Genomic DNA, 57,671 nt, shown 5'->3' with positions numbered 1-57,671 from the left:
CGCTTGTAGGAGTTGATGTTCGGGGCGTAGAGGAGGGAGAAGTCGCGCAGGGCGGCCAGTTGTCCGGCGAGGAAGTGGCGCATGGTGTCGGACATGGCGTGGGGGTCGTCGGAGGCGGCCATGACGTTGGTGCCGTCGGCGTCCGCGAGCGAGAGGTGGATGTGGCAGGAGTTGCCCTCGCGCTCGTTGTACTTGGCCATGAAGGTCAGGGAGACGCCCTCCTGGGCGGCGATCTCCTTGGCGCCGGTCTTGTACAGGGCGTGCTGGTCGCAGGTGACCAGGGCCTCGTCGTAGCGGAAGGCGATCTCGTGCTGGCCGGGGTTGCACTCGCCCTTGGCGGACTCGACGGTGAGGCCGGCGCCGGCCATGTCGTTGCGCAGCCGGCGCAGCAGGGGCTCGATACGGCCGGTGCCGAGGATGGAGTAGTCGATGTTGTACTGGTTGGCCGGCGTGAGGCCCCGGTAGCCGGCGTCCCAGGCCTGCTCGTAGGTGTCCTTGAAGACGATGAACTCCAGCTCGGTGCCGACCTGGGCGGTGAGGCCGAGCTCGGCGAGGCGCTCCAGCTGGCGGCGCAGGATCTGCCGGGGCGCGGCGACCACGGGCGAGCCGTCCTCCCAGGTGAGGTCGGCGAGGAGCAGGGCCGTGCCGGGGTGCCAGGGCACGCGCCGCAGGGTGGACAGGTCGGGACGCATGGCGAAGTCGCCGTATCCCCGCTCCCAGGAGGACATCTCGTACCCGTCGACGGTGTTCATGTCGGTGTCGACGGCGAGCAGGTAGTTGCAGCCCTCGGTGCCGTGGTGGAGGACCTCGTCGAGGAAGAAGCGGGCGGCGAACCGCTTGCCCTGGAGACGCCCTTGCATGTCGGGGAAGGCGAGGACGACAGTGTCGATCTCACCGCCCGCGACGAGGGTGTGCAGTTCCTCGACGCCGAGCGGGGGTGTGCGGTCTGCCACGGGAGGGCCTCCTCAGGCTTCCTCGGTGTGCCTCGGCTTTTTCGGGTTGTGCGGGGGGTTCGTCGGGCGGCCGGGAGCCATAAGGTATTGCCGAGAACCATTGCTTGGGAAGGGGGCACGGCCAGATGTCGGTGGACGCTGACGGCGGTCCGGACGACCGGCTGACGCCGGTACTGCGGCCGGTGCGGGCGGGGAACGGCTTCGAGGAGGCGTTGGAGCAGATCCTTCAGGTCGTACGGCTGGGCCTGGTGCCGGGCGGGGAACGGCTGCCGGCCGAGCGGGACCTGGCGGAGCGGCTCGGGATCAGCCGGGTGACACTGCGCGAGGTGCTGAAGGTGCTCCAGGAGCAGGGACTGGTGGAGCCACGCCGGGGCCGGTACGGGGGAACGTTCGTGCTGCCGCGTACGGACGCGGGCGGGGAGGACGAACTGCGGCGCCGGATCGCCGAGGTCGACATCGAGGACGTGCTGCGCTTCCGGGAGGTGCTGGAGGTCGGCGCGGCGGGTCTGTGCGCGGCACACGGTCTCACGGACGAGCAGACCGTACGGCTCCGGGAGGCGCTGGCGCGCACGGAGGACGCCCCGCTGGCCGACTACCGCCGCCTGGACACCATGCTCCACCTCACCCTGGCCGAGCTGTGCGGGTCACCGTCGCTGACGGCGCAGTACGCGGCGGTCCGGGCGACGGTGAACGACCTGCTGGACTGCATCCCGCTGCTCGTGCGCAATCTGGAGCACTCGCAGCGGCAGCACGCGGCCCTGGTGGAGGCGGTGCTGGACGGGGACGCGGACGGGGCGCGGGAGATGATGCGGGAACACTGCGCGGGGACGGCGGCGCTGCTCAGGGGGTTCCTGGCGTGACGCGTGGGTGAGCCGTACGGCGTGACCGGTGATCCGTGCCGCGCCACGGGTGTCCGCGTGACACACCGGCGTGCTCCAATGGTCCGGGGCGAGTCCATTTCGATGCGGGGGGCGGGAGAGCGTATGACGGACAGGACGGGGGCGGCCGGCGCGCAGGCCAGGCCGCTGATCGGCGTCACCACGTATCTCGAGGCCGGGGCGTGCTGGGGCACCTGGGAGCTGGACGCGGCCCTGCTGCCGGCCGGCTACCCACGGCTCGTGCAGCGGGCGGGCGGCCTGGCCGCGATGCTTCCGCCGGACGCGCCCGAGCACGCGGCGGCGACCGTGGCCCGGCTGGACGGCCTGGTGATCGCGGGCGGCCCGGACGTGGACCCGGCCCGCTACGGCGCCGAGCGCGACCCCCGCACCGGGCCGCCCGCGCGTGAGCGGGACGCGTGGGAACTCGCCCTGATCGACGCGGCGCTGGCCGCCGGCATCCCCCTGCTGGGCATCTGCCGGGGCATGCAGTTGCTGAACGTCGCCCTGGGCGGCACCCTCGTCCAGCATCTCGACGGGCACGCGGAGATCGTCGGCGTCTTCGGCCACCACCCGGTCAAGCCCGTCCCGGGCACGCTGTACGCCGATCTCGTCCCGGAGGAGACGTCCGTCCCCACCTTCCACCACCAGGCGGTGGACCGCCTCGGCACCGGCCTGGTCCCGGCGGCCCACGCGGCGGACGGGACGGTGGAGGCCCTCGAACTCCCCTCGGCGTCTTGGGTGTTGGGGGTGCAGTGGCACCCGGAGATGGACGAGGACCTGCGGGTGATGCGGGCGCTGGTGCGGGCCGCGGGGCGGTGACCGAGGGGATTCGGTCCCCGCCGCCCCTGCCCTTCCCGTCCCCGGGGGCTGCCGCCCCGGACCCCCGCTTCGGCCCTGCACGGGTCTCCACGTGGAACGCCCCCAGAGGGGACCCGCCGGTCGGGCTGGTCGATGCGGGCCTCGGCTGGAAGTGGGCGCCCTCCCAACCAGTCGGGCGGTGGGTGGGCACAGGCCCGGGGGTCCAGGGGCGAGGCCCCTTGGCGCGGTCGAAGGGGCGGAGCTTCTGAGGACGGGACGGGTGGCGCGGCGGGGGCGAGACAGCCCCGCCCCTACCCCCGCGTCAACGACAACAGCTCCCGCGCCGGCCCCGTGGGCCGGTGCCCCGTCGGCCACACCGCTCGCAGGTCCCGCGCCAGCAGCACCCCGTCCACCGGCACACTCACCAGGCGCCGCATCGCCAGTTCCTCCCCCACCGCCAGCTCACTCAGCACCGCCGGCCCGGCCCCGCTCACCGCCGCGGCCTTCACCGCGGTCGTCGAGGACAGCTCGATGAGGGGCCGGGCGAGGCCGCCGAGGGCCGCGTCCAGCACCTGCCGCGTCCCCGACCCCTTCTCCCGCAGAATCAACGGCGTCGACGCCAGTTCCTCGGCGGCCAGCGGCCGCCGCCGCCGAGCCCAGGCATGCGCCGGCGCGGCGACGACGATCAGGTGGTCATGGGCGATGACCGCCGAGTCCAGCCCCGACGGCACGGTGAGCCCCTCCACGAAGCCCAGGTCCGCCTCGTCGGACAGCAACCGCTCCGCCACCGCGGCCGAGTTGCCCGCGAGCAGCGACACCGCCGTGTCCGGCCGCTTCGCGCGCAGCGCGAGGAGCCAGCCGGGCAGCAGGTACTCGGCGATGGTCATGCTGGCCGCCACCCGGAGCCGGGAGTCCCGCCGGTCGCGCAGCGCCTGCGCGCCCGCGTCGAAGGCCTGGGCCGCCTCGACGATCCGCCGCGCCCAGTCCGTGACGAGCGCGCCGGCGTCGGTGAGCCGGGAGCCGCGCGGCGAACGGTCCACGAGGGCCACCCCGAGCTGACGTTCCATCGAGCGGATCCGGCTGCTCGCGGCCGGCTGGGTGATGCCGAGCTCACGCGCGGCCGCGCCGAGACTGCCCAGCCGGGCCACGGCCAGCAGCAGCTCCAGCGCCCCGAGATCCGGAACGCGGTGCGCGATCGAGCCGGCGTCCACGGCCTGTCCCTCCACACTCCCCATAAGCCCAGTTTATGCCCCCTTGGACACATCCTCCCAGGTCGCAGGGGCGCCCCTGCCGGAACCGGTGGGACACGGTGACCGCGGCGGTGACCGCAGCCCGGCCCCGTCCGCCTCCTCCGGCCGGGGCCGGCAGCCCTCCACCGTCCTCGACGCCGTCACCGGCCGGCGGCGCGCAACGCCTCCGCCAGCACCCGTGGCGCCTCCGCGAGCGACGGGCCGTACCACGTCAGGTGCCGCCCGCCGACCAGCGCGCAGGGCAGAGCGGGGAAGGCCTCCGGGCCGTCGTCGGGGGCGAAGCGGTAGGGCTCGTCGGGGAGGACGACGAGATCGGGGGCCGACTCGCGCAACTCCTCCAGGGGGATCCTCGGGTAGCGGTCCTCGTGCGCCGCGTAGAGGTGATCGACGCCCAGCCGGGACAGGACGTCCCCCGCGAAGGTGTCCCGGCCCAGGACCATCCACGGGCGGCGCCAGATCGGTACGACCGCGGTCCTGCGCGGCTCGAGGGGCTCCACGGCCGCCCATGCGGCCTCCGCCTCGTCCAGCCAGCGCGGACGTGACCGCGCCCCGCACGCCGCCAGCACCCGGGCCAGCTCCCGGAAGGCCTGCGGTACGTCCCGTACCTCGGTCACCAGCACCTCGATGCCGGCGGACCGCAGGGCGGCGAGATCCGGTTCCCGGTTCTCCTCCTCGTTGGCGATCACCAGGTCGGGGGCGAGGGCGACGATCCGGTCGGTCCGGGGGTTCTTGGTGCCGCCCACGCGGGTGACGTCGAGGTCCGCCGGGTGGGTGCACCAGTCGGTGGCGCCGACCACGGCGCCCGGCAGGGACACGGCGACGGCCTCGGTGAGCGAGGGCACCAGGGAGACGACCCGCACTACTTCTTGCGGTCCCGGACCGCCTCGATGTGCTCGGCCACGGCGACGACCACGACCCGGGTGTCCGGCACGGTCGCGCGCCAGCGGTGGCGGACCCCGCCGGTGAGGTAGAGCGTGTCGCCGCGGCCGAGGCGGTACGCGCGGCCCTCCGCCTCGATCTCCACGGCGCCGTCGGCGACGTACATCAACTGGTCGTTGCGGTACTGGAACTCGCGGCCGGCCTCGTGGTCGCCGGTGAACTCCGAGGCGTGCATCTGGTGGTGGCCGCGCACCAGGGAACGGGAGCGCGGCTCGGGGCCGGGGTCGGCGAGTTCGGCGCGCACGACGTCGACGCTGCACGCCGGGTCGGCGGCGGCGAGGAGTTCGACGGCCGTGGTGCGCAGGGCGTCGGCCACCTTCTCCAGGGAGCTGGTGCTGGGCCGGGCCCGGTCGTTCTCGATCTGGCTGAGGAACGGGACGGACAGCCCGCTGCGCTCGGCCACGACGGCGAGGGTGAGCTCCAGGGACCGGCGCCGCCGCCGGACGGCCGCGCCCACCCGTAGGGGCTGTTCTTTGTGGTCGCCCATCGCTCCGGCTCCCTCCTTCGCTCGTCGGTCCCACTACCCGAGTGCCCCGCCGTGGGCGCACGTCCTCCGATGACTTCTCTGCACCCTACGCATGTTCGGCAAACCGCTGCATGCGCCCGTCACATCAAGGGCCCACGGCGTCACACGCGACCTCACAGTTCGCGCCAGTCGATCATCCGCGGGGGATCACCGGGCGGGGACGCGCGCGCGTGTTCCTTTCTTCAATGCGCTCACGGGCCGCCGTGTTCCCGTTCGTCCCAGGCCGACGATTCCGCCTGGTGGCGTGGCCGGCATGTCCGGGCGGCACATGGCCGAGTCGGGGCGTGGGCGTAGCTCAGCGTGGTTGGCCGGATCCTTCCCGTGGGCCATGACGTGAGGGGCGGGCCCCGTCGTACGCGTAGGAGACGTACGTCGGTGCCCGCCCCTCGTCGGGCGGTCGCGGGGCTGTCAGGTCACCCGGCCGCCCGGCTCTTCTCCCCCGAACCGGCGACCGGCGCCCACTTGTCGACCAGGCCGGGGTTCTTCTTGAGCCAGGCGCGGACGGCGTCCTGCTCCTTGCCCTTGCCGGCCTTCTGGATCTGCGCCTCCAGGCCGGTGAGCTGCTTCTCGGTCATCGAGAAGTCCCTGAGCCACCTGCCGACCTCGGGGTTGTCGGCGGCGAAGCCCTTGCGGGAGAGGGTGTGCACGCCGTCGCCCTTGCCCCAGGCGCCCTGCGGGTCCTTGAGCTTCTTCAGGCCGTACTCGCTGTACGCCCAGTGCGGCGACCACAGGGTGACGACGATCGGCTGCTTCTTGGCGTAGGCGCGCTTGAGTTCGGCGAGCATCGCCGGGGTGGATCCGTCGACGACCTTGTAGGTGCCGTCGAGGCCGTACTGCTTGAGGACCTTGTCCTTGAGCAGGCCCATCATTCCGGCGCTGGGCTCGATGCCGGTGATCTTCCCGCCGAACTCGGCGGACTTGTTCCCGAGGTCCGCCAGGGAGTTCACGTCCTTCACGTACGAGGGGACGGTGAGCTCCAGGGAGGTGGGGCCGTACCACTGGCCGAGGTCGTCGAGCTGCTTGCCGTACTTGGTCCAGTACTCGGCGTGGGTGGTGGGCAGCCACGCGTCGGTCTGGAAGTCGACCTGGCCGGTGGCGAGGCCCGTGTAGAGGGGACCGGCGGCGTACTGGGTGGTGTTCACCTCGAAGCCGCGCTCCTCCAGCAGCTCCTTCCAGAGGTAGGTGGAGGCGATGCCCTCGTCCCAGGGGATGTAGCCGATGCTGATCTCCTTGCCCTTGCCGACGTCCGTGGCGGAGGCCTCGGCGGTGCCGGAGGGGGAGCCGAAGACGCCCATGCCGCCGGCCACGAGGGCGAGCACGACCACGCCGACCACGGCGACGGCCGCGTGGGGGCGGTGCGTCCACACGGTCGTCCGGGCCTTGGCGGCGGCGCGGCGGCCGAGCGGGGAGATCCGGGTGCCGAGGGCGCCGGTCATCCGGTCCAGGTAGATGGCGAGGACGACGATGCCGAGGCCCGCCTCGAAACCGAGGCCGATGTCGAGCTGGCCGATGGCCTCGTTGACGGCGCCGCCGAGGCCGCCGGTGCCGACCATGCCGGCGATGACGACCATCGACAGGCCCAGCATGATGACCTGGTTGACACCGGCCATGATCGTCGGCAGGGCGAGCGGCAGCTGGACCCGCAGGAGGGTGTCGCGCGGTGTCGTACCGAAGGCCTCGGCGGCCTCGACGAGTTCCTCGTCGACCTGGCGGATGCCGAGTTCGGTCATGCGCACGCCGGGGGCTAGGGCGAAGATCAGGGTCGCCACGACGCCGGCCGGGACGCCCATGCCGAAGAAGAGGATCGCCGGGATCAGCAGGACCATCGACGGCATCGTCTGGAGCAGGTCCAGGACGGGCCGCAGAGCCGCGCCGACCGTCTTGGAGCGGGCCGCCCAGATGCCGAGCGGGACGGAGATCACCAGGGCGATCACCGTGGCGACGAGCACCAGGGACAGGGTGGACATCGCCTCCTCCCACAGGTCGAGGGAGTCGATCAGCGCGAACCCGACGAAGCCGAGGACGCCCGCGAACAGGCCGCGCAGCCACCAGGCGAGCACCGCGAGGATGCCGGCGAGCACCAGGGGCTCGGGGGCGGTGAGGACGGCGTCGATGCCGTCGTACATGCCTTCGACGACCGTCTTGACGGCGTCGAAGAGCCAGGACATGTGGGCGACGAGCCAGTCGACGCCGGAGTCGACCCAGTCGCCGAGGTGGAGCCTAGGCACGGGCGGTCACCTTCCCCTCGTCGCGGGGACGGTCGCAGCGGGCGGGCGCTCCCTGCCGGTCGCCCAGGAAGCCGACGAGGCGCTGCCGCGGGACCACGCCGACGAGCCGTGCGCCGTCCAGGACGGCGACCGGGTGCGGCAGACGGGCGCTGAGCGCGCACAGCGCGGTGAACGGCGTGTCGGGGGTCGCGGTCTCGCAGCCGCAGTCGGCCTCGTCACCGCGGACGTGGGTGTCCATCACGGCGGACGCGGTCAGCACGCGGGAGCGGTCGACGTCCTGGATGAAGGAGGCCACATAGTCGTCGGAGGGGCGCAGGAGGATGTCCTCGGAGGTGCCGGTCTGCACGATGCGGCCGTCGCGCATGACGGCGATGCGGTCGCCCAGGCGCATGGCCTCGTTGAGATCGTGGGTGATGAAGACGATCGTCTTGTTCAGGGTCTGCTGGAGGGTGAGCAACTGGTCCTGCATGTCGCGGCGGATCAGCGGGTCCAACGCGCTGAAGGACTCGTCCATCAGCAGCAGGTCGGCGTCGGTGGCGAGGGCGCGGGCGAGGCCCACGCGCTGCTGCATGCCGCCGGACAGCTCGTCCGGCCAGGACTTCTCCCAGCCGGCCAGGCCGCACAGCCTGAGCGCCTCGGCGGCGCGCCGCTCGCGCTCGGCGCGGGGGACGCCCTGGACGGCGAGACCGTAGGCGGCGTTGTCGAGGACGCTGCGGTGCGGGAAGAGCGCGAAGTGCTGGAAGACCATGCTGATCTTCTTCGCGCGGACCTCGCGCAGCTCGCGGTCGCCGAGCGCCGTCAGGTCCTGGCCGTCGAAGAGGACGCGTCCCGCGGTGGGTTCCAGCAGTCCGTTGAGCATGCGCAGCAGCGTGGACTTGCCGGAGCCGGACAGGCCCATGACGACGAAGATCTGGCCCGGGTCCACGCGGAAGGAGGCGTCGATCACGGCGGCGGTGGTGCCGTCGGCGCGCAGCTCCTCACGGTCGGCTCCGCCGCGGAGCCGCTCGACTGCCTCGTCCGGTCGCCTGCCGAACACCTTGTGGAGATGTTCGGCCTCAAGCCTGGAGGACACACATACCTTCTCGAGTCGGGGGCAGGGACGGAGAGGCGCCCGGGCCGGGAGGCTCCTGCGACGAGGCCTCGAGGGCCTTGTCGATCGCTAACAGTTGAAATTGCAACCGGCACCGCTCCGAGGCCGCGCCTGCCCGGGACCCAGCGGGGCAAACGCGCACGTGGGCCAGTTCACAGGCCCTTTACAGCTGCCACGGGAGTGAATACGGGCAGTGCCGCGCAGTGCCGGTGCGGCATGATGCGTGGCGTGACCGGACGACTGATGCTCCTCGACACCGCCTCGCTCTACTTCCGCGCCTACTTCGGCGTCCCGGACTCCGTGAGGGCGCCGGACGGCACTCCGGTGAACGCCGTGCGCGGGCTGCTCGACTTCATCGACCGCCTGGTGAAGGACCACCGGCCCGACGAGCTGGTCGCGTGCATGGACGCCGACTGGCGGCCGAAGTGGCGGGTCGAGCTGATCCCCTCCTACAAGGCGCACCGCGTCGCCGAGGAGCACGAGGCGGGCCCTGACGAGGAGGAGGTGCCGGACACGCTCTCGCCGCAGGTTCCGGTCATCGAGGCGGTCCTGGACGCGCTGGGCATCGCGCGCGTGGGGGTCGCCGGCTACGAGGCGGACGACGTGATCGGCACGTTCACCGCGCGGGCGAGGGGCCCGGTGGACATCGTCACCGGCGACCGCGACCTGTACCAGCTGGTGGACGACGCGCGCGGGGTGCGGGTGCTGTACCCGCTGAAGGGCGTCAGCACCCTCCAGGTCACGGACGAGGCCTGGCTGCGCGAGAAGTATGGGGTAGACGGCCGCGGGTACGCGGATCTCGCGCTGCTGCGCGGCGATCCGAGCGACGGCCTGCCGGGCGTGCCCGGCATCGGGGAGAAGACCGCGGCCAAGCTGCTGGCCGAGTTCGGCGACCTGGCCGGGATCATGGCGGCGGTCGACGACCCGAGGGCGAAGCTCACGCCGACGCAGCGCAAGCGGCTCGACGAGGCGCGGCCGTACGTCGCCGTCGCGCCGACGGTGGTCCGGGTTGCCGACGACGTGCCGCTGCCGGACGTGGACACCACCCTCCCGCGCACGCCGCGGGAACCGGTGACACTGGAGGGGCTGGCGGAGCGCTGGGGGCTCGGCGGATCGGTGCAGCGGCTGCTGAGCACCCTCGCCCCTTAAGAGGGGTTAAAGAACCTCTCCTCGTGCGGCACCGCGGCGAACGACGGTGCTAATTTAGGTAAACCTAACCAAAGCAGCTTGGGAGGCCCGTCATGGCAGAACGTCCGGCACGGAAGCCGCGGAAGCCCCACTCCGCACAGGTCGTCCGCACCGAACGGCTCACCCCGCACATGCAGCGCGTGGTGCTCGGCGGTGAGGGGCTGGCCGAGTTCACCGTCGGCACGTGCACGGACCACTATGTGAAGCTGCTGTTCGGCGCCGAGGGCGTGAGCTACCCGGAGCCCTTCGACGTGGAGCGCATCCGGGCCGAGTTCCCGCGCGACCAGTGGCCCGTGACCCGGACGTACACCGTGCGCCACTGGGACGCCGAACACCGCGAGCTCACCCTGGACTTCGTGCTCCACGGCGACGAGGGTCTCGCCGGTCCGTGGGCGGCGCGCGTCCAGCCGGGCGAGACCGTCCACTTCATGGGGCCCGGTGGCGCCTACGCCCCCGACCCCACTGCCGACTGGCACCTGCTGGCCGGCGACGAGAGCGCCCTGCCCGCCATCGCGGCCGCCCTGGAGTCCCTCCCCGCGGGCGCCGTCGCCCACGCCTTCGTGGAGGTGGCCGGCCCCGAGGAGGAGCAGAAGATCGACTCCGACGTGGAGGTCGTCTGGCTGCACCGCGGCGACCGGCCCGTCGGCGAGAAGCTCGTCGAGGCCGTGCGCGCACTGGAGTTCCCCGAGGGCCGCCCGCACGCCTTCGTGCACGGCGAGGCCGCCTGTGTGAAGGAGCTGCGCAAGGTGCTCCGCGTCGAGCACCGGATCCCGCGCGAGGACTTGTCGATCTCCGGCTACTGGCGGCTCGGCCACAACGAGGACGGCTGGCAGGCCTCGAAGCGGGAGTGGAACGCGCGCGTGGAGGCGGAGCAGGAGGGCGCGGCACCCGCCGCCTGACCCCCCCCCGGAAGCGGCCCGCACTCGTGGCGCGGGCCGCACCGAGGCCGGCCGCACCGACCGCTGCTCCGACCGGAACACACGGATCGCCGGCCACCCGGCCACCGCCGCGAGCGCCGACAGACCGCCCACCCCGCACCAGGCCCCCCGGTCGGGACCGACGGAGAGCGGCCCGCAGCCGTCGCCCCGCCCAGCCGCCGGCCCCCGCGGCCTGTCCCGACAAAACCGGCGCCCTTGTTCTCGCAAGACCGGCGCCCTTGTTCTCGCCGGTTGTCCTCGCCGGCCCTCACTTGGCAGTCGGAGGCGTTCCCGCCCCGCTCTCCCGACCGTGACGGCCACCGCCGACCTGGCCCACCGGCCGTACCGCAGCCGTACGGCGGGCCCGGGACGCCGTGCCCGAGACGGTGGCCGCCCGCCTCAGTCGCCCCGCACACGCGCGTGCAGATGCATGTCGTGCCAGCCGTCGGGGTGGAGGAGGGCGCTGCGCTTGGTGCCCTCCAGCGCGAAGCCGGTCTTGGTGGCGACGCGGCAGGAGGCGTCGTTGGCGACGGCGTGCAGCAGCTCCAGGCGGTGGAAGCCGATCTCGTCGAGGGCCCAGTGGGCGAGGGCGGTGGTGGCGCGGGCGGCGACACCCCGGCCGCGGGCGGCCGCCGTCGTCCAGTAGGCGACCTCCGCCACGCCGTCGCCGAGCACGATCTCACGCAGTGCCACCCGCCCCAGCACCGCGTCGCTCTCCGCGTCGGCGACGGCCCACTGGGCGTTGCGCTCCTCGCCCCAGGCCGCCCGCCACTCCTCGATCCAGCCGGCGACCTCCTCCTCGGAATCGGCGGCCCGGGTGTGCCACTGGTGCATCAGCGGGTCCTGGAAGGCCGCGTGCACGGCGGGCGCGTCCTCGGCCCGCCACGGGCGCAGGACCAGATCGTCGCCGGCGGCGAGCACGGGCTGAGGGGCGCGGGAGAGGGAGCCGGCGGGCAGGACGGGGCGGGTGAGGTAGGGCATGATCCACATCCTGCCCACCGCAACCGGCGTGTCCAACGGGTTTTCGCGTCACCGTACGCTGGACCCGATGAGACGCCGTACCCCTCCCCCGCCCTCGCCCCTCCCCCAGCGTGACGGGGTCGATCCGGTGCGGGTGCGGCTGCCGGGCGAGGGGCACTGGGCGACCGTCCGGGAACACCTCGTGGAGCGGTTCGGCGCGGCGCGGACCAAGATCGTCGACGGGATGTTCGCGGCCGGCGGGATCGTCGGGGCGGACGGGCGGGCGGTGGCGCCGGACACGGCGTACGCGCCGGGGATGTTCGTGTGGTTCCACCGGGAGCTGCCCGCCGAGGAGCCGGTGCCGTTCCCGCTGGAGATCGTGTACCGCGACGATCATCTCGTCGTCGCCGACAAACCGCACTTCCTCGCCACCACCCCGCGCGGCAGCCATGTCAGCGAGACCGCGCTGGCGCGGCTGCGGCGGGAGCTGGGCCTTCCCACGCTCGGCGCCGCCCACCGCCTCGACCGGCTCACCGCCGGACTGGTGCTGTTCACGGTGCGCCCCGAGGAACGCGGCGCCTACCAGACCCTGTTCCGCGACCGCCGGGTGCGCAAGGTGTACGAGGCCGTCGCCCCGTACGATCCCGCGCTCGCCCTGCCGGTGACCGTGCGCAGCCGGATCCTGAAGGAGCGCGGGACGCTCGCCGCCCGGGAGGTGCCGGGCGAGCCGAACGCCGTCAGCCGCGTCGAGCTGATCGAGCACCGGCCGGACGGACTCGCCCGCTACCGGCTCACCCCGCGGACCGGGCAGACCCATCAGCTGCGCGTGCACATGAACGCGCTCGGGATCCCGATCCTCGGCGATCCCCTCTACCCCGAGGTGGCCGCCCCCGTGCCGGCCGGTGACTTCCGGCGTCCGCTGCAACTGCTGGCGCGGGAGCTGGAGTTCACCGATCCGGTCACCGGGGCGGCCCACCGGCTGCGGAGCGGGCGGACGCTGGGCGCCTGGTCCTCGTACGACGACTGGGACGGCGGTCAGTAGCCGCGCCACCAGGCCAGGAAGCGGCGCCAGGCGTTGGGCCGGCGGGCCGGTGCCGTAGCCGGTGCCTGGGCGGGAGCCGGTGCCGGGGCGGGCGCGGGGCCGGGCAGCGGCGCCGACCGGGCCTCGGAGGCGGGCGGCGCGGGCGCGGTCGATGCCGGCGCGGCCGGCGCGGGAGCCGTCGTCGGCCTGGAGCCGAGGTCGATCGGCAGGGCCGGCCCCGGCGGGACCGGGCCGTGGCTCGGCTTGGCGACGACCGCCTGCTGGGCCTTCGGCTCGAACCGGACCGGCAGCTCCACCAGGTGCCGCGAGGCGATCGAGGTCGTCCAGCGCAGGTCCTCCTCGTCGCAGTCGAGCTGGATGTCCGGCAGCCGCATCAGCAGCGCGTCGACGCCGACGTCGGCGATGGCGCGGCCGATGTCCTGGCCGGGGCACTCGTGCGGTCCGCCGCCGAAGGCGAGGTGGGAGCGGTTGCCCTGCATGTTGGCGGACAGGTCGGGCCGCACCCGTGGGTCGACGTTGGCCGGCGCGGGGGCGAAGAGGAGGCCGTCGCCCTTGCGGATGCGCTGACCGCCCAGCTCCGTGTCCTGCTTGGCGAAGTAGCCGAGGATCGCGCTGAACGGCGGCTCGTCCCACAGGGACTGCTCGACCGCCTCCGGCACCGTCATCTGCCCGCCGTTGAGCCGGGCGACGAAACGCGGGTCGGTGAGCACCATGCGCAGCGCGTTGGAGAGCAGGTTGACGGAGGCCTCGTAGGCGGCGAAGAGCACGAGGCGCAGGTGTTCGCGCACCTCGTCGTCGGTCAGTCCCGCCGGGTCGTTGATGAGGTGGCTGGCGAAGTCCCCGGCGGGCTGGGCACGGCGGCGGGCGGCGAGCCGGCTCACCGCCTCCATGACGTGGGAGTGGCTGGCGATCGCGGTCTCGGTGCCCTTGAGCGCGTCGCGGGCGGCCAGGACCAGCTGGTCGTCGTACTCCTCGGGCATGCCGAGGATGTGGCACATCACGGCCATCGGGAGGTGTTCGGCGAACTGGCCGACCAGCTCGGCCTCGCCCGACTCGCAGAAGCGGTTGACCAGGCGCTGGCTGGATCGGTAGATGTACCGGCGCAGACTGCGGTCGTCGATGGTCGCCATGGCCGCGGTGACCGCGCCGCGCAGCCGCTTGTGCTCGTCGCCCTCGGCGTGGGAGCAGATCGGCTGCCAGGCGATGTGCGGCATGAGCGGGTGGTCGGGCTTGATCGCGCCCTCCCGCAGCGGGGTCCAGGTGCGGCTGTCCCGGGTGAAGTGCGAGGGCGTGCGCACCATGTGCAGGTTCTCGGCGTGGCCGAGGACCACCCACATCGGTACGTCGTCGTGGAGGAGCACGGGCGCCACCGGGCCGTGCTGCTCGCGGAGTTCCTCGTAGAGGGCACCCAGGTCCTCCGCGCCGGGGCCGTAGAGCCGGTGCAGTCCACCGGGGCCGCGGCCGTGCGCGGGGCAGCCGGGTGGCGGATCGAGGGCGAGGTCGCGCGGGCCGGTCGTCGTCGGGTGTTCAGGCGTCACAGGGAGTCGCTCCGAAACTGTGGGGAATCGGGTGTCGGGGGGAGTTGGGCGGGGTCAGGTGAGTCTGCGGCTGAGCGCCAGGGCGTGCAGGAAGCGCATCAGGGTCATCAGCACGTCGCGGCTGGAGGCGCGGCGGCGCACGTCGCACTCGACGATCGGGACCTCGGGCGGAAGGTCGAGGGCTGCGCGCAGGTCCTCGATGGGGTAACGGGGCCCGTCGGGGAAGGTGTTGACGGCGACGACGAAGGGCACTCCGCGCTCCTCCAGCCGTCCCATGACCTCGAAGCTGACCTCGAGACGGCGGGTGTCGACCAGGACGACGGCGCCCAGCGCGCCCTCGAACAGGCCGTTCCACAGGAACCAGAAGCGCTCCTGGCCGGGTGTGCCGAAGAGGTAGAGCACGACCTGGTCGGAGATGCGGATGCGGCCGAAGTCCATCGCCACGGTGGTGGCGGTCTTGGAGTCGGAGCCGTAGTTGTCGTCGACGCCGACCCCGGCCTGCGTCATGGTCTCCTCGGTGGTCAGCGGTCTGATCTCACTGACGGAACCGACCATGGTCGTCTTGCCGACGCCGAAGCCGCCCACGATGACGATCTTGGCTGCCGCCGTGGTGGTGTGCGGCAGGTGATCCTCGGTCCGTGGCCCGGGGATCGTGTCAGAGCCTTTGAAGTCCATGCATCACCGCTTCGAGGAGGGACCGGTCGGGAATCTTCTGCCGAACGATCGGGGCGCGCGCCTGCACGAGATCGGCCGCCAGCATCTCGGTGAGCAGCACCGTCATCACGCTGAACGGCAGGCCGAGATAGGCGGAGATCTCGGCCACCGACAGCGGGGCCCGGCACATCCGCAGCACCGCGATCTGTTCCGGGGTGGCGGAGGAGGGCGGTTCGGCGCGGGCCACGATCAGGGTCACCAGGTCGAGGGGCGCGCGTTCGCCGTCCGCACCCGAGATGACGTAGAGCCGCTCGACGTCCTTGCCGTCCTCTTTCGGGAGCGCCTCGGCCGGTTCCGGCAGAGGTTGACGCCGCTGGCGTTGCGGAGGCGTCATACGCTCTGCCCGGTGCGCCGGGGCGGGGTGGTCAGATGGGCGCCGATGCGCACGACGAGGTCGCGCATCATGCCGCTCATCCGGCCGGCCTCGCAGCGCACGTCGGCGAGGACCGCGAGGTAGGCGTTGGGGCCGGCGGACATCAGGTAGAAGTAGCCGTCGTTCAGCTCGATGACGACCAGTTTCATCTCGCCGTCGCTGGAGTGGAACTCCTGGGCGACGGCGGTGGCCAGGCTCTGCAGGCCCGCGCAGGCGGCGGCGACACGGTCCGCGGCGTCGGGGTCACCGGCGTAGCGGGCGATGCGCAGTCCGTCGGCCGACAGCACCACGATCATCTCGATGCCCGGAACTCCGTCGTAGAGCTCCTTGAGCAGCCAGTCGAAGTTGGCGCGCTGCTGGATCACTTGAGGTCCCCCTCGTCATCGGCCTCGTTCTTGGCCTTGTCTTCAATCAGGTGCAGGTATGCGGTGGGATTGCGGAGGAAGTCGGTGGGGTGGACGTCCGGGGGCATGTCCTTCTTGAGGCCCTCCCAGAAGGCCTCGAAGTGCACTCCGGGCTCGGCCCCCTTCCGTTTGGGTTCGGGTTCCGGCCGGGCCTGTGCGAACGGGTCGGGCCTGCCCTCGCGTTCGGCGGCCTCGGCTGCGGCCTGGGCGGCGTACGCCTCGCGGTAGATCTGGCTGATCGGGACGGTCGCCTTGCTGCGGCGCTGCGGCAGGCCCTTGTCGGTCCACTCGGTGATGACCGGCACGTCGTCGTCCAGCGAGACGTCGGCCGGGATGCGCGGGTTGGTGGGGCGGCGCTTCTTGGGCGGGCGCTTGGGGCCCTCCCCGATGGTCGCGAGGTCGATCTGGGGTACGGCGGTGGCGCCGATGCCGTGGGCGAAGCCGGGGGCGGGCTCGGAGGTGAGCATCTCGCTCGGCACGACCAGCACGGCACGGACCCCGCCGTACGCGGAGGTGCGCAGCGACACCTGCAGGTTGAACGACGTGCACAGGCGGCCGACGACCGCCAGGCCCAGGCGCGGGGTGCCGCCGACGTCCTGGATGTCGACGCCGCGTTTGGCGAGTTCCAGCATGCGCTCGGCCTTGGCGCGGGCCTCCTCGCTGAGGCTGACGCCGGCGTCCTCGATCTCGATCGCGATGCCGGTCTGCACCTCGACGGCGTTGACGTGCACCTTGCTCTGCGGCGGCGAGTAGCGGGTGGCGTTGTCGAGGAGTTCCGCGGCCGCGTGGATGAGCGGCTCGACGGAGAGGCCGTTGATGTTGACCTTGGCGATGGAGTCCAGCTGGATGCGCCGGTACTCGAGGATGCGGGACATGGCACCGCGCAGCACGCTGTACAGCGGTACCGGCCGGGGCCAGTTGCGGCCGGGCCGGCCGCCGCCGAGCACACCGATGGAGTCGGCGAGACGGCCGATCAGGGCGTTGCCGTGGTCGATGCGCAGGAGGTCGTCGAAGACCTCGGGGTTACGGCCGTGGTCCTCCTCCATCTCCCGCAGTTCGGCGGCCTGTTGGTGGACGATGGCCTGGACTCGCCGGGCGATGCTGACGAACGAGCGCTGGGCGGAGTCGCGCAGGGCCTCCTCGTGGTCGACGATGTCGAGGGTCTTCTTGATCACCTCGCGCTGTCCGTCGCCGAGCTCGTTGAAGGCGGGATCGGCCTCCGCGAAGTGCTTCATCACCTCGTCGGGGGATGCCCCGCCGCGCAGCCAGTCCACCGCCTGGGGCACGAAGTACCGGGCGACGCTGAGGTTCTGTTCCTCCTGGACGGAGACCTGCCGTTCCAGGTGGGCGACGCGCCGGTCCGTCTCCTCGCGCAGTTCCCGCAGTCGTCTGTCGCGGCGCACCGAGTCGGTCCCGGCGGCGATCACCAGGAAGGTGGCGGCGACTCCGCAGACGCCGACGGCGAGTCGGGCCGACGGCGCCACCAGGGCGACGGCGGCTCCGGTCGCCGCGGCCATCAGTATCGCCGGCAGCAACAGCAAGCGTGCGGGAGCCAGTTCACGGCGGCCGGGTGGGGACTGAACACTCACCATATGGGCACCCTCTATAGGGACGTGTCGGCAGCTTCGGAATATGTGGGAACAAGCGCACGAATACACCTCAACTCGGTGCGCCGCGGGCGAGCTTAGTCCGACCGGATCATCGCCGTGTCATATTCGGCAACCGCCTGAAACCGGACCGGCACCTGGAGTAGCCTCGGGCGTTTTGCACGCTCGGAATTCACTCACACACCGTGTGTAACGACGTATGAGCATACGAAGGCCCTCACCCGAACGGGTGAACCAAGCGGTGTGAAGCTGCCGTCACACGCCCGCGATGCGCAGGGCGGCGTCGGCTGCGGCGCGGGCGCATACGAAGGCGGGGCCCTCGGGCCCCGCCACGTTGGCCGGCGTCCGTGTCCGAACCGGCGTCAGAGAGATATCAACGGCGCGGGACCGCGCCAGTGTGCGGCTTCGCCGCGTGGGCGCGGGCGACCGCACACCGCCCGCGCCCACCGGACGGACCGTCAGCCCACGGACGAGTAGGCGACGACTCCCCGCAGCAACTGATCGACCGCCTTGCGCGCGGCCTTCGCCACAGTCGAGCCCTCCGCGGGAGAAGCCGCCGAGATCTGGCCGAGAACGTCGATGACCTGCTTGCACCACCGCACGAAGTCACCGGCCGGCATCTCGGCCTCCCGCAGCACCTCGTCGAGGCCCTTCCCGGAGGCCCACATGTAGGCGGCCCAGGCGAACCCGAGATCGGGCTCCCGCTGCCCGACCCCCTCCGTCTGGTTGATCCGGAACTCCTCCTCCAGACCGTCCAGCCGCCCCCAGATCCGCACCATCTCGCTGAGCGCGGCCTTCGCCTTGCCGGAGGGCAGCTTCGGCGCCATCGCGTCGTCGCCCACTCGGGCCTCGTACACCAACGCCGAGGCACACGCCGCGAGTTCGGCGGGAGCCAGCCCCTCCCAGACCCCGGCCCGCAGGCATTCGCTCGCCAGGAGGTCCAGCTCGCCGTACAACCGGGCCAGCCGTCTGCCGTGCTCGGTGACCTCGTCGCCGCGCAGGTAGTCCAGTTCGGTCAGCAGCGCCACGATCCGGTCGAAGGTCCGGGCGATGGTGTTGGTGCGGCCCTCGATGCGCCGCTCCAACTGCGAGGTGTCGCGCAGCAGGCGGTGGTAGCGCTCGGCCCAGCGGGCGTGGTCCTCGCGCTCGGCACAGCCGTGGCAGGGATGCGCGCGCAACGCGGTGCGCAGCCGGGCGATCTCCCGGTCGTCGGCGGCCTGGGACCGCTTCTTGCGCGCCCGCTCCGGCGGGATGTGCCCGGCCTTGCTGCGCAGCGCGGAGGCGAGGTCGCGACGGGACTGCGGAGAGCGCGGGTTGAACGTCTTCGGGATCCGCATCCGCTCCAGCGGCTCGACCGGCACCGGGAAGTCCATCGAGGCCAGCCGCTTGACCTGCCGCTCGGCGGTGAGGACCAGCGGACGGGGCCCGTCGTGGTGGTCGAAGCCGCGGTGGCCGTTGGCCCGCCCGGCGGGCAGACCGGGGTCGAGGACCAGCGCCAGACCCGCGTACTTGCCGGTGGGCACATGGATGACGTCCCCCGGCTTCAGCCTCTCCAGCGCCACCGCCGCCTCGGCCCGCCGCTGGGCCGCGCCCTGCCTGGCCAGCTCGGTCTCGCGGTCCTTGAGCTCGCGGCGCAGCCGCGCGTACTCCTCGAAGTCGCCGAGGTGGCAGGTCATGGAGGCCTTGTAGCCCTCCAGCCCCTCCTCGTTGCGCTGCACCTGCCGGGAGATCCCCACCACCGACCGGTCGGCCTGGAACTGCGCGAACGACGTCTCCAGCAGCTCCCGCGACCGGTGCCGCCCGAACTGCTCGACCAGGTTGACCGCCATGTTGTACGACGGCTTGAAGCTGGAGCGCAGCGGGTACGTGCGCGTGCCCGCGAGGCCGGCGAGGTGGTCGGGGTTCATGCCCCGCTGCCACAGCACGACGGCGTGGCCCTCGACGTCGATGCCCCGTCGGCCCGCGCGACCCGTCAGCTGGGTGTACTCGCCGGGGGTGATGTCGGCGTGCTGCTCGCCGTTCCACTTGACGAGCTTCTCCAGGACCACCGAGCGGGCGGGCATGTTGATGCCCAGGGCGAGGGTCTCGGTCGCGAAGACGGCCTTGACCAGGCCGCGCACGAACAGCTCCTCGACGACCTCCTTGAACGTCGGCAGCATGCCCGCGTGGTGGGCCGCTATGCCGCGCTCCAGGCCTTCCAGCCACTCGTAGTACCCGAGGACGTGCAGGTCCTCGGTGGGGATGGAGGCGGTGCGCTCCTCGACCAGGGAGCGGACCTGTTCGCGTGCCTCCTCGTCGTTGAGCCGCAGTCCGGCGTACAGGCACTGCTGGACGGCGGCCTCACAGGCGGCGCGGCTGAAGATGAACGTGATGGCGGGCAGCAGGCCCTCCGCGTCGAGGCGCTCGATCACCTCGGGCCGGCCCGGCGTCCACACCCGCGAGCGCTGCCGGCGCTCCCGCTCCCGGTCGGCCTCCCGCATCCGCCCGCGCCGGCGGTCCTGGTACGACGGCCGGCTGGCCTCCATCCGGGCCAGGCGCGCGAGGTCGGGGTTGACGGCCCTGCGGTGGCCCTCGCCCTCCTCGAACAGGTCGTACATCCGCCGCCCGGCGAGCACGTGCTGGAACAGCGGCACGGGCCGGTGCTCGGAGACGATCACCTCGGTGTCGCCCCGGACGGTGTCGAGCCAGTCGCCGAACTCCTCGGCGTTGGACACGGTCGCGGAGAGCGAGACGAGGGTGACCGACTCGGGGAGGTGGATGATCACTTCCTCCCAGACGGCGCCGCGGAAGCGGTCGGAGAGGTAGTGCACCTCGTCCATCACCACGTACCCGAGGCCGAGGAGGGTCTGCGAGCCGGCGTACAGCATGTTCCGCAGCACCTCGGTGGTCATCACGACCACCGGGGCGTCGGAGTTGACGCTGTTGTCGCCGGTGAGCAGGCCGACCTTCCCGGTGCCGTAGCGACGGCACAGGTCGTTGTACTTCTGGTTCGACAGCGCCTTGATGGGTGTCGTGTAGAAGCACTTCTTGCCCTGCTGGAGGGCGAGGTGGACGGCGAACTCGCCCACGATCGTCTTGCCCGACCCGGTGGGCGCGGCCACCAGGACGCCCTTGCCCGCCTCGAGCGCCTGGCAGGCCTCGATCTGGAAGGGGTCGAGACCGAAGTCGTACATCTCGCGGAAGGACGCGAGCGCGGTGGCCTGCTCGACAGCGCGCCTGCGCGCCGCCGCGTACCGCTCGGCCGGGGAAAGGTCCTCTGTCATCGTGCTTTCGAGCGTACCGGGCGCCACTGACAACAGGACGATCATTATCCGGATCGGGGCCTGTGAAACCTGTGATCCGCCCAGTTCAGAGCCGTCAGGGGCCTACGATCCGTACCGCCCCGCGCACACAGCGCGCGGTCAGCGGAAGCGGACCGAGCGGTTCCCCGTCCGCGTACCCGGTGCTGCCCGGCGCCGCGATCTCCACTTCGGCCGCCCGGTACACGGTGACCTGGGGATGCTCCACGTGCGTCCCCCGGTACACCCGCGGGAACACCCGCAGCAGCGCCGCCCGCCCGAAGTCCCCGGCCACCGTCACGTCGAACAGCCCGTCGCCGAGGTCGGCGCCGGGACAGATCCGCATGCCGCCGCCGTACGAGGGCCCGTTGCCGACGGCGACGAGGGTGGCCTCGACCTCCCGGACGGCCCCGTCGTCGAGCCTGATCCGGTACGGGAGGGGCCGGAAGGCGGCCAGTTCGGCGAGCATCGCCAGGTCGTACCTGGCGCGTCCGGCGGGCCATTGCATGCGGTTGCCGCGGTCGTTGACGCGGGAGTCGAAACCGGAGGCGAGGACGGTGCCGAACCAGCGGCCGCCGGCCTGGCCGAGGTCGATGTCGCGGATCCGGCCCGCCGCGAGGGCGTCGGCGACCAGACGGCCGGCGGCGGCGGGATCACGCAGGGGCAGGCCGAGGGCGCGGGCGAAGTCGTTGCCGGTGCCGACGGCGACCAGGCCGAGCGGGGTGTCGGTGCCGGCCACGGCCTGGAGCGCGAGGTGGACCAGTCCGTCGCCGCCGACGGCGACCAGGGCGCCGGTGCCCTCCGCGACGGCGGCACGCGCGCGTGCGAGGGCGTCCTCGGCGTCACCGCCGGCGACGGTGCGCACCGACCAGCCGGCCGCCCGCAACGCCGAAGCGGCCGGCAGCGCCGCGTGGGCGCCCCGGCCGCGGCCCGCGGTGGGGTTGACGAAAAGAGTGATCTCGCTGGTCACGCAGGTGACCCTACGAGCCCCGGGGCGATCTTCAGGTCACGTCGTCATAACCGTTGACCCGCTCCGTGCTCGCCTGCTCGGGCAGCGCGCGGCTCGCGGTCACCGCCTCGACCTCGCCGATGTCCTCGGGGGTGAGGTCCAGCTCGGAGGCCTCGTCGTCGGCGGGGCCCAGGGCGTCGCGAAGGCGCTTGCGACGGTCGTTCAGCAGGGAGAAGGCGACCGCGCCGAAGTACAGGATCCAGATGGGCCCGGCGAGCGCCAGCATCGAGACGGGGTCGGTGCTGGGCGTGGCGACGGCGGCGAACACCGTGATGCCGATGATCATGCCGCGCCACCAGCCCATCATGCGCCGACCGGTGATGACGCCGGTCAGGTTGAGCATGATCAGCAGGAGCGGCAGCTCGAAGGAGAGACCGAAGACCACGACCATGCGGGTGACGAGCTGCAGCAGATCGTCCAGCGGCAGGAAGTTGTTGACCCCGGACGGGGTGAACTCGATCAGCACCTTGGCGGTGGTCGGCAGCACCTTGTAGGCGAAGTAGCCGCCGCCGAGGAAGAGCGGCACACCGGTGCCGACGAAGGCGTAGGCGTACTTCCGCTCGTGCTGGTGCAGGCCCGGCGCGACGAAGGCCCAGAGCTGGTAGAGCCAGACCGGGGAGGCGAACACGATGCCGGCCATCAGGGAGACCTGCAGGGCCAGTGTGAAGGGGGCGAGGAGACCGTTGATCGTGATCCGAGCGCACTGGTTGGTGTCGTCGGCCGTCTTCAGCTCGTTCGCGATCTGCTCGAACGTCTTCCCGCAGCCGACCGAGTCGAGGATCGGTCTGGTCAGGAAGTTGATGATGTCGTTGTAGAAGAAGGCGGCGACGACCGTCACGAGGACGATGGCGAGCAACGCCTTCGCGAGCCGGTTGCGAAGCTCACGGAGGTGTTCCGCGAGGGGCATCCGCCCCTCGGGGTCCTTCTCCTTGTTGCGGGCAGGCTTGAGCAACCCACGTTCCCATCTCGTGCGGCGGGCCGGAGGTCACCGGCCCTGCGTCAGCGCTTGGTCGTGTCCGTCGGCTCACTGACCGGGCGGGAGCTGGTCACGTCGCCGGGCGCGGCCTGGATGGTGCGCTGAGCGGGAGGCTGCTCGCCGTTGTTCGGCGGGCCGGCCGGGGTGGCCGAGTTGCTGCCCTCTTCCTTCATCGCCTTGGCCTCGCTCTTGAGGATGCGCGCGGACTTGCCGAGCGAGCGGGCCATGTCCGGAAGCTTCTTCGCGCCGAACAGCAGGATGATGACGACGAGGATGAGAATGATCTCGGGGGCGCCGAGCCTTCCGAACATAAGTCTTTACCTTCTCACCGAGGCGGCTGGGTGGGGTGCTGTCCGACCGGTCGGACATGTGTCCGAACGATCGTGTTGGCAGCGATCGTAACGCTCAGGGGTAAACGTGAGGCAATCCCCGTGCGTACTCCCGGTCCGCGTTCCGGGCCTCGTTCTCCGGACCGCGGACCAGCAGCGTACCTGTCCGACCCACCTGGGCGGGAGGGCGAAGTGGCCCAAAACGCGTTGAGCGCAGGACTCACAGGTCCACCACGGCGGGACTCACAGAGTGTCCACAGCCCGGGCCGCGCTCACGGCGGCCCGCTCCAGTTCCTCGGCCGCCCTGTTGATACGGCGCGCGGAGTCCGCGACCTGCCGTCCCAGACGCTGCGCCTCCAGGAAGACCCGCACAGCGAACACCGCGAGAACGGCGAGACCCAGAAAACCCACGGCTACCGCGAACATCGGCCAGAACATGACGACGAGCCTAAGGCCTGTCCGGCGGCCCGTGCCGCGGGCGGGGGCTCTGCACGGCTTCGCCCGCGCTCGGCTTCCCCTTCGCTCGGCTTCGCCCGCGCTCGGCTTCGCCCGGACGGGAGGGCCCCCGTGAGGTGCCGCCGTTTTCCTTCGGCCGGATCCGCCGGGCAGGGCCAGGACCGTCCTACGGCGTGTGCAGCCGCAGGGTCCTCACCCCGCTGCCGGTGAGCAGCTCGACGATTCGCTCCCCGGCCGGCTTGCGCACGGCGGCGCCGCAGTCGGGGCAGGTGAAGGAGTAGAACGTGGTGCGGCTCGACGCCCCGAGCACCAGGCGCAGCGCACTGGCGGCGAGCTCGAACCGGCCCCGGCAGTCCGGGCACCCGGCCTTGAACACCACCGGAGCCGCACTCCGCATCCCCGCGAACGCGGAGGCCACCGAGACGCCCCGCCCTCCAGACCCCGCCGACTCGCTCAAAGCCCCTGCTCCCGCCCGTCGAACCGCCTGCCGAACCGCATACCGAACGACCCGTCACCGAGCCCGCCGCCCGCCCCGGCGACCGGTGTGCCGGCCTGCCCCGCGTCTCGGCCACCGGCCGGCCCGGCGACCTGCCCGTCGTACCCACCGTCCGAGGTCTCCCCCTCAGCGCGCGGTGCGGTGGCCTCCCGTGCCTCCTCCGCCTCGACCCCGTCGTACGCGGCCAGCGCCTCGCGTGCCGCACGGCGGGCGCTGTCGGCGAGGTCCGGGGGTGACACGATGCGGCCGTCACGGCCCAGACGCAGGGCCAGACGGCGCAGGGACGCCGGATCCGGTGTGCGCAGAGTGATACGCAGACCGCCGTCGGGAAGTTCATCGGCGCTGTCATGCGGGTAGTACTCGGCGACCCAGCGGCCGCCGGGACCGACCTCGACGACGACCTCCGGGTCCTCGGCGGCGGGCTGCACCAGCCCCTCCGACAGGTCCCGCAGTTCGATCTCGGGCGGCGCGGAGGGCTCGTCGAGGATGCGGATCTCGGCGACCCGGTCGAGACGGAAGGTGCGGCGCGCCTCCGAGCGGCGGCACCAGGCCTCCACATACGTGTGCCCGACGCTGACCAGGCGGATGGGATCGATCTCGCGCTCGGTGACCTCGTCACGGGCCGGCGAGTAGTAGCGGATCCACAGGCGGCGCCGCTCGGAGATCGCCCGGTCGACGTCGGCGAAGACACCGCCCTCGGACTCGAACGTCACCGACAGGCGCGAGCTGGCCCCGGCCACCTCACCGGCCGCGGCCTCCACCTTGGCGGTGGCCCGCAGCAGCGCCTGCCGGTCGCCCTCCCGCAGGCCGGGCAGGGTCGCCACGGCCCGCGCGGCCACCAGCAGGGCCGTCGCCTCGTCGGCCGCCAGCCGCAGCGGCTCGGCCGCATCCGCGCCGAGAGCGGCCGGGTTGTGCCACCAGATGCGCTCGCCGTCGGTGTCGATGTCGAGCAGATCGCCGCCCCGGAAGCTGGTGCCGCACATCGGCAGCACGTCGAGGTCGGAGACCAGCTCGTCCTCGGTGACCCCGAAGGCGCGCGCCACGTCCTCGATGCGCGCCCCGGGCCGCTCCCGGAGATACGTCACCAGGGAGAGCATCCGCCGGGTCTGGTCGATCGCGTTCGCCGGCCTGACCGGTTTGCCTGCCACAGTCTTGCTCGCTCCCCCTCAGCCCTTGGCCACCGCACGCAGCCGGTCCACCACATCGGCCCGCAGCTCTGCGGGCTCCAGGACCACCACGTCCGGCCCGAACTCCACCAGCCAGGCGTCCAGTCCGTGCCCGTACGGAATCTCCAACTCGTCCCAGCCGTCGCCGAGTTCCCGCACCGCCGTCGCCTTCGCCCGCAAGGGGTACCCGGCGCCCGTGCGCAGCCGGATCAGCGCGCTGCGGTCGGCGGTCTCCCCCGCCCAGCTCGCGACGGTCTCGCGGACCGTGACGACATCGGGAACCGGCGCGGTGAAGCGGCCGCCGCGCGAGCGCACCTTGCCGGTGATCCGCGACAGCCGGAACACGCGCTCGGCACCCCGGTCGCGGTCCCAGCCCGCCAGATACCAGTGGCCGCGCCAGCACTCCAGCGCCCACGGCTCGACATGCCGGGGCTCCGGGTGGGCGGCGGTGGCCTTGCGGTAGTCGAAGACGACCGGGCGACGGTCCCGGCAGGCCAGCATCAGCGGCTCGAACGCGGCCTCGTGCACGGGGATACGGGGCTCCAGGGCGCCGTGGGCCTCGTACGGGTCGACGTCCTCCGGCAGCCCGGCCGCGCGCAGCTTCTGCAGAGCGCCGCTGGCCGCACCCGCGAGCCGGGCCTGCTGCCACACCTTCGCCGCCAGCCCCAGCGCGGCCGCCTCCTCGGCGTCCAGAGTGATGGGCGGAAGACGGTTGCTGTCACGGCGGGCGTGATAACCGATCTCGCCGTCGAGGCTCTCGACGGTCTCGATGACGAGCCCCAGCTCCCGCAGGTCGTCCTTGTCCCGCTCGAACATCCGGTTGAAGGAGTCGTCCGACCCGGCCTCGAGGTAGGCCTCGACGGACTCACGCAGCTCGCGCTTGCTCAGCGGCCGCCGCGTCCCGAGCAGACACAGCGCCAGGTTCATGAGCCGCTCGGCCTTGGCAATGGCCATCGACGCCCTTCGCCTTCCCTATGGTGCTTCTGCCGGATGACCGTACCGCTCCGCGGCGCCCCGGCAAAAGCCGAGGGCCCATGCCCGCACAGGCATGGACCCCAGGCGGTCCGGACCGGTCGCGGCACGATCAGCCCGGACCTGTCGTACGACGATCAGACCCCGAGCAGGTCCACCACGAAGATCAGCGTCTCGCCGGGCTTGATCGCCGGAGTCGGGCTCTGGTTGCCGTAGGCGAGGTGGGCCGGAATGGTCAGCTGGCGACGGCCGCCGACCTTCATGCCCTGCACGCCCTGGTCCCAGCCCTTGATGACACGGCCGGCGCCCAGCGGGAAGCGGAACGGAGTGCCGCGGTTCCAGCTGGCGTCGAACTCCTCACCCGTGCTGAAGGCGACACCGACGTAGTGCACGGTGACGGTCTGGCCCGCCTGCGCCACCTCGCCGTCGCCCTCCCAGATGTCCTTGATCTCGAGGTCCGCCGGGGGCTCGCCGCCGGGGAAGTCGATCTCGGGCTTGTCGATGCTCACTGCAGTGACTCCTCTGTGGTGCGTACGTCATGCGCGATGACTGATGGGCAACCTGCCCAGTCTTACATCACAGCCAGGATGTCGACGGCGAAGACCAGGGTGGAGTTCTTCGGGATGCCCTGCTGCTCCTGGTCGCCGAAGGCCTGGTCGGGCGGCAGGACGAGCAGCACCCGGCTGCCGACCTTCTTGCCCGCCAGACCGTCCTTGAGGCCCTTGATCGTCAACTGGTCCAGCGGAAACGTCGCCGTCTTCCCCGCCTCGTACGTGCTGTCGAACTTCTTGCCGCCCTCCCAGAGCAGCGCGACATACTTCACGACCACACTGTCGGTCCCCTTGACGACGGCGCCGTCGCTCTCCAGGACGTAGTTGGAGACCAGCTTCTTCGGCGGGGCACTGTCCTTCGGCATGGTCACCTCGGGAGCCTTGCCGTCCGTGTTCGTACCGACCTTCGGCAGGTCGGCGTCGTCCTGGGCGACCTTGGCGCCCTTCGCCGAGACGGGGATGGACGTGCCCTTCACGATGTCCACGACGAACACCAGCGTCGCGTTGGCCTTGATGTCGCCCTGGCCCTGCGCGCCGTAGCCCAGGTCCGGCGGGATGACCAGCTCGACCCGGCTGCCGACCTTCTGCCCCTCCAGGCCCTTCTCCCAGCCCTGGATGACACCGCCCGCACCCAGGGTCAGCGAGAACGGCTGACCACGGTCGAAACTGTTGTCGAACGGCTTGGACTCGTCGTACTCCTGGCCGAGGTAGTTCACCTCGGCGGCATCGCCCTTCTTGAGCTTCGCGCCGCTTCCCTCCTTGATGACCTCGACCTTCAGCTCCTTCGGCGGATCGCCCTCCCCCTTGGCCAGGGTCGGCTTCTGCCCGAACTCGGCACCCTTGGTGATCGCGGGCACTCCGTTCTGGGTGGAGCTGGAGTCGGAGCCCTTGTCGTCGTCACTGCCGCAGGCCGCCGCGGAGAGCAGCAGCAGCGGCACGACGAGAAGGCCGGCAATTCGGCGCACGTGTTCCTCAGATCTCAGACGGCACTGTGGTCGCCCGCCACTCTAGGGTGTGCGACGGGCCCCGTACGAGAACGTACGGGGCCCGTGGCCCGATTCCTCAATCCCCCGGGTCACATTCCGGCGATCAGCTTCTCCACCCTGTCGTCCACCGAACGGAACGGGTCCTTGCACAACACCGTGCGCTGCGCCTGGTCATTGAGCTTCAGATGCACCCAGTCGACCGTGAAGTCCCGACGCTGTTCCTGCGCCCGCCGGATGAAGTCGCCCCGCAGCCTCGCCCTAGTGGTCTGCGGCGGAACCGACTTGCCCTCGAAGATCTTCAAGTCGTTGCAGATCCGCGCCGCTTGGCCCTTCTTCTCCAGCAGGTAGTACAGACCACGACGCCGGTGGATGTCGTGGTAGGCGAGGTCTATCTGCGCCACACGCGGATGCGACATCGTCATGTTGTGCTTGGCCCGGTACCGCTCGATGAGCTTGTACTTCATCACCCAGTCGATCTCGGTGCCGATCCGGTCGAGGTCCTCGGACTCGATCGCGTCCAGCGTGCGGCCCCACAGCTCCAGGACCTGCTCGACGGTGCCGGTGCGGATCCCCCTGCGCTCGCAGAAGTCCACCGCCTTCTCGAAGTACTCGCGCTGCACCTCCAGCGCGGAGGCCTCGCGGCCACTGGCCAGGCGCACCTTGCGCCGGCCGGTGATGTCATGGCTGACCTCGCGGATCGCCCGGATCGGGTTCTCCAGCGTCAGGTCACGCATCACCGTCCCCGCCTCGATCATGCGCAGCACCAGATCGGTGGCCCCGACCTTGAGCAGCATCGTCGTCTCGGACATGTTCGAGTCGCCCACGATGACATGCAGCCGGCGGTAACGCTCCGCGTCCGCGTGCGGCTCGTCGCGCGTGTTGATGATCGGCCGGGAACGCGTCGTCGCCGAGGAGACGCCCTCCCAGATGTGCTCCGCCCGCTGGCTGACGCAGTAGACCGCCCCCCGGGGCGTCTGCAGCACCTTGCCCGCGCCGCACAGCAGCTGCCGGGTCACCAGGAACGGGATGAGGATGTCCGCGAGCCGGGAGAACTCCCCGTGCCGGGCCACCAGGTAGTTCTCGTGGCAACCGTAGGAGTTGCCCGCCGAGTCGGTGTTGTTCTTGAAGAGGTAGACGTCGCCCGCGATTCCCTCCTCGTGCAGGCGTCGTTCCGCGTCCACCAGGAGTCCTTCGAGAATGCGCTCGCCGGCCTTGTCGTGGGTGACCAGTTCGGTCACGTTGTCACATTCGGGTGTCGCGTATTCCGGATGCGATCCCACGTCGAGATAGAGGCGGGCGCCGTTCCGCAGAAAGACATTGCTGCTTCGGCCCCATGACACGACACGGCGGAAGAGGTACCGCGCCACCTCGTCAGGCGACAGGCGGCGCTGTCCCCTGAACGTGCACGTGACGCCGTACTCGTTCTCCAGCCCGAAAATGCGGCGGTCCATGAGTGAACATTACGCCCGATCCCCTGAACTGAAACGAGGTTCGGCAGCACGGTTCGGATCATTTTCCGATGAAGCCGCAACCACCGCACCCGCAGCGGGAGCTGCAAGTGCCCGCCCCGTGGCCAGCAAAACCAGCAACGACACGGCACCCGCCGCACCCGGCACCGCGAAACCCCACAAGGCGCCGCCCGCCTCCACGACCGGCCCCGCCACACCGGTCCCGAGCGAGTGACCCACCGTGAACGTCGTCACCAGCCAGGAGAACGCCTCCGTGACCGTACCCCGCGGCGCGTGCCGGTCCACGATGACGAACGCACAGGCGATGGCGGGCGCGAGGAACACCCCGGCGAGCACCGTCAGCGCCACCATCGCCACCGCACCCGGCATCAGCATCAACGGCAGATAACACACCGCCAGAAACGCCACCAGAACACGCAGCCGTCGCTCGGGCACACCCGGCCACTGCCGGGCCCCGTACACGACCCCGCCCAGCAGCGCGCCCAGCCCCAGCGCGGCCATCAGCCAGCCGTACACCATGTCCCCGCCGTGGTCGTCCGCGTACGGCACGGACGCCACCGTGATGGAACCCAGCGCGACACCGACGAACAGGAAGGCGGCAAGCAGCGCCAGCAACCCCGGCGAGCGCAGCGCACCGAGCCAGTGCGCCTCACGCGGCGCCGAACGCCACGCCCGCGAAGGCGGCGACGCGACCACCGACAGCGCCCCGAGAACCCCGACGACGTTCAGGACCAGCAGCGCGACCTGCGCCGACCACAGCGACACGCACAAGGTCACCAGCAGCGGACCGACGGTGAACATCACCTCCTGCGCCACCGCGTCCATCGCGTACGCCGTGTGCACCTGGTCCTCACGCCGCAGCACCGACGACCACAGCGCCCGCAGACCACCCTCCAGCGGCGGGGTGAACAACCCGGCCGCCACCACGGCGGCATACGCGAGCGGCAGCGGATCGGTACCCGCGAAGGCGAAGACGGCCATCGCCGAGGCCGAGGCGAGCGCGGCGGGCAACTGGACACGGGGCTGGCCCTGCAGGTCGACGAGGCGTCCGAGCACGGGCTGACCGACGGCGTTGGCAACGCCGTACACGGCCGCCAGGGCACCCGCCAGTCCATAGCCGCCGCCCTCAGCGCGCACGAACAGCACGATTGCGATGGCGGCCGTCGCGTTGGGCAGCCGGCCCACGAGCGTGCCGGCCAGCAACCGGGCCGCGTGCCTCGCCCTGAGGATCTCCAGGTACCCCGCGGCCAATGTCCCGCCTCCGTCGCCTCACCCGAAGGCGGCGCCCCACCCCTGGGTTGTACGTATAACGTCTCTTGTCATACGTACCATGTGCGCTGTTCACCAGTCCAGAGCCCACACCTCAGACGAAAGAGCAGGCCCACGGTGGCACGAGGTAACACGCGCCCCACCAGCCGTGACGTCGCCCACGCCGCAGGCGTCTCCCAGGCCGCGGTCTCCCTCGTCCTCGGCGACAAATGGCGCGGCCGCGTCTCCGAAACCACAGCCGAACGCGTACGCCAAGCCGCACGCGAACTCGGCTACCGCCCTAACCTCGCCGCCCGCAACCTCCGTCTCGGCCACACCCGCACAGTCCTGCTCGTCGTCCCCGCACTCACCACCGAATTCTTCGCCGGCGTCTACACAGGCGCCGCCCGCGCCGCCGCCGACCACGGCTTCGGCGTCGTCCTCTACCCCTCCCCCGAAGGCGTCGGCCCCGCCCGCAACCCCTTCGCCTCCGCCCAAGCCGCCCTCGACGGCGTCATCGCCTCCTCCATGGCCGCCGACGCCCTCACCGCCATCCACGGCGACCAACTACCCCTCGTCATGCTCGACAGCGACCCCCAAGGCAGCCTCGGCGCAGCCACCGTCAACCTCGACATCGCCGACGGCGCCCGCCAGATCGCCGACCACCTGCTCCACCTCGGACACCGGCACTTCCTCCACCTCGCCGCCGACGTACCCTCCTGGACCTTCGAAGTACGCGCCCGCGAACTCGCCGCACGCATCGCCACGACACCGGGAACATCCCTACGGACAGCCCACACCCCCATGTCCATCGAAGGCGCCCTCACAGCCACCGAGACCGCCCTGAACACCCCCGGACCACACCCCACAGCCATCGTCTGCGACGACGACAAACTGGCCGCCGGCGTCTACAAAGCCGCACGACGCCTCGGCCTGCGCATCCCCGACGACATCTCCGTCACCGGCGTCGACGACATCGCCCTCGCCGCCGCCCTCGACCCCGAACTCACCACCGTACGACTCGACGCCGAACTGTTCGGAGAACGCGGCATGCAAGCCCTCCTGGCCGTCCTGGACGGCCGAACACCCGACGACGGGAACATCCCCGTCGAACTCGTCGTCCGGGGCTCCACAGCGGCACCTGGCGACTCCTGAACACACCCGTGCCCCCAGCCGTCACCACCGGCCAGGGGCACACGCGCACGCACCAGGGCTACTCCTCCTCGGAGCTCTCCGCCTCCGTGGACGCACCACCCGACTCCAGCAGCCGCGCCAGCTGCCGCCCCACGATCCGCTTGAACTTCCGCGACTGCGGCCGCGTACGATCCAGCACCGCCACCTCCAGACGCTCGGCCGGAATCTCCCGCTGCGTGCCGTTCGTGTCCCGGGACAACGCCTGCACAGCCAGCTTGAGAGCCTCCGCGAGACTCATGCCGTCCTGATGACGCTGATCCAGATAGCTACTGATCTGCTCGGCATTACCACCCACCGCGACCGAACCGTGCTCGTCCACGATCGACCCGTCATGCGGCAGCCGATAGATCTGATCACCGTCCGGCGTCTCCCCGACCTCCGCCACCACCAGCTCCACCTCGTACGGCTTCTCCCCCGCCGACGAGAAGATCGTCCCGAGCGTCTGAGCGTAGACGTTGGCAAGACCACGAGCGGTCACATCGTCCCGGTCATAGGTGTAACCACGCAGATCCGCGTAACGCACACCACCGATCCGCAGATTCTCGTACTCGTTGTACTTACCGGCCGCCGCGAAACCGATCCGGTCATAGATCTCACTGAACTTGTGCAGCGCACGAGACGGATTCTCACCGACGAAGACAATACCGTCGGCATACTGCAGCACCACCAGGCTGCGACCACGAGCGATACCCTTACGCGCGTACTCCGCACGGTCGGCCATCGCCTGCTGAGGCGATACATAGAACGGCGTCGACACCGGCTATCCGTCCCTTTCTGTGGAAGTCACTCGATCACCCTGCCAAGACAGCCCGCCGACTACAGCAGCGCGGCCCGCGGACCGTCCGGCTGCTCCAGACGGCGCTCCAGCACCGCACGGGCGATCTCCGACGACTCGTCCTCACTGAGCCGACGGAAACCGTCCTCGGTGATCACGGTGACGATGGGGTAGATCCGGCGGGCGACATCAGGACCACCGGTCGCCGAGTCGTCGTCTGCCGCGTCATAGAGGGCCTGCACCACGAGCGTCGTGGCCTGGTCCTCGGTCAGGTCGCCCCGGAACAACTTCTTCATCGCACCCCGCGCGAAGATCGAACCGGAACCGGTGGCGGCGAAGTTCTGCTCCTCCGAGCGACCGCCCGTGACGTCGTAGGAGAAGATCCGACCCTTCTCCCGGTCCACGTCGTACCCGGCGAACAGCGGAACCACCGCCAGGCCCTGCATGGCCATCCCCAGGTTCGAGCGGATCATCGTGGACAGCCGGTTCGCCTTGCCCTCGAGCGAGAGCTGAGCACCCTCGACCTTCTCGAAGTGCTCCAGCTCCAACTGGAACAGCTTCACCATCTCCACGGCCAGACCAGCCGTGCCGGCGATACCGACGGCCGAGTACTCGTCCGCCGGGAACACCTTCTCGATGTCCCGCTGCGCGATGACATTGCCCATGGTGGCGCGACGGTCACCGGCGAGCACCACGCCGCCGGGGAACGTCACAGCCACGATCGTGGTGCCGTGCGGCGCCTCGATCACGCCCTGGGTGGGCGGCAGCTGCCGGTTGCCGGGCAGCAGCTCCGGCTGGTGCTCGGAGAGAAAGTCCATGAAGGACGAGGACCCAGGCGTCAGGAAGGCAGCTGGTAGACGCCCGGTGCTACGAGTGTTGGCTTCCACGCGATTCCTTCCACGTAAGCAGCAGCCCGCCTTATGGCATCGGGCCGATCCTTGAACTGCCCCAGTGCGGCATTGCAGCTGAAGCACAGTACGCCACGGACCCTACCCGTCTTGTGGCAGTGATCCACATGTGCGGCGGGGGCCGACAAACATATGCAGCAGACGCCGCCCTGGGAAGCGATGAACTCATCGCGTTCGACTTCGGTGATGCCGTACTGGCGCTTCAGGTGGCCTTTCCGGCCCTGAACCGCCCGGCACGCCTTGCAGCGCGTCGACAGGCCGTCCGACGCGGAGGCATTGCGATGCCACTCGCTGTGAGGCTTGATCTCTCCGCAGGTACGGCAGAGCTTGTGTCCCGGCGGAACCGGTACTTTCTCGCGCACCTGCTTGCCGATGGCCTCCCGGCGGCGCCGGTAGTGCGAGGCGCTGTACTCCGCCACGCACTCCCGGCAACGCACCTGTAGGCCATCACGCCGATTCTTGTCCCGCGCGAAGGCACCGGGCGACAGCTCCCTCTTGCAGCCAGTGCATTGTTTGGCGTTCCGCTCGCCAGCCACCCTCATCCCCCCGTAACCTTAGCTTCGAAGGCGAAAGGCTCAAGCGACCTTCACTCGCCACCCTTTTGCACGAAGCTTCGCACGAAATCCTCGGCATTTTCCTCGAGTACATCGTCAATTTCGTCAAGAACCGAGTCCACGTCGTCGCTCAGCTTCTCGTGCCGCTCCTTGAGGTCCTCCGAAGCCTGCGCCTCGGTCGCCTGCTCCTCGACCTCCTCCGTGGAGCGCGTCGCCTTCTGCTGGCCGCCGCCGGTGTCCTTGGTCGCCATAACCCTCACCCCGCTCAGTTCGCCCGACATGGTCGACAGGTCGGCTTTCCTGCCGATCGGTGATGATCAGACCCTACAAGCCTGGTCTGACATCGGCCCCGCAGTTACCGGAACGTACGGGGGCCACCTCGATGATTCCCTGGCGGCGGGGTTTCCACCCCGCTCGCCCGGGTCCGGCCGAGTACCCGCTCAGCCGCCGGACAAGACCCTGACCAGGTCTTCCGCCGTGCGGCAGCGGTCCAGCAGCTCCTTGACGTGATTTCGCGTTCCGCGAAGCGGTTCCAGGGTTGGGACCCGCTGGAGGCTGTCGCGGCCCGGGAGGTCGAAGATGACCGAGTCCCAGGAGGCCGCGGCGACGTCGTCGGCGTACTGCTCCAGGCAGCGGCCGCGGAAGTACGCGCGGGTGTCCTCCGGGGGCTTGGACATGGCTCGCTCGACGTCGCCCTCGCTCAGCAGCCGCTTCATCCGTCCGCGGGCCACGAGACGGTTGTAGAGGCCTTTCTCGGACCGTACGTCGGCGTACTGGAGGTCGACGAGGTGGAGGCGTGCCGCGTCCCAGTCGAGGTTGTCGCGGCGGCGGTAGCCCTCCATGAGTTCGCGTTTGGCGACCCAGTCGAGTTCGCCGGCGAGGCTCATGGGGTCGTTCTCCAGGCGTGTGAGGGTGTCCTCCCAGCGTGACAGGACGTCCTTGGTCTGTGCGTCGGCGTCGGCGCCGAAGCGCTCCTCCACGTATTTGCGCGAGAGCTCGTAGTACTCCATCTGCAGTTGGACGGCGGTGAGTGTGCGGCCGCTGCGGAGGGTGACGAGGCGCTTGAGGGTGGGGTCGTGGGAGACCTGGTGGAGGGTGCGGACGGGCTGGTCGACGGCGAGGTCGACGGCGATGAAGCTGTCCTCGATCATGGACAGGACCAGGGCGGTCGTGCCGAGCTTGAGGTAGGTGGAGATCTCGGAGAGGTTGGCGTCGCCGATGATCACGTGGAGGCGGCGGTATTTCTCGGCGTCGGCGTGGGGTTCGTCGCGGGTGTTGATGATGGGGCGTTTGAGGGTGGTCTCGAGGCCCACTTCGACTTCGAAGTAGTCTGCGCGCTGGCTGAGCTGGAAGCCGTGTTCGTGGCCGTCCTGGCCGATGCCGACGCGGCCTGCTCCGGCGAAGACCTGGCGGGAGACGAAGAAGGGCGTGAGGTGGCGCACGATGTCCGAGAAGGCGGTTTCGCGCTTCATCAGGTAGTTCTCGTGTGTGCCGTAGGAGGCGCCCTTGTTGTCGGTGTTGTTCTTGTAGAGGTGGATGGGCTGGGCGCCGGGGAGTGCGGCGGCGCGTTCGGCCGCTTCGGCCATGATGCGTTCGCCGGCTTTGTCCCAGAGGACGGCGTCGCGGGGGTTGGTGACCTCGGGGGCGCTGTATTCGGGGTGTGCGTGGTCGACGTAGAGGCGGGCGCCATTGGTGAGGATCACGTTGGCGAGGCCGATGTCCTCGTCGGTGAGCTGGCTGGCGTCGGCGGCCTCGCGGGCGAGGTCGAAGCCTCGTGCGTCCCGTAGCGGGTTTTCTTCCTCGAAGTCCCAGCGGGCCCGGCGGGCCCGGTGCATCGCCGCTGCGTAGGCGTTGACGATCTGGGATGAGGTGAGCATGGCATTGGCGTTGGGGTGGCCGGGGACGGAGATCCCGTACTCCGTCTCGATGCCCATTACTCGCCGTACGGTCATGCGGCCCTCCTTGCCCGGCGGCGCCCTCGGTCGTGGGCGCCACTCCAGTACCGCTGGTGCTGCGGTGCGTGTGCGGTGCCCGTCCCCGCACTGCGCGACCTGGCGGTATGGAAGAGCCTAGAACGCCTCTGCGCTGGTGGGGAGATCATTTGCGTCATTGCCTGCTCCAGCCGTGGCCCGAAAAACAGTCGGCTGCGGGTACCCGGTGAAGGGCACCCGCAGCCGCCCTGGTTTTTACAGGTACTGTCCGGTGTTCGCCACCGTGTCGATGGAGCGTCCGGTGTCGGAGCCCTGCTTTCCGGTGATGAGGGTGCGGATGTAGACGATCCGTTCGCCCTTCTTTCCGGAGATGCGGGCCCAGTCGTCCGGGTTGGTGGTGTTGGGCAGGTCCTCGTTCTCCTTGAACTCGTCCACGCAGGCCTGGAGGAGGTGGGAGACGCGGAGGCCCTTCTGGTTCTTCTCGAGGAAGTCCTTGATCGCCATTTTCTTGGCGCGGCCGACGATGTTTTCGATCATGGCGCCGGAGTTGAAGTCCTTGAAGTAGAGGACTTCCTTGTCTCCGTTGGCGTAGGTGACTTCCAGGAAGCGGTTTTCCTCGGATTCGGCGTACATGTGTTCCACGGCCGTCTGGATCATGCTCTGGACGGTGGTGGTCTTGTCGCCGCCGTGTTCGCCGAGGTCGTCCGAGTGGAGTGGGAGTCGTTCGGTGAGGTACTTGCCGAAGATGTCCTTGGCGGCTTCGGCGTCCGGGCGTTCGATTTTGATCTTCACGTCGAGTCGGCCGGGGCGCAGGATGGCGGGGTCGATCATGTCCTCGCGGTTGGAGGCGCCGATGACGACCACGTTCTGCAGGCCTTCCACGCCGTCGATCTCGGCGAGCAGCTGGGGGACGATGGTGTTTTCCACGTCCGAGCTGACGCCGGAGCCGCGGGTGCGGAAGAGGGATTCCATCTCGTCGAAGAAGACGATGACGGGGGTGCCCTCGCTGGCCTTTTCGCGGGCGCGCTGGAAGACGAGGCGGATTTGCCGTTCGGTCTCGCCGACGTACTTGTTGAGGAGCTCGGGGCCCTTGATGTTGAGGAAGAAGCTCTTGCCGGCGGCCTGGCCGGTGACTTCGGCGACCTTTTTGGCCAGTGAGTTGGCGACGGCCTTGGCGATCAGTGTCTTACCGCATCCAGGGGGGCCGTAGAGCAGGACGCCCTTGGGCGGCCGCAGTTCGTGCTCCTTGAAGAGGTCGGGGTAGAGGTAGGGAAGCTCGACCGCGTCGCGGATGGCTTCGATCTGGTTGCCGAGGCCGCCGATCTGCTCGTAGCCGATGTCGGGGACCTCTTCGAGGACGAGTTCTTCGACCTCGCTCTTGGGGACGACCTCGTAGACGTAGCCGGAGCGGGGTTCGAGCAGGAGGGCGTCGCCGGGGCGGATGGTGACGTCCAGCAGCGGCTCGGCGAGCCGTACCACCCGTTCCTCGTCGGTGTGCCCGAGCACCAGGGCGCGTTCGCCGTCCTCGAGGATTTCCTTGAGGGTGACGATGTCCCCGACGCGTTCGAACTCCATGGCTTCGACCACGTTGAGGGCTTCGTTGAGCATCAGTTCCTGGCCGCGTCGGAGCTCTTCGAGGTCGACGCCGGGGCTGACGTTCACGCGGAGTTTGCGGCCTCCGGTGAAGATGTCGGCGGTGCCGTCCTCGTTCGCCTGCAGGAAGACACCGAAGCCGGCCGGGGGCTGTGCGAGTCGGTCGACTTCTTCCTTGAGGGCCACGATCTGGTCTCGGGCCTCGCGGAGTGTGTTGGCGAGTCGCTCGTTCTGGGCGGACACGCCGGCCAGGTTGGTCTGCAGCTCGACGATCCGCTCTTCGAGAATCCTCGTGTGTCGCGGAGAGTCGGCGAGCTTGCGTCGCAGGACGGCGATCTCCTGCTCAAGGTAGGCGATCTGCCCGGCAGGGTCGTCGGACCCTCGTCCCGGGCGGATGCCGCGGTTCATGTCGTCGTCGTGGGCTGCCACGGTCCTCACCTCCTCCAAGGGGAGCTGGACGCTTCCAGACCCTACCTGGGTGGGTGTCGATTGAAACCCCTAGATCACAAAGACTGTCGAGGTGTGTCCGATCTTCACCCTTGCGCTCTCCCTCACGCCAGGGGAATACCCACCGAACATGATTGGAAAGCGGCCGGGGGTAGGGTCGAAGTGTTCAACACCCGTCAGAGCCTGCATCGTTCCCGTGCGGCTCTGTACTAAACGGCAGGAGATATGGGCGTGCAGCAGGAGGCCGGTGTCGGCGGGGAGGCGCTGGAGGTCTGGATCGATCAGGATCTCTGTACCGGCGACGGGATCTGTGCGCAGTACGCGCCGGAGGTGTTCGAGCTGGACATTGACGGTCTGGCGTACGTGAAGGGCTCCGACGAGGAGCTTTTGCAGGCCAAGGGGGCTGCGGCGCCGGTTCCGTTGCCGTTGTTGACGGATGTCGTGGACTCGGCGCGGGAGTGCCCTGGCGAGTGCATCCATGTGCGAAGGGTTTCGGACAGGGTGGAGGTCTACGGTCCGGACGCGGGGTGATCGGGCGCGTACGGGCTGTTACTTCTGTCTGATTTCTCACACGGGCTGGTGGCTTGGTTCAGACGCTGTGGGTGCCGGCTGGCGTCGTGCGGATGAACCTCTTGTCCTTCCATTGCCAGTTGGCGCTGTCCTTGACGTCGGGGCAGCAACTGGGCACGTCGGCCGAGGAGTAGCCGAGGTAGGTGGCGTGGACGGTGCCGTCCTCGATGGAGAGGGCGGTGATGGTGAGGCGTTCCTTGGGGGTGACGAGGGTGGCCACCACACGTGGGGTGGTGGCGTGGGCGCCCTGGGTGAGGACGTAGAGGGCGTCGGGTGGGGTGCCCATCGGGGCGTCGCAGTGGACCACGGCGACAGTTTCCGGCCTGCCGTCTCCGTCGAGGTCGCCGGTGGCCTTTTTCTGTACGAGGGCTTTGACGGGGCCGCATTCGAGCGGGAAGTCGACGCCGGTGGTCGTGGGGGCGGCGGCGGTGAGGGGGGCGGACTTGGTGTCCGGGCCGGTCGGCTGGGCGGCCGTCGCCGGGTTGGGCTGGAGGACCGAGGAGAGGGCGACGACGCCGGCCAGGGCGGTGGCGGTCGCGAGCCAGTGGATCGGCCGGGTGTGGGTGTGCGCCAGTTCCGGGACGGCGGATTGCACTAGGAGCGTCTCCTGTGAGGGCTGTGCCGGTGGGGGTGGCCTGCATCGTGCCACACGTCACAGTGCGGGGGAACGGCGGGGTGCGGGATCTCGGACTGGGGGCCTCGGGGTTCGGGGTGGTGGGGTTCAACGCAACGGCGCCGTGGCCGAGTTCCGGTGGTGTTGCGGGAACTCGGTCGCGGCGCCGGTTCGTTGGCTGCGGCGGGGGCGTGCCGTTTCAGCGGCCGAGGCCTCCGTCGGCGTTGGGGCCGGCGTAGTCCTCGCCGTAGGCGCCCTTGGCGGGGCGGCGGCGGCGCATGGGGGGCTCGACTCCGTCGGCGAGGCGGCGGGCGGTGAGCAGGAAGCCGGTGTGGCCGATCATGCGGTGGTCCGGGCGGACGGCCAGGCCCTCGATGTGCCAGTTGCGGATCATCGTTTCCCAGGCGGTGGGCTCGTTGAAGGAGCCGATTTCGCGGATGGACTCGACGGTCCGGGCGAGCTGGGTGGTGGTGGCGACGTAGCAGCAGAGGATGCCGCCGGGGACGAGGGCCTTGGAGACGGCCTCGAGGCACTCCCAGGGGGCGAGCATGTCGAGGATGACGCGGTCGACGTCGGTGTCGGACAGGTTGTCCTGGAGGTCGCCGACGGTGAGCTGCCAGGCGGGGTGGGGGCCGCCGAAGTAGCGCTCGACGTTCTGTCGGGCGATGTCGGCGAAGTCCTCGCGGCGCTCGTAGCTGTGGAGCATGCCCTGGTCGCCGATGGCGCGCAGCAGGAAGCTGCTGAGGGAGCCGGAGCCGACGCCGGCCTCGACGACGCGGGCGCCGGGGAAGATGTCGGCGAAGGCGAGGATCTGCCCCGCGTCCTTGGGGTAGACGACGGCTGCCCCGCGGGGCATGGACAGGACGTAGTCGGGGAGCAGGGGGCGCAGCGCGAGGTAGGCGACGTTCCCGGTGGTGCGGACAACGCTGCCCTCGGGTGCGCCGATCAGTTCGTCGTGCGGGAAGGAACCCTTGTGGGTGTGGAAGTTCTTCCCGGCTTCGAGCGTGAACGTGTAGTGGCGGCCCTTGGGGTCGGTCAGCTGTACCTGGTCCCCGACCTTGAAGGGCCCGCGCCTGCGGGCGGCACCGGTCGGTTCGGACATGTGAACAGCCTACCGGTCCCCGGGGGGAGCGCCGACCACTGCCGGTGTGTGCGGAAGCCGCGGGCCGTCTGTGGCCGGTCGCGCCCGTGCGGCGGTGGCCGCAGGTCGGTACAGCGCGGCGTCCTGGCCCCGCTTACCTGAAGGTGTGTGTTCAGTTGGGTCTTGCCATGGCCTTCACGAAAGCGCGCTCGACGTCCGCTGCTGACAGGACGCCGTAGATCTCGCCGGTCTCCTCGACGACCAGGTACTCGGTGGCGGGGGTGGCGCGCAGGGCGTCCAGGAGGTCCTCGCCCGCCAGTTCCGCCGAGACGCGCATGCCGTCGGTGAGTTCCTGGGCGAGGCCGCTGACGGCGACCCAGGGGCGGCGGTGTTCGGGTACGCCGACGATGGCGGCCTCGCGGACGAGGGAGAGGGGTTCGCCGTGGGCGTCGACGACGACCAGGGCGCGGGCGCCGGCGTCGTTGGCGCGGCGCAGGGCTTCGGAGAGCGGGGTGTCGGACTCGACGGGGACGGCGCGGCGGGTGAGGTTGCGGGCGCGTAGTTCGGGGAGGTGTTCGCGCAGGCGGGCCATGCGCAGGCTGTTGCCGGCGCCGGTCCAGATGATCGCGGCGAGGATGGCGGCGAGCAGGGCGTCCATGACGGTGTCCATGCCGACGCTGTCCTCGGCGGCGTCTCCGAGTGCCCCGGACTGGGTCAGCAGGGGCAGCCCGATGAGGACGGAGACGGCGAGGGCGCGGCCGACCCAGGCGGCGGCGATGGTGCCGCTCATGGGCCTGCCGGTGATCTTCCAGACGATGGCGCGGAGCATGCGGCCGCCGTCGAGGGGGAGGCCGGGCAGGAGGTTGAAGACGGCCACGATGAGGTTGGAGATCATCAGGCCGGCCAGCAGCACTCCGGGGACGGTGCCGGGTTCGACGGGTTGCAGGGCGAGGTAGAAGAGGCCCGCGAGGACGAGGGAGAGGAGCGGCCCGACGAAGGCCAGCCAGAACTCGCGGCCCGGGGTCTCGGCCTCTTTCTCGATTTCGGAGACGCCGCCGAAGAACTGGAGCTGGATGCGGCGGACCGGGAGTTTGAAGCGGAGGGCGGCGACCGTGTGGGCGAGTTCGTGGATCAGGACGGAGGCGTAGAAGGCGACGGCGAAGAAGAGGGAGACGAGGTAGCGGGCGGCGCCGAGTTCGGGCAGCACGCGCTCGAGCTGGCCGCCGAAGACCCAGGTGATCAGGGCGGCGACGAGGAACCAGCTGGGGGCGACGTAGACGGGTACGCCGAAGGGGCGGCCCATCAGCAGGCCGCCGCGGGGCTCCGGGGGACGTGGCGGGCGGCCGCCCTTGGCGGTGGCGGGGGCTTCGCCGAGGGCGGGGCCGTGGGGTGGTTCGGCGGCGGTGTGGGCTCGGGGGTGGTCGGGGTGGAGGTCGGCTCGGGGGTCCGGTGCGGAGGGGCCGGGCACGGGCGGGCCGGCTGGGGGCGGGCCGCTCGGTGCGGGGGTGGTGGTGCCGGTGGTGTGCGGGGCCTCGCCCGTCTTGTCCGTCGGCTGTTCCGTCGCGGGCCGGTGGTCTTCCGGCGCGAACGTCTGCTCGGGTCGCGTTGCGGGTCGGTCTTCTTCCGCCGCGGACGTCTGCTCGGGTCGCGTCGCGGGTCGGTCTTCCTCCGCCGCGGACGTCTTCCCCGGTTCCGTCGCCGGCCTGTCCTCGTCCTTCACGGGCGGCTCTTCGGGCTTCGTCGCGGAGGTCTCGGGTTCGGTCACGGACGTGTCGGGTTCGGTCACGGACGTGTCGGGTTCCGTCGCCGGCGTCTCCTCGGGTGTGGCCGGCGGGGGTGCAGGTGTCGCGTGGCGCTCGGCCGACTCTTCGCTGTCCGGCCGCGGCCGCCCGCTCCCGCCGCTTTCCACCACGGTGTCCCCTCGTTCGAAGCAACTCCCGCTCCTGCCGGGCGGGAGGGTCTCGGGACCGATGGTATGCGTCCGTCGGGGCGCGTTCCGCCCCGGCACCCCCTGTGTTTCCCCGGCCGTCGCCGGTGTGCGGGCCGCGGCTGGGTGACTGTCAGTGGTGGGCCGTAAGGTCTGGGGTCATGGAGAGCAGCAGCGAGGGCGTCGCCGAGGCGGGCGACGGTGGTGCCGTGGAGGTCCGGCCGCAGGCGGGGGCCGAGAAGGCGGTGGCGGGTGCCGTCGAGAAGGCTGTCGTGGCGATACCGCCGGCTTCGCTGTCGCCGTCCCGTGCCGGCGACTTCATGCAGTGCCCGTTGCTGTACCGGTTCCGGGTGATCGACCGGCTGCCGGAGAAGCCGAGTGCGGCGGCCACGAAGGGGACGCTGGTGCACGCGGTTCTGGAGCGGCTCTTCGACGCCCCGGCGGCCGAGCGGACGGCGCCGCGGGCCAAGTCGCTGATCCCTGGTCAGTGGGACCGGCTGCGTGAGTCCCGGCCGGAGGTCGTGGAGCTGTTCGCGGACGATCCGGAGGGTGAGCGGCTGGCGGGTTGGCTGGCGGAGGCGGAGCAGCTGGTCGAGCGGTGGTTCACGCTGGAGGATCCGACGCGGCTGGAGCCGGCCGAGCGGGAGCTGTTCGTCGAGGCCGAGCTGGAGTCGGGGCTGAGGCTGCGCGGGATCATCGACCGGGTGGACGTGGCGCCGACCGGTGAGGTGCGGATCGTCGACTACAAGACGGGCAAGGCGCCGAGGCCGGAGTACGCCGAGGGTGCGCTGTTCCAGATGAAGTTCTACGCCCTTGTCGTGTGGCGTCTGAAGAAGGTGGTCCCCCGGCGGCTGCAGCTGGTGTATCTGGGCAGCGGGGAGGTGCTGACGTACGACCCGGTGCTCGCCGATCTGGAGCGGGTGGAGCGCAAGCTGCTGGCGTTGTGGGAGGCGATCCGGCTGGCGACGGAGACGGGTGACTGGCGGCCGCGGCCGACGAAGCTGTGCGGCTGGTGCGATCACCAGGCGCACTGCCCGGAGTTCGGTGGTACTCCCCCGCCCTATCCGTTGCCGGTGAGGGTGGCGGAGTCCGGCAGCGTCTCGCAGGGCAGAATGGGGCCGGACTAGCGAAGGAGATCTACGTGGCCATCCGCGTCCTACTGGTCGACGACCAACCGCTGCTGCGCACCGGCTTCCGGATGATTCTGGAGGCGGAGCAGGACATCGCGGTGGTCGGCGAGGCCGGAGACGGTCTTCAGGCCCTCGACCAGGTGCGGGCCCTGCAGCCCGACGTGGTTCTGATGGACATCCGCATGCCCCGCATGGACGGTGTGGAGGCGACGCGGCAGATCACCGGGCCGGGGCGGGACGGCCCGGCGAAGGTGCTGGTGCTGACGACCTTCGACCTCGACGAGTACGTGGTGGAGGCGCTGCGTGCCGGTGCCAGCGGTTTTCTGCTGAAGGACGCTCCGGCGAACGAGCTGGTGCAGGCGATCCGTGTGGTGGCCGCCGGTGAGGCGATGCTCGCGCCGAGCATCACGCGCCGGCTGCTCGACAAGTACGCCACGCATCTGCCGTCGGGTGACGAGCCGGTGCCGGACACGTTGCACACGCTCACCGACCGTGAGGTGGAGGTGCTGAAGCTGGTGGCGCGGGGGTTGTCGAACGCCGAGATCGCCGCCGACCTGTTCGTCAGTGAGACCACGGTCAAGACGCATGTGGGGCATGTGCTGACCAAGCTGGGGCTGCGTGACCGGGTGCAGGCCGCGGTGTACGCGTACGAGAGCGGGTTGGTGCGGCCCGGCGCGCAGTAGCAGGTCGTCGTACGGCACGGAGGGCGCCCCTTCCTGACCCAGGGGCGCCCTCCGCGTTCGTGTCGGTCTTTCAGCCCTTGTTGAGTTCCCAGAAGCGGAAGACCGTGGAGGCGTCGAGGCAGTTCTCCAGGCCGTAGACGTCCTCGTGGACGACGGCGTACTGCTTGGCCTGCCAGACGGGGAGGACGGGCAGCTGCTCGGCGACGATGTCCTGGAGCTGTGCGTAGTCCTGGTTGGTGGTGGAGCGGTTGCTCGCGGCGGCGGTGCGCGGGATGAGGGTGTCGGTGATCGTGCCGTTGGTGTAGTTGTTGCTCAGCACGTTGCCCTTGCCGAAGAAGGGCGCGGTGAAGTTGTCGGCGTCGGGGTAGTCGGGCACCCAGCCCTTGACGTACACGCCGTACTTGCCGGCCTCGATGTCCTTCTCGTACTGGTCGTAGGCGACGGACTTGACGTCGGCGTCGAACAGGCCGCTGGCGTTGAGCTGTTGGGCGATGGCCTTCAGTTCGGCGTCGGTGGCGGGGCCGTAGCGGGAGGGGGTGGACCACAGGGTGAGTTTCACCTTGCCGGTGATGTCCTCCTTCTGGAGCGCGGCGGCTGCCTTGGCCTTGGAGGGGCGGGCGCCGTAGCGGTCGAAGAAGGCGGTGGTGTGGCCGCCGATGCCGGCCGGGATGATCGAGTACAGCGGGTCGGCGGTGCCCTGGTAGACGTCCTTGATGAGGGCTTCGCGGTCGATGAGGTGGGCGATGGCCTGGCGGACGCCGAGCTTTCCGGCGACGGGGTCGTCCATGTTGAAGACGAGGTGCTGGACTTCGGCGCTGCTGCCTTCGACGATCTCGACGCCCGAGCTGTCGTTGCTCTGCTCGATGTCGGATATGTCGGCGGCGGTGAGGCCTCGGTAGGCGATGTCGACCTCGTCGTCGAGGAGGGCCTTCTTCAGCTTGGCCTGGTCGCCGTGGAAGAACTTGAGGGTGACGCCGGTGTTCTGGGTCTCGGCGGTGCCCCTGTAGTTCTCGTTGACGGAGAAGACGGCTTCGTCCTCGCCGAAGGAGTCCAGCTTGTAGGGGCCGGAGCCGACGGCCTCGCCGTCCTTGCGCAGGCCGTCGGCGTCGTACTGGCGGTGGTCGACGATGGAGCCGGCGCCGGAGGCGATCTTGCTGGGGAAGGTGGCGTCGGAGACCTTCAGCTTGAAGACGACGGTCTTGTCGTCCGGCGTCTCGACCTTGTCGAGCATGGGGAACATGATCGCGGGGCCGGCGTCGTCGTTGATCTTCAGCATGCGGTCGAAGGAGAACTTGACGTCCTCCGAGGTGAGGGCGTCACCGTTGCTGAACTTCAGGCCGTCCTTCAGCGTGCACTTGTAGACCTTGGTCTGTGTGTCGCTGAAGGAGCACTCCTCGGCCGCGTCGGGCTCGGGTTCCGTGCCGCCCTTCGGGAAGCTCAGCAGCGACTGGAAGACGTTGTTGAACAACAGCCAGGAGCCGGGGTCGTAGCCGGACGCGGGGTCCGTGGCCAGGACGTCGTCGGACATCCCCATCACCACCGAGGAGCCGTCGCCCCCCGAGTCGCCGCCCTGCGAGCCGCATCCGGTCAACAGGCCGGAGGCCAGCCCCGCCACGATGGGCAGTACCGGCCACTGGTTGCGCATGTTCACGTAGGTGTGCCTTGTCGTCGGTCTCGTACTCCGGGGCCACCGCCATGGGGCCCCGGGCCAATGGAGGGTTCGTCAGCCGCTGACGCCGCGGGAGAGCTCCCACAGCTGAAGGGTCGCGGAGGAGTTGAGCACGTATGCGGTGCCCGTGATGTCGTCGCTGGAGGCGACGTACTGCTTGCCCTGCCACAGCGGCAGGATGGGGACGTCCTCGGCGACGATGTCCTGAATCTCCGTCAGGCTCTTGGCGGCGGAAAGGCGGTCGGCCTCGCGGCGGGACTTGGGGATGAGGTCGTTGATGATCTCGCCGTTGGCGTACGGGGACTTGAGGAAGTTGTCCTTGTCGAGGAACGGTGCGACGAAGTTGTCGGCGTCGGCGAAGTCGGGGAACCAGCCCATGCCGTAGACCGCGTACTCGCCCTTGCGTTCGGCGGGGACGAACGCGTCCCAGGGCGTGCCCTGGAGGGAGACGTCGAAGAGGCCGCTGTCGTTGAGCTGCTTCTGCAGCTGCTCGAACTCCTTCTTCGTGGCCGGGCCGTAGTGGTCGGTGGTGTAGTTCAGCGTCAGCTTGACGGGGGTGCTGACGTCGGCCTTCTCCAGCAGTGCCTTGGCCTTGGCGACGTCGGGGTCGCCGTAGGTGTTGAAGAACGAGTTGGAGTGGCCGGTGATGGAGGCCGGGACCAGGGAGTACAGCGGTTCGGCCTGGGAGCCGTAGACCTTGGAGACGAGTTCGCTGCGGTCGATGACCTGGGCGATCGCCCGGCGGACGGCCTTGCTCTTCACGACGGGGGCGGTGGTGTTGAAGCCGAGGTAGCGGATCTCCAGGCCGGCCAGTTCGACGAGGTCGTCCTTCTTGTCCCGGGAGGCGTCGGAGAGTTTGTTGATCTGCTCCGGCGACATGGTGCGGGTCATGAGGTCGATGTCGCCCTTGTCGAGGGCGGTGCCCATCTTGTCGGCGTCCGTGAAGGAGACCATCTCGACCTTGTCGTTCTTCACGTCCAAGGTCCCCTTGTAGTCGGGGTTCTTGGTGAAGACGGCCTTGGTCATCTCGTCGCCGTCGGTCTCGGCCTTGAGGGTGTAGGGGCCGGAGCCGTCGACCGAGAAGCCGTCGCGCAGCTTGCCCTTGTCGTAGTCGTCGGGGTTGACGATGCCGGCGACCGGGGTCGAGAGCTTGAACGGGAACGTGGCGTCGGCGGTCTTGAGGTGGAAGATGACTTCGTTGTCGCCCTGCGTCTCGACGGTGTCGATGGTGGACAGCAGAGCGAACACGCCGGAGTCGGCCTTGATGGCGCGGGCGCGGTCGATGGAGAACTTCACGTCCTGGGCGGTGATGGCGTCGCCGTTGGAGAACTTCAGGCCGTCGCGCAGCTTGCAGGCGTAGCGCTCGTTGCCGCTGTCGGTGAACCCGCAGCTCTCGGCGGCCTCGGGGACGGGGTCGCCCTCGCCCTTGGGCTGGATCATCAGGGTCTGCACGGTCTGGCGCAGGATGTTCCAGGTGCCGACGTCGTAGGAGTACGCCGGGTCGAGCGGCGCCGGGGCGTCCTTGGTGGCGGTGAACCGGTCGGTGGTGCCGACGACGATGGCGTCGCCGCTGCCGCTCCCGCTGTCGGACCCACCACAGGCAGCGAGCACGGGTGCGAGCAGACCCACTACGGTGGGCAGCACCAAAGTCTTGCGGTTCATGCTCGAGTTTCTCCAGAGCTGTCAAGTCCGTGTACCCGGCATGCAGGGGTGTCGCGGCGGGTCACGGGGGTAAGTGCGATGTTCTCGCCGACGAGATTAGTCCGCACCGGCATGAGGGTTCGCCGCCACCGGAGTTGAAACCCCATCACGCAGCGAAACCGGGTGTGGACGCACTGAAAACCCGACAGTGGAATGATTCGTGCAGCGTTCCATGAATCAGGACACAAGGGCGCGCCCACACCCCCCGATCGAGGAGGAAAAGCACACCGGGACGCCTCTGTCGACCCCCGGTCGCGTGGGGAAGCTCACATGCTCCGGGGGGTCCGTACAGAGCGGAATTCAGCCGTCGGTGGTGATCCGAATTCACCGGGCGCACACGTGCCGAATTCCTTGTTATCGGCGGTGCACGCTGGGTGAACGCCTATCGCATTTCCGTCATCGGGAGATCACCAATGATCGTCTCGTTGATCAGCGGAGCGGCATCAGACCGCGCAGAAATGTCAGGTCGACCTCTTCCAGCGAGGCCACGACGGTGCGCCGGGGGGCCGGGGGGATGGGGGCGACGGAGGGCACCGCGACGACCTGGCAGCCCGCCGCCTCGGCGGCGGCGACCCCGGTGGCGGTGTCCTCGACGACGGCGCATCTGGCCGGATCCGCACCGAGCCCGGCGGCGGCGAACAGGTAGGGGTCCGGGTGCGGCTTGGTGCGCGCGACCTCGTCTCCGGCGACGGTCAGGGCGAAGTGCTGGGGGCCCAGCGAGGTGAGGACGCGGTCGATGATGCGCCGGTGCGAGGCGGAGACGAGGGCCGTGGGGACCTCGTGCTCGGCCAGTTCGGCCAGCAGTCGGGCGGCTCCCGGCATCAGCGGCAGGGCACGGGTGATGCGGTCCTCGAACCCCTCGTTGAGCAGGACGGTGAGTTCGGCGAGGGTGATGTCGGCGCCGGTCGCCTCGATCAGGAACCCGGCGCTGCGGGCCATGGGTCCGCCGACCACGACATGGCGCCAGGAGTCGTCGAGGGTGTGGCCGAGTCCGGCGAAGACCTCTACCTCGACGCCCCACCAGAAGCCCTCGGTGTCCACCAGGGTGCCGTCCATGTCGAGGAGCACCGCCTGAAGGGCCGAGCCTTCGGCCGTGCGGGTTCCGAGCGCGGTAACCGTACTGGTCATCCACGTACCTCCGTGAAGGGACGAGCAGGCCGGTTCCCATCAGGGGAACCGGCCTGGAGTGGACCGACCAGTGTACGACTTATCCGATCAGTGTGCTCCGTGAGACACGCTCGGCTGTGTGCTTCACCACCGTGCGGCTCGTCACGGTGCGTCTCAGCACGGTGCGTTTCGTCACCGGGCGCTCATCGGGCGTTGAAGTACTTCGCCTCCGGGTGGTGGATCACGATGGCGTCCGTGGACTGCTCGGGGTGGAGCTGGAACTCCTCCGACAGGTGGACGCCGATCCGCTCGGGCTGGAGCAGCTCGGCGATCTTGGCGCGGTCCTCCAGGTCGGGGCAGGCGCCGTAGCCGAGGGAGAAGCGGGCACCGCGGTACTTCAGGGCGAACATGTCCTCCATGTCGGCGGGGTCCTCGCCGGCGAAGCCGAGTTCCGAGCGCACGCGCGCGTGCCAGTACTCGGCGAGCGCCTCCGCCAACTGCACGGACAGGCCGTGCAGTTCGAGGTAGTCGCGGTAGGAGTTCGACTCGAAGAGCTTGGCGGTCTCCTCGCCGATGCGGGAGCCGACGGTGACGACCTGGAGGCCGACGACGTCGGTCTCACCGGACTCCTGCGGGCGGAAGAAGTCCGCGAGGCACAGCCGGCGGCCGCGGCGCTGGCGGGGGAAGGTGAAGCGGGTGCGTTCGTTGCCGTGCTCGTCCAGGAGGATCAGGTCGTCGTCCTTGGACACGCAGGGGAAGTAGCCGTAGACGACGGCGGCTTCGAGGAGGTTCTCGGTCTGGAGCCTGTCCAGCAGGCCTCGCAGCCGCGGCCGGCCCTCGGTCTCGACGAGTTCCTCGTAGGTCGGCCCGTCGCCGGTGCGTGCCTGCTTCAGGCCCCACTGGCCCTTGAAGAGGGCGCCCTCGTCCAGCCAGGAGGCGTACTCCTTGAGCTGGATGCCCTTGATGACGCGGGTGCCCCAGAACGGCGGCTCGGGGACGCGGTTGTCGGTGGCGACGTCGGAGCGGACGTGGCCTTCCTCGGGGCGCTCCTCGACCTGGACGGCGGCCGTGGAGCGGACGCGGCGCTGCTTCAGCTCGGGCAGCCTGGCGCCGGGTACGCCGCGCTTGACGCCGATGAGGGCGTCCATGAGGCGCAGGCCCTCGAAGGCGTCGCGGGCGTAGCGGACCTCGCCCTCGTAGATCTCGTGCAGGTCTTGCTCGACGTAGGCGCGGGTGAGGGCGGCGCCGCCGAGGATGACCGGGAAGTCGGCGGCCAGGCCCCGGGCGTTGAGCTCCTCCAGGTTCTCCTTCATGATCACCGTGGACTTGACCAGGAGCCCGGACATGCCGATGACGTCGGCGCGGTGCTCCTCGGCCGCCTCCAGGATCGCGGAGACCGGCTGCTTGATGCCGAGGTTGACGACGTTGTAGCCGTTGTTCGACAGGATGATGTCGACGAGGTTCTTGCCGATGTCGTGGACGTCGCCGCGGACGGTGGCCAGCACGATCGTGCCCTTCCCCTCCGCGTCGGACTTCTCCATGTGCGGTTCGAGGTGGGCGACGGCGGCCTTCATGACCTCGGCGGACTGGAGGACGAACGGCAGTTGCATCTGGCCGGAGCCGAAGAGTTCGCCGACGACCTTCATGCCGTCCAGGAGGGTCTCGTTGACGATGTCGAGGGCCGGGCGGCTCTGGAGGGCCTCGTCGAGGTCGGCCTCCAGGCCGTTGCGCTCGCCGTCGATGATGCGGCGCTTGAGGCGCTCCTCCAGGGGCAGGGCGGCCAGTTCCTCGGCCTTGCCGGCCTTGAGGGACTTGGCGGTGGCGCCCTCGAAGAGCTGCATGAGCTTCTGGAGGGGGTCGTAGCCCTCACTGCGGCGGTCGTGGATCAGGTCGAGGGCCGTTTGGACCTCTTCCTCGCTGAAGCGGGCGATCGGCAGGATCTTCGAGGCGTGGACGATCGCGGAGTCCAGGCCGGCCTTGACGCATTCGTCGAGGAAGACGGAGTTGAGCAGGATGCGGGCGGCCGGGTTGAGGCCGAAGGAGATGTTCGACAGGCCCAGGGTGGTCTGGACGGCGGGGTGGCGGCGCTTGAGCTCGCGGATCGCCTCGATGGTGGCGATGCCGTCCTTGCGGGACTCCTCCTGACCGGTGCAGATGGTGAAGGTCAGGGTGTCGATGAGGATGTCCTCCTCGCGGATGCCCCAGTTCCCGGTCAGGTCGGCGATCAGCCGTTCGGCGATCTCGACCTTCTTCTCGGGGGTGCGGGCCTGGCCCTCCTCGTCGATGGTCAGGGCGATCAGCGCGGCGCCGTGCTCTTGCGCGAGCTCGGTGACCTTGGCGAAGCGGGACTCGGGGCCGTCGCCGTCCTCGTAGTTCACGGAGTTGATCACCGCGCGGCCGCCGAGCTTCTCCAGGCCTGCCCGGATGACGTCGACCTCGGTGGAGTCCAGGACGATGGGCAGGGTGGAGGCGGTGGCGAAGCGGCCGGCGAGCTCCTCCATGTCGGCGACGCCGTCACGGCCGACGTAGTCCACGCACAGGTCGAGCATGTGCGCGCCCTCGCGGATCTGCTCGCGGGCCATCTCGACGCAGTCGTCCCAGCGGCCCTCCAGCATGGCCTCGCGGAACTTCTTGGAGCCGTTGGCGTTGGTGCGCTCGCCGATGGCGAGGTAGGAGGTGTCCTGGCGGAAGGGGACCGTCTGGTAGAGGGAGGCGGCGCCGGGCTCGGGCTGGGGGCTGCGCTCGACGGGCGTGGCGCCGCGCAGGCGCTCCACGAGCTGCCGCAGGTGCTCGGGGGTGGTGCCGCAGCAGCCGCCGATGAGGTTCAGGCCGTAGTCGCGTACGAAGGTCTCCTGCGCGTCGGCCAGGCCCTTGGCGTCGAGCGGGAAGTGGGCGCCGTCCTTGGTGAGGATCGGCAGGCCGGCGTTCGGCATGCACAGCAGCGGGGTGCGGGAGTGGCGGGCCAGGTAGCGCAGGTGTTCGCTCATCTCGGCGGGGCCGGTGGAGCAGTTCAGGCCGATCATGTCGATGCCGAGGGGCTCCAGCGCGGTCAGGGCGGCGCCGATCTCCGAGCCGAGCAGCATGGTGCCGGTGGTCTCGAACGCCATCGAGACCAGCAGCGGTACGTCGACGCCGGTGGCCTGCATGGCGCGCCGGGCGCCCAGGATCGAGGACTTCGTCTGGAGGAGGTCCTGGGTGGTCTCCACGATCAGGGCGTCCGCGCCGCCGGCGAGCAGGCCCTCGGCGTTCGCCTGGAAGCCGTCGCGCAGTGTGCCGTAGCCGATGTGGCCGAGGGTCGGCAGCTTCGTGCCGGGTCCGATCGAGCCGAGCACCCAGCGCTGGCGGCCGTCGCGGGCGCCGAAGTCGTCGGCGGTCTCGCGGGCGATGCGGGCGCCCGCCTCGGACAGCTCGTGGACGCGGTCGGCGATGTCGTACTCGGCCATGGCGGAGTGGTTTGCGCCGAATGTGTTGGTCTCGACGCAGTCGACGCCGGCGTCGAAGTACGCCTCGTGGACGGAGCGGACGATGTCGGGCCGGGTGAGGTTGAGGATCTCGTTGCAGCCCTCGAGGTTCTCGAAGTCCTCGAGGGTGGGCTCCTGGGCCTGGAGCATGGTGCCCATGGCTCCGTCGGCCACCACCACACGGGTGGCGAGGGCCTCACGGAGCGCGGACACACGGGTCCGGCTGTCGGCGGAAGGGGTCGGCGGCACAGAGGCCATGAAAGGGCTCCCTCGGATGCGACGGCTGTCGGCTTTTGCGGCGCCCGCGGTCGCTCCCCGAGCCGCCCCCGCGGGCCGGCACACGGAGCTTCCCGTGGAGGGCGCTCGCCGCCAGGGTAGCCGGGTCCGGGGCTTATGGTCAGGGCTGTCCACGGGACGGACGAGGATGGCGGCCGCGTCACCGCCGGGAAACGAGTGACGCAACACGAATCGACCGACCATTAGCGGGAGGTCGGCATGGACCGGTAGTGTTCGACATTGCCGAACAAGGGCGGCCGCATGCTGCGCGTGGACGGTCGAAGGGGACGGAGGCAGGACGGCGATGGCACGGAACATCCAGTCGCTCGAACGGGCGGCCGCGATGCTGCGGCTCCTCGCGGGGGGCGAGCGGCGGCTCGGCCTGTCGGACATCGCCTCGTCCCTGGGTCTGGCCAAGGGTACGGCCCACGGCATCCTGCGCACCCTCCAGCAGGAGGGCTTCGTCGAACAGGACGACGCCTCCGGGCGCTATCAGCTGGGCGCGGAGCTGCTGCGCCTGGGCACCACCTACCTCGATGTGCACGAGCTGCGGGCGCGCGCCCTGGTGTGGACGGACGACCTGGCCCGCTCCAGCGGCGAGAGCGTCCATCTGGGCGTGCTGCACCAGCAGGGCGTGCTGATCGTGCACCACGTCTTCCGGCCCGACGACAGCCGGCAGGTCCTGGAGATCGGGGCGATGCAGCCGCTGCACTCCACGGCCCTGGGCAAGGTCCTGTCGGCCTACGACCCGGTCGCGCACAGCGAGGCGCTGGAGGCCGACCGCAAGCCCTTCACGGACCGCACGGTGTGCGAGCCGGAGGACTTCGAGCACCTCCTCGACATCACGCGCGCGCGCGGCTACGCGGCCGACGTCGAGGAGACCTGGGAGGGCGTCGCGTCCATCGCCGCGCCCATCCACGACCGGCGCAGGATGCCGGTGGGGGCGGTCGGGATCACCGGCGCGGTGGAGCGCCTGTGCCGGGACGGCGAGCTGCGCCCCGAGCTGATCGCGGCGGTACGGGACTGCGCCCGCGCGGTGTCGCGGGACCTGGGCGCCGCGCGCTTCTGAGGACCTGGCGAGCGCCGGGAAGGACGCCGAAGGCCGAGAAGGGCGCCGGCGGAGCCCGAGAAGTGCCTCGACCGCGCACCAGAAAGCCCCAGGAAGCCCCAGAAGTACGCAGGATCGGGCCGGAACGTCGTACGACGTTCCGGCCTTCGATTTACCACCAAATGGGACATAGCGAGCGATGCACCCATACCGGCTCACATGCCAACGCGAAGATCGATAACTGGTGGCGATCAATAACGATCGCGTTTTCGATAACAGAACTCTTGACGCACGTGTAACCCCGGAGCAAGACTCCCGTCCATCGGTCGGCATTGTCGAACACCTACCGGCAATACGCGCTAGAGTGTGACAACGCCAAGGGCCGGCATCGCCCTCACCCCCGAGGGCAGCTCGAACCTCCGGAGGGACCCGGGGTTCGGTCCCCTGGACGAAGGACAAAGGAGTCGCGGGTGTCCAGCTCCGACATCTTCATCGGCGAGACCATCGGTACCGCCATACTCATCCTGCTCGGCGGTGGCGTCTGCGCCGCTGTCACGCTGAAGGCCTCCAAGGCCCGGAACGCCGGCTGGCTCGCCATCACCTTCGGGTGGGGTTTCGCCGTTCTGACGGCCGTGTACACCTCGGCGCCGCTCTCCGGCGCCCATCTGAACCCGGCCGTGACGGTCGCCCTCGCCATCAAGGACGGCGACTGGAGCAACGTTCCGACCTACTTCGCCGGACAGCTGCTCGGCGCCATGATCGGTGCGACTCTGGTGTGGGTCGCCTACTACGGCCAGTTCCACGCCCACCTCACCGACAAGGAGATCGTCGGCGGTCCGGGGGCTCAGGCCACCGCGGCCAAGGCCGTCGAGGCCCAGGAGAAGGGCGCCGGCCCGGTTCTGGGCATCTTCTCCACCGGTCCGGAGATCCGCAACGCGGTGCAGAACCTGCTCACGGAGATCATCGGCACCGTCGTGCTGGTGCTCGCCGTCCTCACGCAGGGCCTGAACGACAGCGGCAAGGGCCTCGGCACCCTGGGCGCGCTGATCACCGCTCTCGTGGTGGTGTCGATCGGCCTCTCCCTCGGTGGCCCGACCGGCTACGCGATCAACCCGGCCCGTGACCTCGGTCCGCGCATCGTGCACGCCCTCCTGCCCCTGCCCAACAAGGGCGGTTCCGACTGGAGCTACGCCTGGATCCCGGTCGTCGGTCCGCTGATCGGCGGCGCGATCGCTGCAGGCATCTACAACGTCGCATTCGCCTAGGAGCAACGAGCTTCACCCGTTGGAGCACGAAGCACCGAAACTCTCAGCACGCGCCGTACGTAAAGCCCCTTAACCACGGAATTTCCAGGAGTACACAGTGACCGACGCCCACACCGCCGGCCCGTTCATCGCGGCCATCGACCAGGGCACGACCTCCAGCCGCTGCATCGTCTTCGACCGGGACGGCCGGATCGTCTCCGTCGACCAGAAGGAGCACGAGCAGATCTTCCCGAAGCCGGGCTGGGTCGAGCACGACGCCACGGAGATCTGGACCAACGTCCAGGAGGTCGTCGCCGGAGCCATCGAGAAGGCCGGCATCACCCGCGACGACATCAAGGCCATCGGCATCACCAACCAGCGCGAGACCACCGTGCTGTGGGACAAGAACACCGGTGAGCCCGTCCACAACGCCATCGTCTGGCAGGACACCCGCACCGACGCCCTCTGCAGGGAGCTCGGCCGCAACGTCGGCCAGGACCGCTTCCGCCGCGAGACCGGTCTTCCCCTCGCCTCCTACTTCGCCGGTCCGAAGGCCCGCTGGCTGCTGGACAACGTCGAGGGTCTGAAGGAGCGCGCCGAGGCCGGCGACATCCTCTTCGGCACCATGGACACCTGGGTCATCTGGAACCTGACCGGCGGTGCCGACGGCGGCAAGCACGTCACGGACGTCACCAACGCGTCCCGCACCATGCTGATGAACCTGCACACCATGGAGTGGGACGAGAAGATCGCCGAGTCGATCGGCGTGCCGCTGCAGATCCTGCCCGAGATCCGCTCCTCCGCCGAGGTCTACGGCGAGATCAAGGGCGGAAAGCTGGGCGACCTGCTCGGCGGCATCCCCGTCGCCTCCGCGCTCGGCGACCAGCAGGCGGCCCTCTTCGGCCAGACCTGTTTCTCCGAGGGCGAGGTCAAGTCGACGTACGGCACCGGCACCTTCATGGTGATGAACACCGGTGACAAGATCATCAACTCGTACGCGGGCCTGCTGACCACCGTCGGCTACAAGATCGGTGACCAGCCGACGGTCTACGCCCTCGAGGGCTCGATCGCCGTCACCGGCTCGCTGGTGCAGTGGATGCGCGACCAGATGGGCCTGATCTCCACCGCCGCCGAGATCGAGACGCTCGCGCTCTCGGTCGAGGACAACGGCGGCGCCTACTTCGTGCCCGCCTTCTCCGGCCTGTTCGCCCCGCACTGGCGCTCCGACGCCCGCGGTGTGATCGCCGGCCTGACCCGGTACGTCACCAAGGCGCACCTCGCCCGTGCCGTCCTGGAGGCCACCGCCTGGCAGACGCGTGAGATCGCCGACGCCATGGTCAAGGACTCCGGCGACGAGCTGGTGGCCCTCAAGGTCGACGGCGGCATGACCTCCAACAACCTGCTGATGCAGACCCTCTCGGACTTCCTGGACGCCCCGGTGGTGCGCCCGATGGTCGCCGAGACCACCTGCCTCGGCGCCGCCTACGCCGCCGGTCTCGCCGTCGGCTTCTGGTCCAGCACGGACGAGCTGCGCGCCAACTGGCGCCGGGCCGCCGAGTGGACCCCCCGCATGGACGCGGAGACCCGCGACCGTGAGTACAAGAACTGGCTCAAGGCCGTCGAGCGGACCATGGGCTGGATCGAGGACGACGAGAGCTGACGAGAGCCGAAAAAGCTCCGACGCCGGCTCTGATGAGGAGTAAGAACCCGAAATGACCAGTCAGTCCACCCTGCAGTCCGTGCCTGCCCTCGGTGCGCGCCCGGCCTCCGGCTCCAACCCGAGCCGGGCCGAGACCCGGGAGCAGCTCTCCAAGGCGTCGTACGACCTTCTCGTGATCGGCGGCGGCATCCTGGGCATCTCCACCGCCTGGCACGCCGCGCAGTCCGGCCTCAGGGTGGCTCTGGTCGACGCCGGCGACTTCGCCGGCGCCACCTCGTCCGCCTCCTCCAAGCTGCTCCACGGCGGTCTGCGCTATCTGCAGACCGGCGCGGTGAAGCTGGTGGCGGAGAACCACTTCGAGCGCCGTGCGGTGTCTCGCCAGGTGGCCCCCCACCTGGCGAACCCGCTCACGTTCTACCTCCCCGTGTACAAGGGCGGGCCGCACGGCGCTGCGAAGCTCGGGGCGGGCGTCTTCGCCTACTCCGCACTGTCCGCGTTCGGCGACGGCGTCGGCCACCTGCTCAGCCCCGCGAAGGCGGCGCAGGACGTGCCGGAGCTGCGCACCGAGAACCTCAAGGCCGTGGCCGTGTACGGCGACGACCAGATGAACGACGCGCGCATGGCGCTGATGACGGTCCGCGCGGCCGTCGAGGCGGGTGCCGTGGTGCTGAACCACGCCGAGGTCTCCGGCCTGCGCTTCACCAAGGGCCGGGTGACGGGCGCGGAGCTGCGCGACCGCCTCTCCGGCGACGAGTTCGGCGTGAACGCCCGCCTCGTGCTCAACGCGACCGGCCCCTGGGTCGACCACCTGCGCAAGATGGAGGACCCGAATGCGGCGCCGTCGATCCGTCTGTCGAAGGGCGCGCATCTGGTCCTGAAGCGCACCTCCCCCTGGAAGGCCGCGCTCGCCACCCCGATCGACAAGTACCGCATCACCTTCGCCCTCCCCTGGGAGGACATGCTCCTGCTCGGCACGACCGACGAGGAGTACGAGGGCGACCCGGCGGACGTCTCGGTCAACGACAAGGACATAGCCCAGATCCTGGACGAGGCCGCGTTCTCCATCCGCGACCAGCAGCTCGACCGGGACCTCATCACGTACGCCTTCGCGGGTCTGCGGGTGCTGCCGGGCGGGCCCGGCGACACGGCCAAGGCCAAGCGCGAGACGGTCGTCACCGAGGGCAGGGGCGGGATGCTGTCCGTGGCCGGCGGCAAGTGGACGACGTTCCGCCACATCGGCCGTACCGTCATGCAGAAGCTGGAGGCGCTGCCGGGCCACCCGCTCGGTGACGACTTCGAGCCGATCTCCTCGCTGCCGAAGAAGCTGCCGCTGCCGGGTGTCGCCAACCCGCGCGCGGTCGCCCACCGGCTGCTCGTCGACCACCCGGCGCCCGGCCCGCGCATGGCGGCGGACACCGCCAGGCACCTGGCCACGCACTACGGTTCGCTCGCCTTCGACATCGCCCGCCTGGCGAACGAGAACCCGGAGCTGGGCGAGCGCGTCCACCCCGACGCCCCCGAGATCTGGGCCCAGGTGGTCTACGCCCGCGACAACGAGTGGGCCGAGACCCCGGACGACGTGCTGCGTCGCCGGACGACGCTGACGATCCGCGGCCTGGCCACGGACGACGTCCGGGCGAAGGTCCAGGACCTGCTCGACAAGAAGTAGACCCTCCGCCGGCCCACTCCCCTGACCGGGGCCGGCACCGGGAACGGCCCCTCCGCACCGGGGTCGGCACCACGAGAGGGGGGGGGCCC

50 protein-coding genes (1 of these 50 running past the window's edge) are annotated in these 57,671 nt (G+C 70.2%); 13 read left to right on the top strand and 37 right to left on the bottom strand.

Going from position 1 to position 57,671, the window contains the following annotated elements; genetic code table 11:
• On the bottom strand, nucleotides 1-953 hold the 5' portion of the coding sequence (locus ACPT94_RS37160) for a glutamine synthetase family protein (RefSeq protein ID WP_360346397.1). 415 nt of this gene lie to the left of the window's left edge; 953 of the gene's 1,368 nt are visible here — the first part of the coding sequence; it begins with the start codon at nucleotides 951-953; its stop codon lies beyond the left edge, outside the window.
• 125 nt (nucleotides 954-1,078) lie between these two features.
• Between ACPT94_RS37160 and ACPT94_RS37155 the strand changes: the two genes are divergently transcribed.
• Nucleotides 1,079-1,813, top strand: coding sequence for a FadR/GntR family transcriptional regulator (locus ACPT94_RS37155; RefSeq protein ID WP_360346399.1), 735 nt, complete (start codon nucleotides 1,079-1,081; stop codon nucleotides 1,811-1,813).
• A 123-nt stretch (nucleotides 1,814-1,936) separates the two neighbouring features.
• On the top strand, nucleotides 1,937-2,650 hold the full coding sequence (locus ACPT94_RS37150) for a gamma-glutamyl-gamma-aminobutyrate hydrolase family protein (RefSeq protein WP_360346401.1): 714 nt from the start codon (nucleotides 1,937-1,939) through the stop codon (nucleotides 2,648-2,650).
• A gap of 290 nt (nucleotides 2,651-2,940) precedes the next feature.
• On the opposite strand, the gene ACPT94_RS37145 is transcribed toward ACPT94_RS37150, so the two are convergent.
• The 5 genes from ACPT94_RS37145 to ACPT94_RS37125 all read right to left on the bottom strand — a co-directional run bounded on the left by ACPT94_RS37145 (nucleotide 2,941) and on the right by ACPT94_RS37125 (nucleotide 8,644).
• Nucleotides 2,941-3,864: a LysR family transcriptional regulator gene (locus ACPT94_RS37145; protein ID WP_360346403.1), complete on the bottom strand. Its 924-nt coding sequence runs from the start codon at nucleotides 3,862-3,864 to the stop codon at nucleotides 2,941-2,943.
• 155 nt (nucleotides 3,865-4,019) lie between these two features.
• Nucleotides 4,020-4,739: a helical backbone metal receptor gene (locus tag ACPT94_RS37140; RefSeq protein ID WP_360346405.1), complete on the bottom strand. Its 720-nt coding sequence runs from the start codon at nucleotides 4,737-4,739 to the stop codon at nucleotides 4,020-4,022.
• Entirely contained in the window at nucleotides 4,739-5,305 is a 567-nt protein-coding gene (locus ACPT94_RS37135) for a helix-turn-helix domain-containing protein (RefSeq protein ID WP_360346407.1), read from the bottom strand. Before ACPT94_RS37135 ends, ACPT94_RS37140 begins: the two co-directional genes overlap by 1 nt.
• 452 nt (nucleotides 5,306-5,757) lie before the next feature.
• Entirely contained in the window at nucleotides 5,758-7,572 is a 1,815-nt protein-coding gene (locus ACPT94_RS37130; protein WP_360346409.1) for an ABC transporter permease/substrate binding protein, read from the bottom strand.
• Entirely contained in the window at nucleotides 7,565-8,644 is a 1,080-nt protein-coding gene (locus ACPT94_RS37125) for a quaternary amine ABC transporter ATP-binding protein (protein WP_360346411.1), read from the bottom strand. Before ACPT94_RS37125 ends, ACPT94_RS37130 begins: the two co-directional genes overlap by 8 nt.
• A 237-nt stretch (nucleotides 8,645-8,881) precedes the next feature.
• Between ACPT94_RS37125 and ACPT94_RS37120 the strand changes: the two genes are divergently transcribed.
• Nucleotides 8,882-9,811 carry a 5'-3' exonuclease gene (locus tag ACPT94_RS37120; protein ID WP_425247860.1) on the top strand — a complete coding sequence of 310 codons (930 nt, stop codon included), beginning with the start codon at nucleotides 8,882-8,884 and terminating at the stop codon, nucleotides 9,809-9,811.
• Nucleotides 9,812-9,903: 92 nt separating this feature from the next.
• Nucleotides 9,904-10,749: a siderophore-interacting protein gene (locus ACPT94_RS37115; RefSeq protein WP_360346413.1), complete on the top strand. Its 846-nt coding sequence runs from the start codon at nucleotides 9,904-9,906 to the stop codon at nucleotides 10,747-10,749.
• A 417-nt stretch (nucleotides 10,750-11,166) separates the two neighbouring features.
• Here ACPT94_RS37115 and ACPT94_RS37110 read toward each other — a convergent pair whose 3' ends face one another.
• Nucleotides 11,167-11,748: a GNAT family N-acetyltransferase gene (locus ACPT94_RS37110; RefSeq protein ID WP_360346415.1), complete on the bottom strand. Its 582-nt coding sequence runs from the start codon at nucleotides 11,746-11,748 to the stop codon at nucleotides 11,167-11,169.
• Nucleotides 11,749-11,815: 67 nt separating this feature from the next.
• Between ACPT94_RS37110 and ACPT94_RS37105 the strand changes: the two genes are divergently transcribed.
• Nucleotides 11,816-12,769: an RluA family pseudouridine synthase gene (locus ACPT94_RS37105; RefSeq protein WP_360346417.1), complete on the top strand. Its 954-nt coding sequence runs from the start codon at nucleotides 11,816-11,818 to the stop codon at nucleotides 12,767-12,769.
• Here ACPT94_RS37105 and ACPT94_RS37100 read toward each other — a convergent pair.
• The 17 genes from ACPT94_RS37100 to ACPT94_RS37020 all read right to left on the bottom strand — a co-directional run bounded on the left by ACPT94_RS37100 (nucleotide 12,763) and on the right by ACPT94_RS37020 (nucleotide 30,344).
• Entirely contained in the window at nucleotides 12,763-14,307 is a 1,545-nt protein-coding gene (locus ACPT94_RS37100) for a cytochrome P450 (protein ID WP_360346419.1), read from the bottom strand. The genes ACPT94_RS37105 and ACPT94_RS37100 overlap by 7 nt on opposite strands.
• 54 nt (nucleotides 14,308-14,361) lie before the next feature.
• The gene (locus tag ACPT94_RS37095; RefSeq protein WP_425247857.1) at nucleotides 14,362-14,982 is read right to left on the bottom strand and encodes a GTP-binding protein; all 621 of its coding nucleotides are present in this window, start codon (nucleotides 14,980-14,982) and stop codon (nucleotides 14,362-14,364) included.
• Nucleotides 14,963-15,355, bottom strand: coding sequence for a DUF742 domain-containing protein (locus ACPT94_RS37090; protein WP_360346423.1), 393 nt, complete (start codon nucleotides 15,353-15,355; stop codon nucleotides 14,963-14,965). The genes ACPT94_RS37095 and ACPT94_RS37090 overlap by 20 nt, the downstream gene beginning before the upstream one ends.
• Nucleotides 15,352-15,759, bottom strand: a complete 408-nt coding sequence (locus tag ACPT94_RS37085; protein ID WP_360346425.1) for a roadblock/LC7 domain-containing protein — start codon at nucleotides 15,757-15,759, stop codon at nucleotides 15,352-15,354. The genes ACPT94_RS37090 and ACPT94_RS37085 overlap by 4 nt, the downstream gene beginning before the upstream one ends.
• Entirely contained in the window at nucleotides 15,756-17,390 is a 1,635-nt protein-coding gene (locus tag ACPT94_RS37080) for a sensor histidine kinase (protein ID WP_425247856.1), read from the bottom strand. Before ACPT94_RS37080 ends, ACPT94_RS37085 begins: the two co-directional genes overlap by 4 nt.
• A gap of 473 nt (nucleotides 17,391-17,863) precedes the next feature.
• Nucleotides 17,864-20,713 (bottom strand): DEAD/DEAH box helicase, encoded by a 2,850-nt coding sequence (locus ACPT94_RS37075; RefSeq protein ID WP_360346429.1) that lies wholly within the window; start codon nucleotides 20,711-20,713, stop codon nucleotides 17,864-17,866.
• A 49-nt stretch (nucleotides 20,714-20,762) separates the two neighbouring features.
• The gene (locus tag ACPT94_RS37070; RefSeq protein ID WP_425247855.1) at nucleotides 20,763-21,653 is read right to left on the bottom strand and encodes a diacylglycerol kinase; all 891 of its coding nucleotides are present in this window, start codon (nucleotides 21,651-21,653) and stop codon (nucleotides 20,763-20,765) included.
• Between the two features lie 31 nt (nucleotides 21,654-21,684).
• On the bottom strand, nucleotides 21,685-22,644 hold the full coding sequence (tatC, locus tag ACPT94_RS37065) for a twin-arginine translocase subunit TatC (protein WP_360346433.1): 960 nt from the start codon (nucleotides 22,642-22,644) through the stop codon (nucleotides 21,685-21,687).
• A 47-nt stretch (nucleotides 22,645-22,691) separates the two neighbouring features.
• Nucleotides 22,692-22,979 (bottom strand): Sec-independent protein translocase subunit TatA, encoded by a 288-nt coding sequence (gene tatA, locus ACPT94_RS37060; RefSeq protein WP_189936815.1) that lies wholly within the window; start codon nucleotides 22,977-22,979, stop codon nucleotides 22,692-22,694.
• Nucleotides 22,980-23,240: 261 nt separating this feature from the next.
• Nucleotides 23,241-23,435 (bottom strand): hypothetical protein, encoded by a 195-nt coding sequence (locus ACPT94_RS37055; protein WP_425247854.1) that lies wholly within the window; start codon nucleotides 23,433-23,435, stop codon nucleotides 23,241-23,243.
• 184 nt (nucleotides 23,436-23,619) lie between these two features.
• Nucleotides 23,620-23,910, bottom strand: a complete 291-nt coding sequence (locus ACPT94_RS37050) for a hypothetical protein (protein WP_360346438.1) — start codon at nucleotides 23,908-23,910, stop codon at nucleotides 23,620-23,622.
• Nucleotides 23,907-25,097, bottom strand: coding sequence for a helix-turn-helix transcriptional regulator (locus tag ACPT94_RS37045; protein WP_425247853.1), 1,191 nt, complete (start codon nucleotides 25,095-25,097; stop codon nucleotides 23,907-23,909). The genes ACPT94_RS37050 and ACPT94_RS37045 overlap by 4 nt, the downstream gene beginning before the upstream one ends.
• Nucleotides 25,098-25,115: 18 nt before the next feature.
• Nucleotides 25,116-26,069, bottom strand: coding sequence for a helix-turn-helix transcriptional regulator (locus tag ACPT94_RS37040; protein WP_360346442.1), 954 nt, complete (start codon nucleotides 26,067-26,069; stop codon nucleotides 25,116-25,118).
• A gap of 155 nt (nucleotides 26,070-26,224) precedes the next feature.
• Entirely contained in the window at nucleotides 26,225-26,596 is a 372-nt protein-coding gene (locus tag ACPT94_RS37035; protein WP_184824563.1) for an FKBP-type peptidyl-prolyl cis-trans isomerase, read from the bottom strand.
• A 62-nt stretch (nucleotides 26,597-26,658) separates the two neighbouring features.
• Nucleotides 26,659-27,603 (bottom strand): FKBP-type peptidyl-prolyl cis-trans isomerase, encoded by a 945-nt coding sequence (locus tag ACPT94_RS37030; protein ID WP_360346444.1) that lies wholly within the window; start codon nucleotides 27,601-27,603, stop codon nucleotides 26,659-26,661.
• Between the two features lie 110 nt (nucleotides 27,604-27,713).
• A complete protein-coding gene (gene pafA, locus ACPT94_RS37025; RefSeq protein WP_360346446.1) occupies nucleotides 27,714-29,075 on the bottom strand; it encodes a Pup--protein ligase in 1,362 nt (453 codons plus the stop codon).
• A gap of 9 nt (nucleotides 29,076-29,084) precedes the next feature.
• Entirely contained in the window at nucleotides 29,085-30,344 is a 1,260-nt protein-coding gene (locus ACPT94_RS37020) for an MFS transporter (RefSeq protein WP_425247852.1), read from the bottom strand.
• 135 nt (nucleotides 30,345-30,479) lie between these two features.
• Here ACPT94_RS37020 and ACPT94_RS37015 point away from each other — a divergent pair, with 135 nt between their 5' ends.
• Nucleotides 30,480-31,496, top strand: a complete 1,017-nt coding sequence (locus ACPT94_RS37015; protein ID WP_425247851.1) for a LacI family DNA-binding transcriptional regulator — start codon at nucleotides 30,480-30,482, stop codon at nucleotides 31,494-31,496.
• Between the two features lie 58 nt (nucleotides 31,497-31,554).
• Here ACPT94_RS37015 and prcA read toward each other — a convergent pair whose 3' ends face one another.
• The 6 genes from prcA to arc all read right to left on the bottom strand — a co-directional run bounded on the left by prcA (nucleotide 31,555) and on the right by arc (nucleotide 37,725).
• Nucleotides 31,555-32,292, bottom strand: a complete 738-nt coding sequence (gene prcA / locus ACPT94_RS37010; RefSeq protein WP_360346452.1) for a proteasome subunit alpha — start codon at nucleotides 32,290-32,292, stop codon at nucleotides 31,555-31,557.
• A 59-nt stretch (nucleotides 32,293-32,351) separates the two neighbouring features.
• Nucleotides 32,352-33,197 (bottom strand): proteasome subunit beta, encoded by an 846-nt coding sequence (gene prcB, locus ACPT94_RS37005; protein WP_360346454.1) that lies wholly within the window; start codon nucleotides 33,195-33,197, stop codon nucleotides 32,352-32,354.
• Nucleotides 33,149-33,760: an endonuclease VII domain-containing protein gene (locus ACPT94_RS37000; RefSeq protein ID WP_425247850.1), complete on the bottom strand. Its 612-nt coding sequence runs from the start codon at nucleotides 33,758-33,760 to the stop codon at nucleotides 33,149-33,151. The genes prcB and ACPT94_RS37000 overlap by 49 nt, the downstream gene beginning before the upstream one ends.
• A gap of 44 nt (nucleotides 33,761-33,804) precedes the next feature.
• Entirely contained in the window at nucleotides 33,805-34,023 is a 219-nt protein-coding gene (locus tag ACPT94_RS36995; RefSeq protein ID WP_285511523.1) for a ubiquitin-like protein Pup, read from the bottom strand.
• 189 nt (nucleotides 34,024-34,212) lie between these two features.
• Nucleotides 34,213-35,724: a depupylase/deamidase Dop gene (dop, locus tag ACPT94_RS36990; protein WP_425247849.1), complete on the bottom strand. Its 1,512-nt coding sequence runs from the start codon at nucleotides 35,722-35,724 to the stop codon at nucleotides 34,213-34,215.
• 234 nt (nucleotides 35,725-35,958) lie between these two features.
• The gene (arc, locus tag ACPT94_RS36985) at nucleotides 35,959-37,725 is read right to left on the bottom strand and encodes a proteasome ATPase (protein WP_360346460.1); all 1,767 of its coding nucleotides are present in this window, start codon (nucleotides 37,723-37,725) and stop codon (nucleotides 35,959-35,961) included.
• A 243-nt stretch (nucleotides 37,726-37,968) separates the two neighbouring features.
• Here arc and ACPT94_RS36980 point away from each other — a divergent pair, with 243 nt between their 5' ends.
• Entirely contained in the window at nucleotides 37,969-38,274 is a 306-nt protein-coding gene (locus tag ACPT94_RS36980; protein ID WP_425247848.1) for a ferredoxin, read from the top strand.
• Between the two features lie 58 nt (nucleotides 38,275-38,332).
• Here ACPT94_RS36980 and ACPT94_RS36975 read toward each other — a convergent pair whose 3' ends face one another.
• From ACPT94_RS36975 to ACPT94_RS36965, 3 genes are all read right to left on the bottom strand, one after another.
• Nucleotides 38,333-38,908 carry a hypothetical protein gene (locus ACPT94_RS36975; protein ID WP_360346464.1) on the bottom strand — a complete coding sequence of 192 codons (576 nt, stop codon included), beginning with the start codon at nucleotides 38,906-38,908 and terminating at the stop codon, nucleotides 38,333-38,335.
• A 217-nt stretch (nucleotides 38,909-39,125) separates the two neighbouring features.
• Complete coding sequence (locus ACPT94_RS36970; RefSeq protein WP_425247847.1) at nucleotides 39,126-40,028, bottom strand: tRNA (adenine-N1)-methyltransferase; 903 nt, start codon at nucleotides 40,026-40,028, stop codon at nucleotides 39,126-39,128.
• Nucleotides 40,029-40,179: 151 nt separating this feature from the next.
• Entirely contained in the window at nucleotides 40,180-41,793 is a 1,614-nt protein-coding gene (locus ACPT94_RS36965; protein WP_425247846.1) for a site-2 protease family protein, read from the bottom strand.
• Between the two features lie 302 nt (nucleotides 41,794-42,095).
• On the opposite strand from ACPT94_RS36965, the gene ACPT94_RS36960 reads away from it, so the two are divergent.
• The gene (locus ACPT94_RS36960; protein WP_360346470.1) at nucleotides 42,096-43,061 is read left to right on the top strand and encodes a RecB family exonuclease; all 966 of its coding nucleotides are present in this window, start codon (nucleotides 42,096-42,098) and stop codon (nucleotides 43,059-43,061) included.
• Between the two features lie 14 nt (nucleotides 43,062-43,075).
• Nucleotides 43,076-43,747, top strand: coding sequence for a response regulator (locus tag ACPT94_RS36955; RefSeq protein ID WP_020141342.1), 672 nt, complete (start codon nucleotides 43,076-43,078; stop codon nucleotides 43,745-43,747).
• 70 nt (nucleotides 43,748-43,817) lie between these two features.
• Here the strand turns inward: ACPT94_RS36955 and ACPT94_RS36950 are convergent, their stop codons facing one another.
• The 4 genes from ACPT94_RS36950 to metH all read right to left on the bottom strand — a co-directional run bounded on the left by ACPT94_RS36950 (nucleotide 43,818) and on the right by metH (nucleotide 51,943).
• Nucleotides 43,818-45,398 carry an ABC transporter substrate-binding protein gene (locus ACPT94_RS36950; protein WP_425247845.1) on the bottom strand — a complete coding sequence of 527 codons (1,581 nt, stop codon included), beginning with the start codon at nucleotides 45,396-45,398 and terminating at the stop codon, nucleotides 43,818-43,820.
• Between the two features lie 72 nt (nucleotides 45,399-45,470).
• Nucleotides 45,471-47,078, bottom strand: a complete 1,608-nt coding sequence (locus tag ACPT94_RS36945; RefSeq protein ID WP_425247844.1) for an ABC transporter substrate-binding protein — start codon at nucleotides 47,076-47,078, stop codon at nucleotides 45,471-45,473.
• Nucleotides 47,079-47,546: 468 nt separating this feature from the next.
• A complete protein-coding gene (locus tag ACPT94_RS36940; protein WP_425247843.1) occupies nucleotides 47,547-48,245 on the bottom strand; it encodes an HAD family hydrolase in 699 nt (232 codons plus the stop codon).
• 182 nt (nucleotides 48,246-48,427) lie between these two features.
• The gene (gene metH, locus ACPT94_RS36935; RefSeq protein ID WP_360346478.1) at nucleotides 48,428-51,943 is read right to left on the bottom strand and encodes a methionine synthase; all 3,516 of its coding nucleotides are present in this window, start codon (nucleotides 51,941-51,943) and stop codon (nucleotides 48,428-48,430) included.
• Nucleotides 51,944-52,265: 322 nt separating this feature from the next.
• Here metH and ACPT94_RS36930 point away from each other — a divergent pair, with 322 nt between their 5' ends.
• From ACPT94_RS36930 to ACPT94_RS36915, 4 genes are all read left to right on the top strand, one after another.
• Complete coding sequence (locus ACPT94_RS36930; RefSeq protein WP_360346480.1) at nucleotides 52,266-53,030, top strand: IclR family transcriptional regulator; 765 nt, start codon at nucleotides 52,266-52,268, stop codon at nucleotides 53,028-53,030.
• Between the two features lie 449 nt (nucleotides 53,031-53,479).
• Complete coding sequence (locus tag ACPT94_RS36925; RefSeq protein ID WP_360346482.1) at nucleotides 53,480-54,274, top strand: MIP/aquaporin family protein; 795 nt, start codon at nucleotides 53,480-53,482, stop codon at nucleotides 54,272-54,274.
• A gap of 97 nt (nucleotides 54,275-54,371) precedes the next feature.
• On the top strand, nucleotides 54,372-55,913 hold the full coding sequence (glpK, locus tag ACPT94_RS36920) for a glycerol kinase GlpK (protein ID WP_425247842.1): 1,542 nt from the start codon (nucleotides 54,372-54,374) through the stop codon (nucleotides 55,911-55,913).
• A 52-nt stretch (nucleotides 55,914-55,965) separates the two neighbouring features.
• Entirely contained in the window at nucleotides 55,966-57,582 is a 1,617-nt protein-coding gene (locus ACPT94_RS36915; RefSeq protein WP_425247841.1) for a glycerol-3-phosphate dehydrogenase/oxidase, read from the top strand.
• Nucleotides 57,583-57,671: the final 89 nt, after the last annotated feature.

The sequence above is a fragment of the Streptomyces aurantiaciflavus genome, assembly GCF_049808595.1.
Taxonomy (GTDB): domain Bacteria; phylum Actinomycetota; class Actinomycetes; order Streptomycetales; family Streptomycetaceae; genus Streptomyces.
This window is presented reverse-complemented; position numbering and strand designations above follow the sequence as displayed.

Coding starts and splice junctions, on each gene's coding strand:
- ACPT94_RS37155 (WP_360346399.1), top strand. CDS start 1,079: ATGTCGGTGGACGCTGACGGCGGTCCGGACGACCGGCTGACGCCGGTA.
- ACPT94_RS37150 (WP_360346401.1), top strand. CDS start 1,937: ATGACGGACAGGACGGGGGCGGCCGGCGCGCAGGCCAGGCCGCTGATC.
- ACPT94_RS37145 (WP_360346403.1), bottom strand. CDS start 3,864: ATGGGGAGTGTGGAGGGACAGGCCGTGGACGCCGGCTCGATCGCGCAC.
- ACPT94_RS37135 (WP_360346407.1), bottom strand. CDS start 5,305: ATGGGCGACCACAAAGAACAGCCCCTACGGGTGGGCGCGGCCGTCCGG.
- ACPT94_RS37120 (WP_425247860.1), top strand. CDS start 8,882: ATGCGTGGCGTGACCGGACGACTGATGCTCCTCGACACCGCCTCGCTC.
- ACPT94_RS37115 (WP_360346413.1), top strand. CDS start 9,904: ATGGCAGAACGTCCGGCACGGAAGCCGCGGAAGCCCCACTCCGCACAG.
- ACPT94_RS37110 (WP_360346415.1), bottom strand. CDS start 11,748: ATGCCCTACCTCACCCGCCCCGTCCTGCCCGCCGGCTCCCTCTCCCGC.
- ACPT94_RS37105 (WP_360346417.1), top strand. CDS start 11,816: ATGAGACGCCGTACCCCTCCCCCGCCCTCGCCCCTCCCCCAGCGTGAC.
- ACPT94_RS37095 (WP_425247857.1), bottom strand. CDS start 14,982: ATGGACTTCAAAGGCTCTGACACGATCCCCGGGCCACGGACCGAGGAT.
- ACPT94_RS37090 (WP_360346423.1), bottom strand. CDS start 15,355: ATGACGCCTCCGCAACGCCAGCGGCGTCAACCTCTGCCGGAACCGGCC.
- ACPT94_RS37080 (WP_425247856.1), bottom strand. CDS start 17,390: ATGGTGAGTGTTCAGTCCCCACCCGGCCGCCGTGAACTGGCTCCCGCA.
- ACPT94_RS37075 (WP_360346429.1), bottom strand. CDS start 20,713: ATGATCGTCCTGTTGTCAGTGGCGCCCGGTACGCTCGAAAGCACGATG.
- tatA (WP_189936815.1), bottom strand. CDS start 22,979: ATGTTCGGAAGGCTCGGCGCCCCCGAGATCATTCTCATCCTCGTCGTC.
- ACPT94_RS37055 (WP_425247854.1), bottom strand. CDS start 23,435: ATGTTCTGGCCGATGTTCGCGGTAGCCGTGGGTTTTCTGGGTCTCGCC.
- ACPT94_RS37040 (WP_360346442.1), bottom strand. CDS start 26,069: ATGGCCATTGCCAAGGCCGAGCGGCTCATGAACCTGGCGCTGTGTCTG.
- pafA (WP_360346446.1), bottom strand. CDS start 29,075: ATGGACCGCCGCATTTTCGGGCTGGAGAACGAGTACGGCGTCACGTGC.
- ACPT94_RS37000 (WP_425247850.1), bottom strand. CDS start 33,760: ATGAGGGTGGCTGGCGAGCGGAACGCCAAACAATGCACTGGCTGCAAG.
- ACPT94_RS36995 (WP_285511523.1), bottom strand. CDS start 34,023: ATGGCGACCAAGGACACCGGCGGCGGCCAGCAGAAGGCGACGCGCTCC.
- dop (WP_425247849.1), bottom strand. CDS start 35,724: ATGACCGTACGGCGAGTAATGGGCATCGAGACGGAGTACGGGATCTCC.
- ACPT94_RS36980 (WP_425247848.1), top strand. CDS start 37,969: ATGGGCGTGCAGCAGGAGGCCGGTGTCGGCGGGGAGGCGCTGGAGGTC.
- ACPT94_RS36970 (WP_425247847.1), bottom strand. CDS start 40,028: ATGTCCGAACCGACCGGTGCCGCCCGCAGGCGCGGGCCCTTCAAGGTC.
- ACPT94_RS36960 (WP_360346470.1), top strand. CDS start 42,096: ATGGAGAGCAGCAGCGAGGGCGTCGCCGAGGCGGGCGACGGTGGTGCC.
- ACPT94_RS36945 (WP_425247844.1), bottom strand. CDS start 47,078: ATGAACCGCAAGACTTTGGTGCTGCCCACCGTAGTGGGTCTGCTCGCA.
- ACPT94_RS36940 (WP_425247843.1), bottom strand. CDS start 48,245: ATGACCAGTACGGTTACCGCGCTCGGAACCCGCACGGCCGAAGGCTCG.
- metH (WP_360346478.1), bottom strand. CDS start 51,943: ATGGCCTCTGTGCCGCCGACCCCTTCCGCCGACAGCCGGACCCGTGTG.
- ACPT94_RS36930 (WP_360346480.1), top strand. CDS start 52,266: ATGGCACGGAACATCCAGTCGCTCGAACGGGCGGCCGCGATGCTGCGG.
- ACPT94_RS36915 (WP_425247841.1), top strand. CDS start 55,966: ATGACCAGTCAGTCCACCCTGCAGTCCGTGCCTGCCCTCGGTGCGCGC.